General features: G+C 49.0%; 57 protein-coding genes, 2 pseudogenes and 1 riboswitch (2 of these 60 only partly in view). Of the genes and pseudogenes, 34 read left to right on the plus strand and 25 right to left on the minus strand.

Features of this window, described 5'->3' with window-relative positions; translation table 11 throughout:
- The 4 genes from cypC to AC3WTF_RS07095 all read right to left on the minus strand — a co-directional run.
- Positions 1-396, minus strand: the beginning of a protein-coding gene (gene cypC / locus AC3WTF_RS07080; RefSeq protein ID WP_023842861.1) for a CYP152 family fatty-acid peroxygenase CypC. The gene continues 855 nt to the left of window position 1, outside the view; the window shows 396 of its 1,251 coding nt (coding positions 1-396); its start codon is at positions 394-396; the stop codon falls past the left edge of the window.
- 131 nt (positions 397-527) lie between these two features.
- Complete coding sequence (locus tag AC3WTF_RS07085; protein WP_007409147.1) at positions 528-2,177, minus strand: methyl-accepting chemotaxis protein; 1,650 nt, start codon at positions 2,175-2,177, stop codon at positions 528-530.
- Entirely contained in the window at positions 2,174-3,151 is a 978-nt protein-coding gene (locus AC3WTF_RS07090) for a BMP family lipoprotein (protein ID WP_007409148.1), read from the minus strand. The genes AC3WTF_RS07085 and AC3WTF_RS07090 overlap by 4 nt, the downstream gene beginning before the upstream one ends.
- A 170-nt stretch (positions 3,152-3,321) precedes the next feature.
- Positions 3,322-4,218 (minus strand): CvfB family protein, encoded by an 897-nt coding sequence (locus tag AC3WTF_RS07095; protein ID WP_170936341.1) that lies wholly within the window; start codon positions 4,216-4,218, stop codon positions 3,322-3,324.
- 99 nt (positions 4,219-4,317) lie between these two features.
- Between AC3WTF_RS07095 and AC3WTF_RS07100 the strand changes: the two genes are divergently transcribed.
- The 4 genes from AC3WTF_RS07100 to AC3WTF_RS07115 all read left to right on the plus strand — a co-directional run bounded on the left by AC3WTF_RS07100 (position 4,318) and on the right by AC3WTF_RS07115 (position 8,307).
- Entirely contained in the window at positions 4,318-4,809 is a 492-nt protein-coding gene (locus AC3WTF_RS07100; protein WP_012117263.1) for a YajQ family cyclic di-GMP-binding protein, read from the plus strand.
- A gap of 100 nt (positions 4,810-4,909) precedes the next feature.
- Positions 4,910-5,031: riboswitch (SAM riboswitch) on the plus strand.
- An 89-nt stretch (positions 5,032-5,120) separates the two neighbouring features.
- On the plus strand, positions 5,121-6,962 hold the full coding sequence (locus tag AC3WTF_RS07105) for a bifunctional homocysteine S-methyltransferase/methylenetetrahydrofolate reductase (protein ID WP_007409150.1): 1,842 nt from the start codon (positions 5,121-5,123) through the stop codon (positions 6,960-6,962).
- An 82-nt stretch (positions 6,963-7,044) separates the two neighbouring features.
- Positions 7,045-7,485 carry a GNAT family N-acetyltransferase gene (locus AC3WTF_RS07110; RefSeq protein ID WP_007409151.1) on the plus strand — a complete coding sequence of 147 codons (441 nt, stop codon included), beginning with the start codon at positions 7,045-7,047 and terminating at the stop codon, positions 7,483-7,485.
- A 195-nt stretch (positions 7,486-7,680) separates the two neighbouring features.
- Positions 7,681-8,307: a pentapeptide repeat-containing protein gene (locus AC3WTF_RS07115; protein ID WP_047935574.1), complete on the plus strand. Its 627-nt coding sequence runs from the start codon at positions 7,681-7,683 to the stop codon at positions 8,305-8,307.
- 7 nt (positions 8,308-8,314) lie between these two features.
- Here AC3WTF_RS07115 and pdxR read toward each other — a convergent pair whose 3' ends face one another.
- Positions 8,315-9,757 carry a MocR-like pyridoxine biosynthesis transcription factor PdxR gene (gene pdxR, locus AC3WTF_RS07120; RefSeq protein ID WP_032871156.1) on the minus strand — a complete coding sequence of 481 codons (1,443 nt, stop codon included), beginning with the start codon at positions 9,755-9,757 and terminating at the stop codon, positions 8,315-8,317.
- A 125-nt stretch (positions 9,758-9,882) separates the two neighbouring features.
- Between pdxR and AC3WTF_RS07125 the strand changes: the two genes are divergently transcribed.
- Both AC3WTF_RS07125 and AC3WTF_RS07130 read left to right on the plus strand, forming a co-directional pair.
- Positions 9,883-10,491: a LysE/ArgO family amino acid transporter gene (locus tag AC3WTF_RS07125; protein WP_020955613.1), complete on the plus strand. Its 609-nt coding sequence runs from the start codon at positions 9,883-9,885 to the stop codon at positions 10,489-10,491.
- Positions 10,492-10,544: 53 nt separating this feature from the next.
- Positions 10,545-11,039: a DinB family protein gene (locus AC3WTF_RS07130; RefSeq protein WP_007409154.1), complete on the plus strand. Its 495-nt coding sequence runs from the start codon at positions 10,545-10,547 to the stop codon at positions 11,037-11,039.
- A gap of 143 nt (positions 11,040-11,182) precedes the next feature.
- On the opposite strand, the gene AC3WTF_RS07135 is transcribed toward AC3WTF_RS07130, so the two are convergent.
- Entirely contained in the window at positions 11,183-12,046 is an 864-nt protein-coding gene (locus AC3WTF_RS07135; RefSeq protein ID WP_007409155.1) for an AraC family transcriptional regulator, read from the minus strand.
- 122 nt (positions 12,047-12,168) lie between these two features.
- Between AC3WTF_RS07135 and AC3WTF_RS07140 the strand changes: the two genes are divergently transcribed.
- Positions 12,169-13,536 carry an MATE family efflux transporter gene (locus AC3WTF_RS07140; protein WP_003155121.1) on the plus strand — a complete coding sequence of 456 codons (1,368 nt, stop codon included), beginning with the start codon at positions 12,169-12,171 and terminating at the stop codon, positions 13,534-13,536.
- A 35-nt stretch (positions 13,537-13,571) separates the two neighbouring features.
- Here the strand turns inward: AC3WTF_RS07140 and AC3WTF_RS07145 are convergent, their stop codons facing one another.
- Entirely contained in the window at positions 13,572-14,312 is a 741-nt protein-coding gene (locus AC3WTF_RS07145) for a squalene/phytoene synthase family protein (protein ID WP_136803434.1), read from the minus strand.
- An 85-nt stretch (positions 14,313-14,397) separates the two neighbouring features.
- Positions 14,398-16,239, minus strand: a complete 1,842-nt coding sequence (asnB, locus tag AC3WTF_RS07150) for an asparagine synthase (glutamine-hydrolyzing) (RefSeq protein WP_492314220.1) — start codon at positions 16,237-16,239, stop codon at positions 14,398-14,400.
- A gap of 175 nt (positions 16,240-16,414) precedes the next feature.
- Here asnB and AC3WTF_RS07155 point away from each other — a divergent pair, with 175 nt between their 5' ends.
- Entirely contained in the window at positions 16,415-16,957 is a 543-nt protein-coding gene (locus tag AC3WTF_RS07155) for a DUF2777 family protein (protein WP_014417377.1), read from the plus strand.
- 264 nt (positions 16,958-17,221) lie between these two features.
- Here the strand turns inward: AC3WTF_RS07155 and AC3WTF_RS07160 are convergent, their stop codons facing one another.
- Together AC3WTF_RS07160 and AC3WTF_RS07165 are read right to left on the minus strand one after the other, a co-directional pair.
- The gene (locus AC3WTF_RS07160) at positions 17,222-17,578 is read right to left on the minus strand and encodes a YisL family protein (RefSeq protein WP_007409161.1); all 357 of its coding nucleotides are present in this window, start codon (positions 17,576-17,578) and stop codon (positions 17,222-17,224) included.
- A 93-nt stretch (positions 17,579-17,671) separates the two neighbouring features.
- Positions 17,672-18,577: pseudogene (locus AC3WTF_RS07165) on the minus strand (fumarylacetoacetate hydrolase family protein).
- Between the two features lie 217 nt (positions 18,578-18,794).
- On the opposite strand from AC3WTF_RS07165, the gene AC3WTF_RS07170 reads away from it, so the two are divergent.
- From AC3WTF_RS07170 to AC3WTF_RS07200, 7 genes are all read left to right on the plus strand, one after another.
- The gene (locus AC3WTF_RS07170; protein ID WP_007409163.1) at positions 18,795-19,010 is read left to right on the plus strand and encodes an aspartyl-phosphate phosphatase Spo0E family protein; all 216 of its coding nucleotides are present in this window, start codon (positions 18,795-18,797) and stop codon (positions 19,008-19,010) included.
- Positions 19,011-19,199: 189 nt separating this feature from the next.
- On the plus strand, positions 19,200-19,421 hold the full coding sequence (locus AC3WTF_RS07175; RefSeq protein ID WP_003155135.1) for a spore germination protein: 222 nt from the start codon (positions 19,200-19,202) through the stop codon (positions 19,419-19,421).
- A 12-nt stretch (positions 19,422-19,433) separates the two neighbouring features.
- Positions 19,434-19,670 carry a spore germination protein GerPB gene (locus AC3WTF_RS07180; RefSeq protein WP_007409164.1) on the plus strand — a complete coding sequence of 79 codons (237 nt, stop codon included), beginning with the start codon at positions 19,434-19,436 and terminating at the stop codon, positions 19,668-19,670.
- Positions 19,671-19,705: 35 nt separating this feature from the next.
- On the plus strand, positions 19,706-20,323 hold the full coding sequence (locus tag AC3WTF_RS07185; RefSeq protein WP_003155139.1) for a spore germination protein GerPC: 618 nt from the start codon (positions 19,706-19,708) through the stop codon (positions 20,321-20,323).
- A complete protein-coding gene (locus tag AC3WTF_RS07190) occupies positions 20,320-20,496 on the plus strand; it encodes a spore germination protein GerPD (RefSeq protein WP_003155141.1) in 177 nt (58 codons plus the stop codon). The genes AC3WTF_RS07185 and AC3WTF_RS07190 overlap by 4 nt, the downstream gene beginning before the upstream one ends.
- The gene (locus AC3WTF_RS07195; RefSeq protein ID WP_007409166.1) at positions 20,496-20,891 is read left to right on the plus strand and encodes a spore germination protein GerPE; all 396 of its coding nucleotides are present in this window, start codon (positions 20,496-20,498) and stop codon (positions 20,889-20,891) included. The genes AC3WTF_RS07190 and AC3WTF_RS07195 overlap by 1 nt, the downstream gene beginning before the upstream one ends.
- Before the next feature lie 39 nt (positions 20,892-20,930).
- Positions 20,931-21,149, plus strand: a complete 219-nt coding sequence (locus AC3WTF_RS07200) for a spore germination protein (protein ID WP_003155143.1) — start codon at positions 20,931-20,933, stop codon at positions 21,147-21,149.
- Between the two features lie 43 nt (positions 21,150-21,192).
- Here AC3WTF_RS07200 and hlpB read toward each other — a convergent pair whose 3' ends face one another.
- The 5 genes from hlpB to addB all read right to left on the minus strand — a co-directional run bounded on the left by hlpB (position 21,193) and on the right by addB (position 33,319).
- Positions 21,193-21,486 (minus strand): HNH nuclease-like protein HlpB, encoded by a 294-nt coding sequence (gene hlpB, locus AC3WTF_RS07205; RefSeq protein WP_032871148.1) that lies wholly within the window; start codon positions 21,484-21,486, stop codon positions 21,193-21,195.
- A 15-nt stretch (positions 21,487-21,501) separates the two neighbouring features.
- Positions 21,502-24,894 carry an exonuclease subunit SbcC gene (gene sbcC / locus AC3WTF_RS07210; protein ID WP_492314221.1) on the minus strand — a complete coding sequence of 1,131 codons (3,393 nt, stop codon included), beginning with the start codon at positions 24,892-24,894 and terminating at the stop codon, positions 21,502-21,504.
- Positions 24,891-26,063, minus strand: coding sequence for an exonuclease subunit SbcD (gene sbcD / locus AC3WTF_RS07215; RefSeq protein WP_167860036.1), 1,173 nt, complete (start codon positions 26,061-26,063; stop codon positions 24,891-24,893). Before sbcD ends, sbcC begins: the two co-directional genes overlap by 4 nt.
- Positions 26,064-26,127: 64 nt before the next feature.
- The gene (gene addA / locus AC3WTF_RS07220; RefSeq protein WP_106080424.1) at positions 26,128-29,832 is read right to left on the minus strand and encodes a helicase-exonuclease AddAB subunit AddA; all 3,705 of its coding nucleotides are present in this window, start codon (positions 29,830-29,832) and stop codon (positions 26,128-26,130) included.
- Complete coding sequence (gene addB / locus AC3WTF_RS07225) at positions 29,819-33,319, minus strand: helicase-exonuclease AddAB subunit AddB (protein ID WP_047935570.1); 3,501 nt, start codon at positions 33,317-33,319, stop codon at positions 29,819-29,821. Before addB ends, addA begins: the two co-directional genes overlap by 14 nt.
- Positions 33,320-33,459: 140 nt before the next feature.
- Here addB and AC3WTF_RS07230 point away from each other — a divergent pair, with 140 nt between their 5' ends.
- From AC3WTF_RS07230 to AC3WTF_RS07250, 5 genes are all read left to right on the plus strand, one after another.
- A complete protein-coding gene (locus AC3WTF_RS07230; protein WP_020955605.1) occupies positions 33,460-34,173 on the plus strand; it encodes a DUF421 domain-containing protein in 714 nt (237 codons plus the stop codon).
- Between the two features lie 68 nt (positions 34,174-34,241).
- The gene (locus AC3WTF_RS07235; RefSeq protein ID WP_025284528.1) at positions 34,242-34,751 is read left to right on the plus strand and encodes a ferritin-like domain-containing protein; all 510 of its coding nucleotides are present in this window, start codon (positions 34,242-34,244) and stop codon (positions 34,749-34,751) included.
- A 250-nt stretch (positions 34,752-35,001) separates the two neighbouring features.
- Complete coding sequence (locus AC3WTF_RS07240) at positions 35,002-35,622, plus strand: TetR/AcrR family transcriptional regulator (protein WP_007409174.1); 621 nt, start codon at positions 35,002-35,004, stop codon at positions 35,620-35,622.
- A 15-nt stretch (positions 35,623-35,637) separates the two neighbouring features.
- Positions 35,638-36,834 (plus strand): MFS transporter, encoded by a 1,197-nt coding sequence (locus AC3WTF_RS07245; protein WP_007409175.1) that lies wholly within the window; start codon positions 35,638-35,640, stop codon positions 36,832-36,834.
- 167 nt (positions 36,835-37,001) lie between these two features.
- A complete protein-coding gene (locus tag AC3WTF_RS07250; RefSeq protein ID WP_047935568.1) occupies positions 37,002-38,159 on the plus strand; it encodes an AbrB family transcriptional regulator in 1,158 nt (385 codons plus the stop codon).
- A gap of 36 nt (positions 38,160-38,195) precedes the next feature.
- On the opposite strand, the gene AC3WTF_RS07255 is transcribed toward AC3WTF_RS07250, so the two are convergent.
- From AC3WTF_RS07255 to AC3WTF_RS07270, 4 genes are all read right to left on the minus strand, one after another.
- On the minus strand, positions 38,196-38,717 hold the full coding sequence (locus AC3WTF_RS07255; RefSeq protein WP_007409177.1) for a MarR family transcriptional regulator: 522 nt from the start codon (positions 38,715-38,717) through the stop codon (positions 38,196-38,198).
- A gap of 88 nt (positions 38,718-38,805) precedes the next feature.
- Positions 38,806-40,284: a monooxygenase gene (locus AC3WTF_RS07260; protein ID WP_047935565.1), complete on the minus strand. Its 1,479-nt coding sequence runs from the start codon at positions 40,282-40,284 to the stop codon at positions 38,806-38,808.
- Positions 40,285-40,431: 147 nt separating this feature from the next.
- Complete coding sequence (lepB, locus tag AC3WTF_RS07265; protein ID WP_003155158.1) at positions 40,432-40,947, minus strand: signal peptidase I; 516 nt, start codon at positions 40,945-40,947, stop codon at positions 40,432-40,434.
- Complete coding sequence (locus AC3WTF_RS07270; RefSeq protein WP_007409179.1) at positions 40,944-41,570, minus strand: TVP38/TMEM64 family protein; 627 nt, start codon at positions 41,568-41,570, stop codon at positions 40,944-40,946. Before AC3WTF_RS07270 ends, lepB begins: the two co-directional genes overlap by 4 nt.
- 152 nt (positions 41,571-41,722) lie before the next feature.
- Between AC3WTF_RS07270 and AC3WTF_RS07275 the strand changes: the two genes are divergently transcribed.
- The 4 genes from AC3WTF_RS07275 to AC3WTF_RS07290 all read left to right on the plus strand — a co-directional run bounded on the left by AC3WTF_RS07275 (position 41,723) and on the right by AC3WTF_RS07290 (position 44,228).
- Positions 41,723-42,082 carry a YhjD family protein gene (locus AC3WTF_RS07275; RefSeq protein ID WP_007409180.1) on the plus strand — a complete coding sequence of 120 codons (360 nt, stop codon included), beginning with the start codon at positions 41,723-41,725 and terminating at the stop codon, positions 42,080-42,082.
- A gap of 120 nt (positions 42,083-42,202) precedes the next feature.
- Entirely contained in the window at positions 42,203-42,403 is a 201-nt protein-coding gene (locus tag AC3WTF_RS07280) for a DUF3311 domain-containing protein (RefSeq protein WP_007409181.1), read from the plus strand.
- Entirely contained in the window at positions 42,400-43,869 is a 1,470-nt protein-coding gene (locus AC3WTF_RS07285; RefSeq protein ID WP_015239531.1) for a sodium:solute symporter family protein, read from the plus strand. The genes AC3WTF_RS07280 and AC3WTF_RS07285 overlap by 4 nt, the downstream gene beginning before the upstream one ends.
- A 41-nt stretch (positions 43,870-43,910) precedes the next feature.
- On the plus strand, positions 43,911-44,228 hold the full coding sequence (locus AC3WTF_RS07290) for a YbjQ family protein (RefSeq protein WP_003155166.1): 318 nt from the start codon (positions 43,911-43,913) through the stop codon (positions 44,226-44,228).
- Between the two features lie 32 nt (positions 44,229-44,260).
- Here AC3WTF_RS07290 and AC3WTF_RS07295 read toward each other — a convergent pair whose 3' ends face one another.
- Positions 44,261-44,530: an excalibur calcium-binding domain-containing protein gene (locus tag AC3WTF_RS07295; protein ID WP_003155168.1), complete on the minus strand. Its 270-nt coding sequence runs from the start codon at positions 44,528-44,530 to the stop codon at positions 44,261-44,263.
- A 195-nt stretch (positions 44,531-44,725) separates the two neighbouring features.
- Between AC3WTF_RS07295 and AC3WTF_RS07300 the strand changes: the two genes are divergently transcribed.
- Both AC3WTF_RS07300 and AC3WTF_RS07305 read left to right on the plus strand, forming a co-directional pair.
- Entirely contained in the window at positions 44,726-45,436 is a 711-nt protein-coding gene (locus AC3WTF_RS07300) for a YrpD family protein (RefSeq protein WP_047935561.1), read from the plus strand.
- A 156-nt stretch (positions 45,437-45,592) separates the two neighbouring features.
- Complete coding sequence (locus AC3WTF_RS07305) at positions 45,593-46,804, plus strand: GNAT family N-acetyltransferase (protein ID WP_047935559.1); 1,212 nt, start codon at positions 45,593-45,595, stop codon at positions 46,802-46,804.
- A gap of 46 nt (positions 46,805-46,850) precedes the next feature.
- Here the strand turns inward: AC3WTF_RS07305 and AC3WTF_RS07310 are convergent, their stop codons facing one another.
- The 3 genes from AC3WTF_RS07310 to comK form a co-directional block, all read right to left on the minus strand.
- The gene (locus AC3WTF_RS07310; RefSeq protein WP_042635035.1) at positions 46,851-47,222 is read right to left on the minus strand and encodes an iron chaperone; all 372 of its coding nucleotides are present in this window, start codon (positions 47,220-47,222) and stop codon (positions 46,851-46,853) included.
- 26 nt (positions 47,223-47,248) lie between these two features.
- The gene (locus tag AC3WTF_RS07315) at positions 47,249-47,617 is read right to left on the minus strand and encodes an iron chaperone (protein ID WP_032871130.1); all 369 of its coding nucleotides are present in this window, start codon (positions 47,615-47,617) and stop codon (positions 47,249-47,251) included.
- 145 nt (positions 47,618-47,762) lie between these two features.
- On the minus strand, positions 47,763-48,341 hold the full coding sequence (comK, locus tag AC3WTF_RS07320) for a competence transcription factor ComK (RefSeq protein WP_003155179.1): 579 nt from the start codon (positions 48,339-48,341) through the stop codon (positions 47,763-47,765).
- Positions 48,342-48,656: 315 nt separating this feature from the next.
- On the opposite strand from comK, the gene AC3WTF_RS07325 reads away from it, so the two are divergent.
- A complete protein-coding gene (locus AC3WTF_RS07325; RefSeq protein WP_007409189.1) occupies positions 48,657-48,890 on the plus strand; it encodes an IDEAL domain-containing protein in 234 nt (77 codons plus the stop codon).
- A gap of 29 nt (positions 48,891-48,919) precedes the next feature.
- Here the strand turns inward: AC3WTF_RS07325 and AC3WTF_RS07330 are convergent, their stop codons facing one another.
- Complete coding sequence (locus AC3WTF_RS07330) at positions 48,920-49,777, minus strand: SDR family oxidoreductase (RefSeq protein WP_007610477.1); 858 nt, start codon at positions 49,775-49,777, stop codon at positions 48,920-48,922.
- Between the two features lie 124 nt (positions 49,778-49,901).
- Here AC3WTF_RS07330 and AC3WTF_RS07335 point away from each other — a divergent pair, with 124 nt between their 5' ends.
- From AC3WTF_RS07335 to AC3WTF_RS07365, 7 genes and pseudogenes are all read left to right on the plus strand, one after another.
- A complete protein-coding gene (locus AC3WTF_RS07335) occupies positions 49,902-51,425 on the plus strand; it encodes an FAD-dependent oxidoreductase (RefSeq protein ID WP_047935555.1) in 1,524 nt (507 codons plus the stop codon).
- Positions 51,426-51,657: 232 nt separating this feature from the next.
- Positions 51,658-52,032, plus strand: a pseudogene (locus AC3WTF_RS07340) (protoglobin domain-containing protein); the annotation flags it as partial.
- 9 nt (positions 52,033-52,041) lie between these two features.
- Positions 52,042-52,839, plus strand: a complete 798-nt coding sequence (locus tag AC3WTF_RS07345) for a methyl-accepting chemotaxis protein (protein ID WP_371265894.1) — start codon at positions 52,042-52,044, stop codon at positions 52,837-52,839.
- Between the two features lie 130 nt (positions 52,840-52,969).
- A complete protein-coding gene (locus tag AC3WTF_RS07350; protein ID WP_003155185.1) occupies positions 52,970-53,527 on the plus strand; it encodes a biotin transporter BioY in 558 nt (185 codons plus the stop codon).
- A gap of 11 nt (positions 53,528-53,538) precedes the next feature.
- Entirely contained in the window at positions 53,539-54,975 is a 1,437-nt protein-coding gene (locus tag AC3WTF_RS07355; RefSeq protein ID WP_129003969.1) for an acyl-CoA synthetase, read from the plus strand.
- Positions 54,963-56,054: an acetyl-CoA C-acyltransferase gene (locus tag AC3WTF_RS07360; protein ID WP_032866169.1), complete on the plus strand. Its 1,092-nt coding sequence runs from the start codon at positions 54,963-54,965 to the stop codon at positions 56,052-56,054. Before AC3WTF_RS07355 ends, AC3WTF_RS07360 begins: the two co-directional genes overlap by 13 nt.
- Positions 56,055-56,104: 50 nt before the next feature.
- Positions 56,105-56,680, plus strand: a complete 576-nt coding sequence (locus tag AC3WTF_RS07365) for a histidine phosphatase family protein (RefSeq protein ID WP_020955595.1) — start codon at positions 56,105-56,107, stop codon at positions 56,678-56,680.
- A gap of 15 nt (positions 56,681-56,695) precedes the next feature.
- On the opposite strand, the gene AC3WTF_RS07370 is transcribed toward AC3WTF_RS07365, so the two are convergent.
- Positions 56,696-56,938 carry the end of an ABC transporter substrate-binding protein gene (locus tag AC3WTF_RS07370; protein ID WP_106080408.1) on the minus strand. Its footprint extends 636 nt past the window's final position, so 243 of the gene's 879 nt are visible here — the last part of the coding sequence; its start codon lies beyond the right edge, outside the window; its stop codon occupies positions 56,696-56,698.

Here is a 56,938-nt window from a genome sequence, read left to right on the forward strand (position 1 = left end):
AATTCGGTTTGAACCCTCCCACTTTTCCGCAGATGCTTTCCACTGTTTTGCCACCGCTTCCGCAAGCCGTTTTTGCCGGGGCGGCGTCATCAGCGACATAAATAGAAGCTTCCTGTGCTTATGCCGTTCACCGTCCATTGACTGGATTGCCCCTGTTCCGAATAACGTTTTCTGCACCCGTTTGGGGAGGGCATGCTCCCGCTGAAATCGTTCTGTGTCATAAAAAAGCTTTGCGGCTTCCGCTCCGCTCATACAAATGAATGTCTTCCCTAATAAACGGGCGCGAAACACATCCGAGCGATAATTCTCCGCTCTGTTTTTCACAAATACATATCCATCGCGTAATAAAGCCAGACTATTATCAAGACCCTTATCATGCGGAATTTGTTCATTCATCCCGATTCCTCCCATCTTTTTTCACCTTTCACGAAAAAGAATAAATATAAACACAAGTATATTCAGTATTTGTGTTTCATTCAGAAGTTACTCATGTCAGGCTGCAAAAATCAGGGGCGGGCATAAGCCCGTTACAAAGTAAACCGGCGGACCTGATCGTTTAACCGCTCTGTCAGGCTCACCAGATTATCGACGCTTTCCGCCATTTTATGAAAAGAAGACAGCTGCTCAAGCGCGGAGGCAGAAATCTCTTCGCTTCCCGCAGCCGTTTCCTGAATAACGGCGCTGATGCTTTCGGCATGATGCAGCACTTGCTCACCAAGCTGTTTCGATTCGATGATCCGTCCGTCCAATTGAGTAAGCTCCGCTTTAATATGGGCGGCTTTTTGTTCAATATGGACGAATGATTCTGACGTTTTCTCCATCAGCTCCTGCTGTCTGTCCGCTAAAGCGACGCCGGTCGTGACAGCTCCGGTAATAGACGTGATGCCGTCTTCAATTTGCTTTACCATATCGAAAATCTGCGCGGTCGCTTTGGCTGATCCGTCTGCGAGCTTCCGTATCTCCTCGGCAACGACGGCAAATCCTTTTCCGGCCTCGCCTGCTCTGGCCGCCTCGATTGCGGCGTTTAATGACAGCAGATTGGTCTGGCCCGCAATGTCAGAAACGGTCTGCGCCATCATACTGATGCCTGCCGCATGCTCTATGAAGAGATCGGCGGCTTCGGAAATCTCTTTTGATGTCTCATTGCTTTTATCAATGGCTTGCTTGGTCTCGGCTAAAGCACCGCGCCCCGCAGCCACCGCCGCAATCGTCTCTTCGCTGCTTCTCGTCGTTTGTTTTGAACGTTCGGCGTTCGCCTTTGAATGTTCATCCATTTGTTCAATGAATTGCACCGCATGCTGCAGATCTTCTGAAATGGTTTGGGAGCCTTGCGCCATTTCTTCCGTCGACACGGATACCTGCTCGGTCATGTCCTTCAGCGTCTGGTTTTCCTTCGTCAAACCTTCCGCGAAAGTCTCGACTTCACGGCCGACCTCTCCGATCGCCTGAATTAAGGTGCGGAGCTGTTCAGCCATCATTCCGAATGAGTCATTCAGCTCTTTCAGTTCGTCCTTCCCTTTATAATCAAGCATTTCAACAGCAAGGTCCCCTCCTGCAATACGACGGGCATTTTCAGCCATGCGGCGGATCGGCCCTGCAATTCTCTTCGTCAGCCTGATGGAAGATATGACGGTGACGGCAAGTATCACGATGGTCAGCACGGCTGCGCTGTAAACGATAAACTGAATCTGGTCAGCCGTCTGCTTCTGCATGTCTTCATAGTGATCCCGGCTTTTCAGATTCAGCATATAAATATCATTCAGAAGACCGTTGATGCGGGCCGCCGTCCTTGTCGCTTCAGCCGGGCTTTTCGAATCAAGAGCAGCGTCCGCCTCCGCCTGCCATGATTCGTATTTTTTGGCGAGTTTGTCATAAGCGGCTTTGTCTGCACCGTCCGTCATCGTTTTTTTGAGCGCCGCCAGTTTGTCTGAGCTGCTTTTCATATAGCTTCGCACATCTTCTTTCTGGGCGTCTGCGAGCGTATAGGAATAGCCGGTGATGCTTTCTTTTAACGTATTAAGGTCAGCTTTTGCTTCCTGAACGTTTAACAGCGCGTCCACTTCATCTTCATTTGAAGCCTGAATCTTCATCATGTTTACGATGGTAAAGCCGATGACGGCGGCGAAGCAAATCATCGTAACGGCTGCGTTAACGAGCAGCCTTGTCCGTAATGTCACTTCAGATCGCCTCCTTTTTCAATCAGACTGTTTTTCATATCCGTGATCTTTTTCGTCAGCCCGCCTGCGTTTTTGACAACTCTGATCTTAGCTAAGTCCATGCCGTTTTCCTTCAGTCCGTAAACGATCTCTCCGCTTTTGATCTCCTTGTTGTCTTTTAAATCTTTCGCCAATTCATAGATGACATGGTCGACGTTTTTCACTAAAGAAGAGATAACGGCGTGCTCGGCGGTGTAATATTGATCGCTGTCAACACCGATGGCGTATACTTTTTGCGCCTCCGCTTCTTTCAGTGCGCCGACACCCGTGAAGCCGGCCGCCGTAAACAGGACATCGGCTTTTTTTCGGATCATGTTTTGGGCGATGCCCTTCCCGAGCTTATCATCATCAAACGTACCGCTGATGTCCGACAGCACGCGGATTCTCGGTTTGACTGATTCCGCGCCTTTCAGATAGCCTTTTTTAAACCGTTTAATGACGTCGGCATCTGAACCGCCGATAAATCCGATTGTGCCGGTTTTGCTCGTCATGGCCGCCAGCGCTCCGGCTAAGAAGCTTCCTTCATCCTCTTTAAACGTGACGGAGGTGACATTATCCAGGTCTGATACGGAATCAATCAGCACAAACCGCTGCTTTGGATATTTTTTAGCGACCTTTTCTAAATCCGCCTGCATGCTGTAACCGAGCCCCACAACAAGGTCATTGCCTTCCCGGACAAGCTGGGTCAGTCCTTTTTCGTATGTACCGGTGTCTTTTATTTCCCTATAGTCAAATGTGATGCCGAGCTCGTCTCTCGCTTTCATCAAACCTTGAAAGCCTGAATCATTAAATGATTGGTCGCCGAGGCCGTTGTCTGTCAGCATGATGCCGATTGTTTTCGTTTTTTCGGCCGCTGTTTCCTCAGATTTGCCGGCACATCCCGCCGTGCTGAGCGCAAGCAGCAGTACAGCCGCAAATATCGCCATTTTTCTCATTAAAACTCTCCTTTTGTTTTTTTCTACAGTTATATATCGGTTCGGATGTCAGAATATTTTATTTCAATAAAATATGTATGTTCGGCAGGATGTTAAACAAATGAGGGTATAGGAGCTTTTGAGAAAATAAAAAACATCGGTTTTGGTTCACCGATGTTTTTGCAGAAAATTTATTGTTTTTCGTATGTCCAGCCGTCTTCCTGATAGACCTTGCCGTTTTTCATCAGATGCCCGAGCGCCCGCTTAAAGGCGGCTTTGCTTAAATGAAACCGTTCGCGGATATCGTCAGGATGGCTTTTGTCTCCGTAAGGCATCGCGCCGTTTCTTGATCTCAGATAGGTCAGAATCTCTTCCGCGTCAACCGAAAGCGCATCCTGCTTTCTCGGCAGCAGTGACATGTTGACGGAGCCGTCTTCCTTCACCTCGATGACACGCCCTGTCACGCGGCTGCCGAGTCTCGGCTCTTCTTTTCTTTCTGAAGGGTGAATAAACGCGCGGATACCTTCATCGGTAATCAGAAAAGAGCCTGATGCAATCAGTCTGTACACCGTGCCCGTCAGGTCTTTATTCATGACGTCTTCCTCTGCATCCGTAAATAATTCACTGATGATATCTTCAGGCGCCGGCTTGGCAAACATGCGCCCGCGGCTTGTCACCTTCAGCATGCAATACAGTCTGTCTCCTTTTTGCGGCCAGACGGATTTGTACGGAGGCAGGTGCTCCGTTGCGACGAGCGCGTCTTTTGACAGACCGACGTCGACGAATACGCCCATATCTTCCACAGCGTCCGTCACTTCCACCCATCCGTAGTCATAAAAGCTGATGAGCGGCTTTTTCATCGTCGCCGCGAGTCTTTCCTGATGATCGACGTAAATAAATACGTCCACTTCATCTCTGTCTTCGATATCCTCTGTGATTTCACTGTTATGTAAAAGAACCGTATCCTCGCCGTCGGTTAAAAAATAACCGAAATCGGTTTGGTGATCTATACTAAGCGTGAGCTGCTGCCCTGGTCTCATGTTATCGTCCTTCCTGATTCGCCCGTATGAGGCTGATGTTTTTCTCATTTTTTCCAATATGCATAAATTCATGCTTTATGCTGTTGGACATTTCTCTTTATTCTACTATAATCAACTCATAAGTGAAATGTTATAGGAGGTTTTCTCATGGCAAAAGAAAGTTCTTTTGATATTGTATCCAAAGTTGAATTTCCCGAAGTGCAGAATGCGATTCAGATGACGCTGAAAGAAATCGGCACGCGCTATGACTTTAAAGGATCGAAAAGCGATGTAACTTTAGAAAAGGAAGAACTTGTCCTGATTTCTGATGACGAGTTTAAACTGAATCAGCTCAAAGATGTGCTGAGCGGCAAGCTGATCAAACGGGACGTGCCGACGAAAAACATTGAATACGGCAAAATCGAAAATGCATCGGGAGGCACGGTGCGCCAGCGTGCGAAGCTTGTACAGGGCATTGATAAAGACAACGCCAAAAAAATCAACGCGGTGATTAAAAACTCCGGCTTGAAGGTCAAGTCGCAGATTCAGGACGACCAAGTGCGCGTCACCGGAAAAAATAAAGATGATCTGCAGCAGATTATTGCAGCCGTCCGCGGAGCAGACCTGCCGATTGACGTTCAATTTATTAATTTTAGATAAATTATGTGATTCCTATTGATTATTGTCTCTATTTTCGGTAAATTTGGAGAAAGGGATTTTCACAGTTAAGTTTTGGAAACCCATGACAATTACATGAACGTTCTTATCAAGAGAAGCCGAGGGACTGGCCCGACGACGCTTCAGCAACCGGTGTAGTGGTTTACCCAAACCATGACCAAGGTGCTAAATCCAGCAAGCTAAAAACAGCTTGGAAGATAAGAAGAGAGACAAATGATTACAAAGTCTTCTTCTTAAGAAGACTTTTTTTATTTCTCTTTTTTCCTTGCTGAATGTGACGAAGGAGGCAAACAATGGGACTATTACAAGACTTAAAAGAACGGATTTTAATCGGAGACGGCGCGATGGGCACTCTCCTCTATTCCTACGGCATTGACAGATGTTTTGAGGAACTGAACGTATCAAAGCCCGAAGAGATCAAGCGGATACATAAGGCTTACGTGGAAGCCGGGGCAGACATCATCCAGACAAATACGTACGGCGCGAATTTTATTAAGCTCTCAAGATACGGACTTGAGGACGAAACGAAAAAAATCAATCAGGAGGCGGTCAGAATCGCGCGCGCTTCCTCAGACGGCGCTTATGTATTGGGAACGATGGGCGGCATCCGCACCTTTAACAAAAACGCCTACAGCCTGGAGGAGATTAAACGCAGCTTTCGGGAGCAGCTTTATTTATTGCTGCACGAAGAGCCGGACGGTCTGCTTCTGGAAACATACTATGATTTAGAAGAGGCGCGTGAAGTGCTGAAGATCGCGAGAAAAGAAACGGAACTTCCGATTATGCTGAACGTATCCATGCACGAACAGGGCGTGCTGCAGGACGGAACGCCGCTTCGGGAAGCCCTCAGGTCCATTGCCGATCTCGGCGCTGACATAACGGGAATCAATTGCCGGCTCGGCCCGTACCACATGATTGAAGCGCTCACCGAAGTGCCGATTTTCCGTGACGCTTATTTATCGGTCTATCCGAACAGCAGCCTTCCGTCTTTAGAAGAAGGCCGGCTTGTTTATGATACGGACGATGCCTATTTCCGGGAGAGCGCCGTACAGTTCCGCACTCAGGGCGCGCGCATTATCGGCGGCTGCTGCGGTACGACGCCAAACCATATCAGAGCCATGGCTGAAGCGGTCCAAGGACTTTCTCCCGTCACTGATAAAGAAGTGAAAATCAGACGGGAAGAAGAAGTCATCTCAGTCCGCAACGAACGGACCGAGCCGGGTTTAAACGAAATCGCCGCTCAAAAACGGTCAATTATCGTAGAGCTTGATCCGCCGAAAAAATTGAATTTTGACAAATTTCTGCAAGCGGCGGCTGAATTAAAAGAAACCGGCATAGAAGCGCTGACGCTCGCCGACAATTCATTGGCGACACCGCGGATCAGCAATGCCGCCTGCGGTTCATTGCTGAAAGAGCGCCTTGATATCCGTTCTCTCGTTCACATTACATGCAGAGACCGCAACATCATCGGCCTTCAGTCACATTTAATGGGGCTGGATACGCTCGGGCTCACCGACATTTTAGCCATCACGGGTGATCCTTCAAAAATCGGCGACTTTCCGGGGGCTACCTCCGTCTATGATTTAACGTCCTTTGACTTGATCAGGCTGATTAAACAATTCAACGAGGGCATTTCTTTATCAGGGAAACCGCTCGGCAAGAAAACGAACTTTTCCGTAGCCGGAGCATTTAATCCGAATGTCCGCCATCTCGATAAAGCAGTAAAACGGCTGGAGAAAAAAATCGAGTGCGGAGCTGACTACTTCGTGTCCCAGCCTGTCTACTCGGAGCAGCAGCTCATTGACATTCATCATGAAACGAAGCATCTCAAAACACCGGTGTATATCGGAATCATGCCGTTAACGAGCAGCCGCAACGCAGAGTTCATCCATCATGAAATCCCGGGCATTAAGCTGTCAGACAGCATCCGCGAAAAAATGGCGCTCGCCGGCGAAGACAAGCGGAAGCAGAAAGCCGAAGGCCTCGCCATCGCCAAGTCGCTTCTCGACACGGCGTGCGAACTGTTTAACGGAATTTATTTAATCACCCCGTTTCTCCGTTCTGATTTGACGTCAGAGCTTGCAGCTTATATTAAGCAAAAGGATGAAAAGCGGGCTGATGTATATTTGCATTGACGCGGAAGAGGCCGCCTGATATGACAGGCGGCTTTTTCATGGTACGATACAGAAAAAGAATCAAGCAAAGGAGGATTTTTTCATGGTTGAAGTAAAACCCATCACCGCAGAAGACACATACGCGATCAGACACAGCGTGCTGCGCCCCCATCAGACGATTGAGGATTGTAAATATGATCAGGACAGCGTCAAAGGAGCCTTTCATCTCGGAGGTTTTTACGACGGGACATTGATCAGCATCGCTTCTTTCTACCCGCAGAACCAGCAGGCTTTACAGGCAGCGCCCGCCTATCAGCTGCGCGGCATGGCGACGCTTGAGGAATACCGGACGCAAAAAGCGGGAAGCACGTTAATCGCCTATGCAGAACGAAAACTGGCAGATATGGGGGCGGCGCTTGTCTGGTGCAACGCCAGATGTCACGTAAAGGGATATTACGAAAAGCTCGGCTGGAAAAGCACGGGCAGCCCCTTTGACATACCCGGCATCGGCCCGCATGTGATCATGTATAAAGAACTCGCCTGAAACAGACAAATGCCCTTGGGGACATGTCTCTAAGGGCATTACCTTGAATGTCACGCCTGCTTTTATATACGGTACTATTGACGCCCTCCCGCTTTTTTAATACCCTTTGTACATTACACAACAGCAAGGATGGCAGGCAGAACGATATCTGTCAATTGCCGTTTTCAGCTATTAATTCAGAAAAGGAAGTATGAGATGAATACGATCCAAAAACCGAAAATCCCGAAAGAATTGCCGGTGCTTTCTTTCACAGAAGCGCTTCAGGACGACCTCATAAAAGAAGTCGTCATAGAAAACGCCGTCGTAAACAGCAAACTGGACGGCCTGCGCGCCGAAAAAGTCATTTTCAGAAACACCGTTTTTACGGATGTCTCTTTCAGACATATGGAATGTACGGATGTCCTGTTTGACAAATGTGATGTCTCAAACGCTGATTTCAGCGGAAGCATCATCCATAGAACGGCGTTTCAGCATTCAAAAATTCTCGGCTTGAATCTGGCGGATTCCGCCATGCGTCATGTACGGTTTGAAGACTGCCTCGCAAATTACAGCTCCTTCAGCTATTCCAATATGAAGCATGTCCGGTTTGACACGTGCGCTCTTACAGAAAGCGAGTGGAATGATGCCGTTCTTGAATACACAGATCTTGACGCCTGTGATTTGAACGGTGCAAACTTCATCGGCACGTCTCTTTTTAATATGGATATCAGCACGTGCACATTTGATCATCTGCACGTCTCACTTGAGAAGCTGAAAGGATGCCGCATCTCTCCGGCGCATGCCGTTACATTCGCAGAAGCGCTCGGAGCCATTGTGACGTGAGCTTTTATTAAACGAAACGGCGGGCGATGTCCGCTATCGTTTGAATGCCTTTTTCCAAGTCCGGTAAGGATGCGTATGAATAGGAAAGACGCAGGCTTTGCCGGTCTTCGGGAAGATAGAGAGCTCCCGGATTGATCAGCACGCCGGCCTCCAAGGCACGGGTGAAAAGCGTCTGAACGGCGATTGCTTGATGAAAAGTGACCCAAATATAAAAGCCCCCCTCCGGCACACGCCACTCCGCAATATCTCCCGCGTATCTTTCAAGAGAACGCAATGCCGCATCTCTTCTGATTTTGAGTTCCTTTCTGAGACGCAAAAGGCGCGCTTCATAGCGGCCGCTTGACAGCCATTGACATGCCGCCCATTGAGATAAAGCACTGGAGCCGTAATCCGTCTGCATTTTAATATCGGCGAGCCTGTCTGCAACCGGCTCAGGGGCGACGACCCATCCGATGCGCAGACCCGGGCTTACGGTTTTTGACAGCGTGCCGATATACAGCACATTCCCCTCACCGTCCATGGATTTTAACGGAGGCGGCGGTTCTTTATCGATCCATAAATCACCGTATGCGTCATCTTCAATGACAGGCAGGCGGTGATTTCTTGCGAGGACGATGAGTTCCTTCCTCCGCTTGAGTGACATCACCGTTCCTGTCGGATTATGGAATGACGGAATGGTGTACAGCAGCCCTGCTTCGTATTGCCGCCGGTAAGCAGGAAGATGATCCGTTTTGATTCCGCTCCCATCCATCGGCACTCCCTTAAGCCTGACGCCCGCTGATTGAAACACACGCAGGGAATGGAGATACGACGGGTTTTCAGTCAGCATGACAGAGTTTGGTTTTAGCAGCCCGATTGAAATGAGCTGAAGCGCCTGCAGCGCGCCTGAGACGATTACGATGGATGCCGGGGACGCGTGAATTCCCTTTGTTTTCAAATGTTCCGCGACGCTTTGCCGAAGCTGAAGGCTGCCCTTCGGTTCTTCATAGCCGAGCGCAAAAATGTTAGTTCCCGCTTCACGGAACAGTTCGGCCATCTCCTGCTCAGGCAGCAGCTCTTGACTCAGTTCACCCGTCCCCAGCCTGATCAGATCCGGACGCGGCTCGTTTTGATTAATGGCCTGAACCAAGGCTGAATTCGGCTGATGACTTCCCGATGTAACGTATGTGCTCCAATCAAGGGGCTTAGCCGCTGCCATGATGCTCCACGTATTGTTGACGACCTTTGTGCCTCCCCCTCTTTTTCCTTCCAGAAGACCTTGGGCGATTAACTCATCAACTGCTGCCGTCACTGTGCTTCGGTTGACCTGAAGCTCCTCGGCGAGCTTTCTTTGTGAGGGAATTTTCGTGCCGATGGTCCATTCGCCATGAAGTATTTTTTCTTTTATATGCTGTTCGATCTGGAGATAAAGCGGTATGTGCGACTCCCGATCCGGACGCCAGCTGTTCATACGTCATCCCTCCTTCTTTATTTATTATACATTTGGCTGGTTCAAGTACCAGCCAAATGGCCGGAGACATCAGCACACAGTGCGGCTACAATGAGATTTAGTTGACGATTGGAGGGTTTTACGAAATGAATGCCATTCTTCACGGAGTGATGCTCGCTTTCGGCCTTATTTTGCCATTGGGCGCGCAAAACGTGTTTATTTTTCAGCAGGGAGCCTGGCAAAAACATGTGTGGCAGGCATTTCCCGCAGTGATTGCCGCCGCGGTATGCGATACGATTCTCATCAGCGCGGCCGTCGCAGGCGTGTCAATGATTATTGCAGAGATTCCCGTTTTTCAGACCGTCATGCTTATAGGCGGCTTTTTGTTTCTCAGTTTTTTAGGCTGGCAGACTTGGAGAAGCAAACCGCAGGCCGAACAGGCGAAAAAAACGGTTTTCTCGGCAAAAAAACAGGCGGTCACGGCCGCCATGGTATCCCTTTTGAACCCGCATGCGATTTTGGATACCGTCAGTGTCATCGGCACAAGCTCCGCCGCCTATCCGGGAATTGATAAATGGCTGTTTGCCGGTGCTTGTATCGCGGTTTCCTGGGTATGGTTCGCCGGACTGGCGTTCGCGGGACGGCTCGTTCAAACGGCGGATACAGGAGGCCGGCTCCTCGGCATCCTGAATAAATGCTCGGCATTGGTGATGTGGGGTGCTGCTTTTTATTTTGCGGCGCTTTTGTTTCGATAAAAGGAATTCGGCCAGGCCATGTTGAATGTACCGGAAGAAGAGGGGGAATTGGAATGTCAGACATTTTAAAGCTGTATCACTACCACAGATGGGCAAATGAGCAAGTTATTCAGCATCTGAAGACGCTGCCCGCGGTCAGCTTACAGCAGAAACTGAAAAGTGTTTTTCCGACTGTGAACGCCGTGCTTGTGCATATATACCGGGCTGATTACATTTGGCTTCACGTGCTTTACGGAGAAACTTTCGAACAAATCGTCTCGCAGTTTGATCAATTTGAAAAGCTTGACGGAGATTTTGAGGCGGTTGAACATAGAATGACTGAACTGGACAAAGAATTCAGCGAATTTTTAAAAGAAATGGAGAACCCGGAAGGCCCGATCTCTATTTCTCATCCGCGCCTGGGGACGCTTCAGACGACATATGCCGATGTGATCCGGCATGTTGTGAATCACGGCACATACCATCGCGGCAATATCACCGCGATGCTTCACCAAATGGGCTATAAAGGCGTGCCGACTGACTACATTTTTTTCTCATACGAATCATAAAAAAGCAAAGGCCTCCCGGGCCTTTGCTTTTTCACTTCGAATCTATCATAATCCGGCATAGCCGGAGACGCCCGCTTTTTCGGCCACATCGTAAATTGTCATTTTCATGCTTACTGATCCCTCTTTTGTTCTCTGGTATTAGGTCAGTCCGTTTTCCGGCTTACGAATTTGCGGTATTCAAGCGGCGAAATGCCTTCAATCTGTTTAAACAGTTTGGAAAAATAGGTCGGGTCCTCCATACCGATGGCGTCCGCGATTGCCCCCATTTTGTCATTGGTTGCGGACAAAAGACGTTTCGCCTCCGTCATTCTGACTTTGTTCGTATACTGGCCGGGCGTGACGCCGAGCACCTGCTGCATACAGCGGGTCACGTAGTCTTGGTTGTAATGAAGAGCCGAAGAGAGCGCTTTGATGGTTGTTTTCTCCTGATAGTGCTCCTGCAGGTACCGGGCGGCCTCCCATGCGACTCTTTCCTTTGCGGACGGGATTTGGAACGCTTCTTTCTGAAGATGGAGCAGCAGCTCTTCAAACAGAATCTGCTTTCTGAGCGGCAGATCGGAGTTCTCGGCGCTGTCATCGGTCAGCACACTGAATTGCCCGGCCATAAACTGCGGGCGTCTCACCTTCCCTTTTTGCGGCAGGGACAGGCGGTAGCGGGACGGTTCTTCAAAGCTCCCTTTTTTTCGCCTCAGCTCCGACCAATTGTTCCCGGTTGTTTCCGTCACCTCATAAGCCGCTCCCTCAAAATGAAGCCACGAATAGGATGTCGTTTCTTCACTGCCTTTTGTCCCGTAATGTTCAAGGCCGGGAGAAAGCAGAATATATTCTCCCGCTTCAACGGAAAAGGCGTTTTCGTCTTCTGTAATGTAGAGGACGCCTTCTTTCACATACAGCAGATCAAACACCGGGAAGACCCGTCTCACATGGGTTTCGCCTTTTTTGAATACTCCTTCTCCCGCAGCGATAAAGACCGGGAACGGAGGAACTGTGAACTCGAGAAAGGACATATTTTCGGCCCTCCTTTTTAAGTCGGATTTTTGCAAGAAGTTTCGTTTCTCTCCCTTTTTATTATAAGAAAATGGAGGTACACTTTTAAACGTTGATTTTTTCAGGAAAGGGGTTAAAAGAAATGAAACAAGCGATTTTAAAACGGGCTGCGTTCAAACAATCCTCTGATCACAAACTCTCATTATACGCGCTGACTTGGCCGATATTTATTGAGGTTTCATTATATATGTTTATGGGAAACGCCGACACTCTTATGCTTAGCCAATACTCTGACAACAGTGTGGCAGCCGTGGGTGTCAGCAATCAGATTTTAAATTTAATTATCGTGATGTTCAGCTTTATCGCAACGGGTACGACAATTGTGATTTCACAGTTTTTAGGATCTAAACAGAAAAAAGAGGCGCAGGAAGTGGCTTATGTATCAATAGGAGCGAACTTTGTCATCAGTCTCGCCATCAGCGCCGCCATATTTTTTGCGGCCGTTCCGCTGCTTCATGTGATGGGTCTTTCCAATGAATTGATGCCGGATGCCAAAGTCTTTTTGCAGGTGGTCGGCGGGCTGTCCTTCATTCAGGCTTTGATTATGACGTTCAGCGCCATTTTAAAAAGCTACGGTCATACGAAGGATACGATGTTCGTTACGATCGGGATGAATATTTTAAATATTGCCGGAAACTTTCTTGTCATTTTCGGGCCGCTCGGCCTTCCGGTGTTAGGCGTCGCCGGTGTTGCGATGTCAACGTCCTTCGCGCGGATCATCGGGCTGATTGCGATGATTGTGATCGTCAAAAAACGCATCGGACTCGGTCTGACATGGCAAAAGATTTTTCACGTCCATAAAGAGCACTTGCGAAAACTCCTGAAAATCGGGATTCCGTCTGCCGGCGAACAGCTGTCTTACAACATTTCGCAAATGGTTGTCACTTATTTTATCGCCATTATGGGCGCTCAGGCACTTACAACAAAGGTTTATACACAAAACATCACCATGTTTATCCTGCTGTTCGGAACGGCGATCAGCCAGGGCACACAGATTTTGATCGGCAGATATATCGGCGCCAAACGGTTTGACGACGCTTATGACCGCTGCATGAAAAGTCTGTACTGGGCGCTTGGCATTGCCGCTTTGACATCCGTGATCATGACCTTGTTTTCAAAGCAGCTGATCGGAATTTTCACAAGCAGCCCTGACATAATTGCGACGGCGAGCATGCTGATCGCCATGACGATCATTCTTGAGCCCGGCCGTTCATTTAATGTCATTATCATCAACTCGCTGCGGGCTGCCGGAGATGCAAAATTTCCCGTCTACATGGCGATGATTTCCATGTGGGGTATCGGTCTGCCGCTCGCTTATCTGTTCGGCATCCATTTCGGATTAGGGCTTATGGGCATCTGGATTTCATTTATCGCGGATGAATGGGTCAGAGGCATTCTTATGTACAGAAGATGGCGGTCGCGGATTTGGATTCAAAAAGGGATTGCATAAACGCCCGAAGCTTCGTTATGAAGCTGGGCGTTTATTTATGCTTGTGAAAGCCGTTGTCTCATGTCACCGAGCTCTGATCGGTAATGTGCCAGCAAACCGGTAACGGCGGGCCTTGAGTATAACGGAAACAGCTCCAGCTCTTCAGACGCCTCCTCGAAATACGCCTCGGCCTCGAATGCGATGTACTCCCATACATTCATAAAAGCTTTGTTGACGGTATGGCTCTCCAGCTCTTCTTCCGTATAGCCGAATTGCTTCATCACCTGGCGCGGGAGACGCTTTTTCGCCCGCTCGTCCGTATGGACCTCCAGAAGCACCCGGGTCAGCTGAATGGCTGCTCCTAATGAAACGGCTGCATGGCGGAGTTTCTCTTGGTTCCGGCGCGCACAAACCGGCAGCAGCAGCAGGCCGAGGGCTCCGCCTGTTTGGCCCGCATACATCAGCAGGTCATCAAACTCTTGATAAGTTACTTTTTCTCTGTCAGAGATTTGGCCGGCGATAAACTCACGTAACGGCTCTTCTTCAAGCGCAAATTGCTGCCGCACATCGGTGAGCGCCTCCCACAAAAAGCCGTCGGCGCGTGACCCGTTCAGAAAGTCTTGTGCCGCCTGTTCAAATCCTCCAAGTTCCTGCACATCAAGCCGGTCAGCTTCGTGAAACAAAGCAAGCACCGCCCATGCGGCCCGCCTGTTTTTTGGCGGCAGGGATGAGAAAGTCCGTTTATATAAAGGAAAGTGCGCCTCGGCAAGCTGGGCGCATGTTTCGTATTCGGTCATGGTATCACTCCTCTGTTTTTTAGTGTACCATATGTTTCACAATAAAAAGACCGATATCCTTCAGCGGAAACCGGTCGCGGCACTGTTATTCTTCTATATCGATACGGTACGCCTCAAACCATGTATGGATCTGGGCAAGATGGGCGATCAGCTGCGGGCCTTTCATCAGCTGGCCGAACCACGGAACCTGAAAAGATGAACCTTCTGTCTCCAGCAGCATTTCCAGCTTCTTTCTGTCAAGCAGGGTGTGAAGCACGGAATCTTTCTGTTGTAAAATCGTTTTCAGCCATTCTGTGACCCCCTGCGTGTATTTCGGGTGATGCGTTTTCGGATAAGGACTTTTTTTGCGGTACAAAATATCTTCAGGAAGCAGTCCTTCAAGCGCTTTCCGCAAGATACCTTTTTCCCGGTTGCCATGCATTTTCATTTCCCAAGGAATATTCCAAACGTATTCCACAAGTCTGTGGTCGGCGAACGGCACCCGTACTTCAAGACTTGCGCCCATGCTCATGCGATCTTTGCGGTCGAGCAGATTTGTCATAAACCAAAGCATATTTAAGTAGAACAGCTGCCGTCTCGCTTTATCTGTTCCCGTCTCACCGTCTAACAGCGGCGTTTCCGCAATGGTTTCTTCATATCTCGCATTCACGTATTCTCTAAGATTCAGCCGTTTTTGCCACTTTTCATCCAAGAGCGTGACCCTCTCCTCAGTCGACCTCATCCAAGGAAATCCCTCTTCTTCTGCCGCTGTGTGAAACCACGGATATCCGCCGAAAATTTCGTCCGCACATTCTCCGGAAAGGCTCACGACAAAATCTTTTTTAATTTCCCGGCAGAACCATAATAGCGATGAATCAACATCAGCCATGCCCGGCAGGTCTCTGACGAGAACGGATTCCTCCAGATGTTCAATCAGCTGATCCTGCGTAATCACGCACTTATGATGCTGTGTGCCGAATGCATTTGTCATTTTATCGATCCACGGGCCGTCATCATTCGGCTGAAAGGCGCTCGCTTTAAAAAATTTGTTGTTCTCCTCATAATCAATTGAATAAGTATGAAGGGGATCTCTGCCTTGTTTCTCAAAATGAGCGGCGGCTATCGCGGTTATCGCGCTCGAATCAAGCCCCCCTGATAAAAACGTGCAAACCGGCACGTCAGATACGAGCTGGCGTGTCACTGCATCTTGAAATAAGTACCGAATGTGAGCCGCGGTTTCATCGAAGCTGTCTGTATGCTTTTTGCTCTTTACATTCCAATAACGCCATATGGACAAACCGTCCTTTGAGAAAGTGAACGCATGGGCGGGACGCACCTCGTGAATTCCTTTAAACACTCCGCAGCCCGGAGTTCTGGACGGCCCGAGTCCGAATACTTCCGCAAGTCCGCCGCTGTCTGTGCGGGCTTTCACATCAGGATGAGCAAGAATGGCTTTCAATTCCGACCCAAACAGAAAGGAAGAGCCGTGTTCTTTATAAAAAAACGGTTTGACGCCGAGCCGGTCTCTTGCCCCGAACAGCCGCTTGCGCTTTTCATCCCAGATAGCAAAAGCGAAAATACCGTTCAAGCGGTCCACGCACTCCTCCCGCCACTCAATATAGCTGTGCAGCAGCACTTCTGTATCAGAGGTCCTCTCAAAACGGTGGCCCCTCGCCTGAAGCTCCTTCCGCAATTCCTCCGTGTTATACAGCTCGCCATTATAAATGATGGTGTACGTTTCCTCTTGATGCGTGCAGGCCATCGGCTGGCGGCCGCCTTCAATGTCAACGACCGAAAGTCTTTTATGTCCGAATAAAACATGGGGCTCTCCCCAGACGTTTGAATCATCAGGCCCTCGTTTTGAAAGAGTGTCTATCATATTGTTCATAATATGTTTCTCTTGGACGAGCTGCTTTTGAAAATCGACCCAACCCGCAATTCCACACATGTGATATCAGCTCCAATCCCGTTTCTGTCAGTATCAAATTCGTTTCTATCAGCACTTTACCCAGTTTATGCAAAGAAACGCAGATAGTTGATTTGTCCCACTAAGAGTTGTATGAGACAAGCCCGATTTGGAAAGAACGGAAGAGAAGAAACAAACAAAGGAGACCGGCACGGTTATGAAACGAAAACAGCTTTTCTCAGAAAAAAACAAATGGGGTCGCGGCACCCTGATGATAGAGGACGGCATCTGCCTCGTCGAAAACGATGAAGGCGATATCCTGCTGGCAGACAGTCTAGGAAACGCAGACGTATTGATGAAACGCGGCGGCAGATGGCAGCCGGCACGGATTTGCGGCGGTGCGGCCGAAATCGGCGCAGACACCATCCCCCTGCTCGGCGGGGAAGAAATCCGTTATGAAAAGGCGGTCAAACGGCCGCTGTTAACCTTGCTCGATTCGCTGGACGATGAAACGTTTCTGCTGTTTCTCAGCCATCTGCACGGGTTCGGCCTGTCTGTATATGATTGCGTATTTTCCTACAATCAGGCGCTGTTTTCCGGTGAAGGCGTTTCGTTTTATCACTTCTCGGCGGATGACGCACAATGCGCCCTGCAGCATCACCGCGGCAGCTCGGGTAAACACGACAGATTTGAATGGACGGCATCTGACGGGCGGCGCTCCATTATGTATTCTGCGGCAAAACAAGACGGCACCGCGTAACAAACAGGCGGCACCTTTTAAATAGGTGCCGCCTGATGTATTCAGCTTTGTTTTTCACGCTGATTGATGCCCGGCGTTTGCTTTTACCCTTCACAGCCGTAGCTTTTGCGGAAACAAGAGTGATTGACGCTTTTGGCATCCTGCACATCTCCTTCGCCTCATCAACATCCCCTGTCACGGCATTTCTCATTCAGCGGCACAGTTGCGCAGAATGTATGCGCAACTAAAAAAACCCGGATGCATCCGGGTTTTTCAAGCGATTGATTAAAATACGTGAAAGCCGATCGGCAAGTGAAGGCCGAGCAGCACCGTCAGGACGAGCACGATAATAAAACCGATCCACAGTCCGCCGGTTGATTTGCCTTTTTTCTTGCGGATGACGAGCATTTCCATCAGTCCGATGGTAATGATGCCGAGCAGCATTTTTCCGGCGTACTCTCCGTTCCAATTCGCAAAACGGACAAAAAGCTCAGCTCCGGTCAGAATAATAATAATGTAGAATAAGCGCAGAATCATATGCGTAATTTTTGCGCCCTTCGCTTTTCCGGAACCGTACAGCCCGTAGCTGACAAATACCAGGATAAGCGCAACGACCCATGAAGTAATATGCCAATGTGTCATTATGTTCAATTCCCCCTATCAGATCAATCTGCCTCACTTATGGTACCACAACAAGCCGATCGGAGCATTATCAATCGTGCGAAAGACACACAATTATCCGATTTGGTTCGACAGCGTGCCGATCGGTTCAATTGTAATGTCAATGCGGTCCCCCGGCTTTAAAAATTTCGGCGGCTTAAACCCTTTTCCGACACCGGACGGCGTCCCCGTCGCTATAATGTCACCGGCTTCAAGCGTCATCCCTTTTGACAGCGTTTCGATTAATTCAGCTATCGGAAAAATCATGTCACCCGTTGATCCTGATTGGCGCAGTTCTCCGTTCACCCGCGTTTCAACTTTCAGGCTTTGCGGATCACTGACGGCCGACTTATGTACAATGACCGGGCCCATCGGGCATGTCGTATCGAGGCTTTTGCCGATAAAAAACTGTTTATGTTTCTTCTGCAAATCGCGCGCTGTTATATCGTTTACAATTGTATAGCCGAATATATGATCAAGCGCATGTTCTTTCGAGATGTGCGATCCGCTTTTAGATATGATTACCGCAAGCTCCCCTTCATAATCAAGCTGCTCCGTTACGTCCAAGTGGCTGTCCACTGTTTCTCCGTGTCCTGTAACGGCAGCCGGGGCTTTCGTAAAAACCATGGGATGCTCCGGTATATCCGCCTAACTCCCCATTTCAACGGCATGATCACGATAATTTTTCCCGATGCAGATCACGTTCTTTGAAGGTCTCGGAATAGGCGCGCAAAGCTTTACGTCAGACAGCGCATACATAAATGAACCCGACTCGTCATTCGGTTTTTTCGCCCATTCCGCAAGCTGTCCGGCATGCGCGACAAACTTATCTCCTTTTTGAATGCACTCGATCAGCGAACCCGGAATCGTCTCAAGTTCAAACAATTTTTTTTCAGCCTTTTGCAGATCTAAGATTTTGTCATCATCAATGATCAGACCGACAAATGTTCGGCTGTTCAGTTCCCCTGTCGCAAATTTCATGTTAATCCCCCATCATTTTTAAATCTGGCATTCCTTTATGTATTCTTCCTCCGGGCGGGAAATTCCTCTTTTAAACAGGCTGAAAATAAGTGTAAAAGAGTATCAAAAATTGTCACTTTTTTAGTCATATTGACGAAATAAAACCTTCTTGGCCAAAATGGGTTATACTATTATCATCCTATGTTTTCCAAAATAATCGAGAATTGGAGATCACACGATGAACAAAATTGAAGAAAAAAGATTAACTTTATTCGAGACAGCGCAAAAATTCGGAATCAATGCAACGGAGACCATCAGGTGCAGCCAGGAGCTGGACAGCCTTTTAAACGGGTGCCGGGGCGGGCTCATCCAACAAACGAAAGACAGCGGGCTGAACCCGGCCGCACAGATTGAGCACGGCCGCACCGCAGGAAAAAAAGAGGCTTTCTCATAAACGTGATATGTATATAAATCTGTATCATTTATGTATAAGACCCGGCATGCGTAAAGCGCCGGTGTTTTTACGTCTAAAGTTTTTTCCGCTCACAAAAATGTGCATTTGTCATAAGCTATTTTAGGCAGGCAGCCCAGATAAGCTCCTGGAGTGCAGTCATGAAAATCTTCACGAAAAGGATGTGCTCGTATGCCCGCAATTGTCGGAGCGTTTAAAATTAATGCCGTCGGTACGAGCGGAGTCGTTCATATAGGCGACTGCATCACCATTTCTCCAAAAGCAGAGGTTAAGACATTTGCCGGAGCGGGCAGCTTCAATACCGGAGACAATCTCACACTGACGAATTACAGGAATTCAACGAATGTGTACGATAATGATGTAATCGATCAGCCGATGGCAGGAAACGCATAAAGGAGGCGCCGTATGAATTTTTACGTCAATCAGTCGATCCATATCAATTACATGCGTGTAGAATCTGTCAGCAATTCCTCCATACTGCAAATCGGAAGCGCCGGTTCAATTAAATCTCTTTCCAATCTGTACAACACAGGGAGTTATGTTGAGCCGGCGCCGCCTGTCACCGCGGGGCAGCAGACTGTAACAACAGGGGGAGGTCCCGGCACCTCATCATTTGTACCGCTCCAGCCGCCAAGCCGGTAGTTTTAATGAAGGAAACGAGACGCGAGGTGAATGTCATGTATGATCAATCCGTTTCATCCTACCTGCAGAATTTAAATTCTTTCGTCCAGCAGCAGGCGCAGCAGATTCAGGAGCTCGAACGGCAGCTGAAAGAATTCCAAAATGAAATTTCAACGCTGAAGCAGCAGCCTTCTACAAGAATCGATCGGCTCGAGTATAAATTTGATCAGCTGAAAATTGAACGGCTGGAAGGAACGCTGAATATCGGATTGAATCCGACTGATCCGAATGCCGTGCAAAACTTCGAAGTCGGCCAGACATCTCCGCAGGTCGGAATGATGCAGCAGGAACAGGCGGGCCAGCAAATGCAGCAAATCCGCCAAAACGTCGATATGTACCTGAATGAAGAAATCCCCGCGCTTTTAGAACAGCTCGAAACTCAGTATGAGAGCAGGCTGGACGAAACGAACAAATATCATATTATTGAAGATATCAGAAAGCAGATGGACAGCCGGATTCAGTATTATCTGTCCCATGTCCCGAAAGAAGAAAATACGGCGCCCGCGCAATATGCCGAGCAGATTGCCGAACATGTGAAGCGTGATATTGTCAGGGCCGTCGAGCACTTTATTAAGCACATACCTGGTGAAATGAAAGGTGATGATCCGTCATGATTTTTACAGTGATTAACCGGAATATTGAAGTCGGCGACATCCGGTCTACCGGTGTGTCCAGTTCTTCCTTATTATTAATCGGCGACACCGATTCCGTCTATCTGTCTTCCATCTTTGACACGCCTCCGGAATCTCTTATTATCGGGCCTTATGTGCCGCTGGCGCCGGAATAATGTTAAAGCGCATTTCACGCCTCCGGAACGCCAAAATCAATTCAGTCGGGATTGCGAGTGTTTTTCAAGCAGGCGATACGAATGAAATCAATATGCGGATCAAAGTATTGGCCGATCAGCGTAGTCTTGCTGTATACAGAGATGATGAAGGCTCATTTAACAAAAAAGAATACCAGATTTTTCGGCAGCCGGCCGTCATGCCGTTACCGGAAACGGGAGTCCAAAGCGCATTCTGCCATGAAAACCCTTCAATTCGGGTAAGGAATGTGAAAGTTCAAGGGGTATCGTCAGCGTCCGTGGTTCAAATCGGATCGACGTCGATCGTTCTGGGAGATTCGCGGCTGAAACATATTAGGCAGATCTTCACGCCAAGCTCACAATCACAGCAGCCCTGACATATAATGACGGTGAGACTTCTATAAAGGGTGTCGTTTATGCCAGCAATTACCGGACCTATAGCTATCAATTCCATATCGGGCGGAGTCGTAAACTTTGGTGATTCCTTTTACCTTTCTCCAAAAAGCTCTTCTAAATCTGCGCTCGGTTCGGGAGCAGGCAATACCGGAGATTTCCTGTTATTAAACAACGTTGTCAATGCGACAAACTATATAGACCCCGATGTCAGCGATCAAAATGTGGTCGGAAACGCCTAAAAAGCAGCCGCTCTTTCAGAAGAGGGCTGCTTTTGGTTCAGCGTTATTTTCGTTCATTTGCTTTTTTTGTTTTTACAATCTTTTCCGGCGGCTGTTTTCTGATCCATTTCACAAACCGCGCGAGTTTCGGGTCACGCCGCAGCTCTTCTATTCCCGTGAGCCTTGCCGCAAGCTCCTGATTCGTATAGAGCGCGTGAACCTGTTTATGACAAGGGATGCAGAGCATTGCGGTCGGAAGGAATGTCCCGCCTTCTTCCTTAGGCGTTAAGTGGTGCTCCGTCAGCCGCACATGATGGCGGCCGCATAATTCACATGTGCCCTCGGCAGAATCGGCCATAATTCCTTCTCCTTTCTACATGATCTCCAATGTGACCCGGGTGCCTTTCCCGCCCGGCTCGGACGGATGAACGATTAATTTTTTCGGCAGACGCGCTCTCAGCTCCTGCACATGGCTGATCACTCCGACGGATAAGTTGTCCGATTGCAGCTTTTCGAGCGCTGTGACAACGGTGTCTAAGAGCCCTTGGTCAAGAGTCCCGAATCCTTCATCTAAGAAAAAGAATTGCAGCGGGTATTGCCCCCGCAGCTGAATCTGGGCGGACAAGGCAAGCGCAAGCGACAGCGATGTCAGAAACGTCTCCCCGCCGGAAAGGCTTGATACGGGCCGTTTGACGCCTCCGTTCGCGTCATCACGCATGACGAAACCGCCTTCTGAATCGACTAATATGGCATACCGCTGCCTTGTCAAAGCTCCGAGACGGGCAGAGGCGTCTCGAGCCACGCTTTCCAGCTGTTCTTCCGCTAAAAATTCGACGAATGTATTGCCTTTACATACAGACTGGAGCTTATCAAGCCTGTCAATCTGTGTCTGCCAGCTTTTCAGTTCGGCTTCAATCTCTTTAAAGCGCTTATGCTGTTTTTGCATAACCGCGAAGGCTTTTGCCTGTGCTCCTTTTTCCTCCATGGCGGCGCCTGACTCAGCCTCTGCCTGCTTCAGCAGAGAAACGGATGCTGTCCATTCTTCCTCCGATATCCGGCGCTCGGCTAATTTATCAGTAACACGGCTGATATTTGCCGATAGCTGTTTTGAGGTGTCCAAGAACTCATCTATTTCTTTTTTCATTTCCTCAGCACGCCCTTGCGGAAGCAGACTTTTTTTGACTTGGTCCGGGTCGGCAAACCCGGTGTCTTTTGACCTCACGCGCCAGTCGTTTTGCGCTTTCTCAAGGGAGGTCTCAGCATCCCTGAGTGACATGAGACTCCCGGATTCCCGGCCTTTTGCGTCATTCAGTGATTGCTGCGCCTGCTTCAGCGCGTCGAATAGGGACTGTTCTTTGGATTTTAACAGCTGTAATTCCTGCCGCACCGCTTCAAGCTTTGCGGAAATTGATGTTTCTTCGGCTGCTGTTCCGAGCTCTTGTTCATATCCGTCAATCACCTGCTGCAGGCGCTCAGACGCATAGTGAAGCTCGAGCCGTTCCCGTTCAAGCCGATGCTTCATCTCCTGCAGGCGTTCTTTCTCCTCTTCATGTTCCTTGAGGAATGCGATGCTTGTTTCAATGCGCTTCTCACATTCTTCTGCCTGCCTGTCCTTCTCATCTATCGAAGCCTGCCAGGCGTCAATCCGGTTTGGCGGAATATCACCGCAGACTTCATTGTACTGATTCAATCGGCTTTCTGACAGCGATTCAAGCTCTTCTAATGAATGTCTGAGACGGTCGGCTTCTTTTTCCTCGTAGCGGATTCGTTCGGCAAGCTGCTCAGCTTGTTTCACCGTCTGCTGATGCGCGCTGATCAGTCTTGTGACCTTCTCTTTTACCGACAGCATATCCTGTTTCATTTGTTTCCATTCCAAGCGGACGGCGCTGAACGCTTCATCAAGCGGGCGTCCGCTGATGGAGGAAGCGGCTTCCAGCTCCGGAACCCGGACGCTTTGCAGAAACGGACATTCTTCGGTAAAACGCCCCGACTGTTCTTCTAATGCAACCTTGGCTGTCAGCACTTCCTGAGAAAGAGCCGCCGCCTCAGAAAGCAGCGCTTCAACCTGCTGCAGCTGTTCCTGTACAGCCGTATCAGGCGAGAATGTTTCATGAGCGGAACGCGGGCGGTCATGCTGCGTCGAGCCGCATACAGGACAAGGCTTTCCTTCGATTAGTTTTTCCGATAATTCTTTTGTTAATGCAGCCGTTCTCGCTTCCTCTGAGCGCCTGCGGAGATCGGCTTGCGTTTTGTCAGCCCGTTCGGCTGCGGCTTTCAGTGAACGTTCCGTTTCACAGACCATATGGTAAACGGTTTGAAGCGTTTGATAAGCGTGCGTAATATCTTCCTCTTCCGTTTTCGCTTTCGCTGTGAGCGACTCGCTTTCTCCGTTCAGCTTCTCCACGTTTTTCAGCTGCGTTGTCAGATTGGCCCGTTCTTTCGTGATTTGTTCCTGTATCTGCTGAAAGCCTGCCGCCAGCTGTGCGGCGGTCTGGCATTTTTTCCGTTCATCGGCGGTCACTTGAACTGCTTTCAGCTCTGCTTTCAGCTCATTCTGCCTGTTTTGGCCGCGGGTCAGGCGGTCTTTCACTCCGGCCAGCTGTTTCGAGGCGGCTTCGTATTCTTCCTCTTTTTTGCTGTGTTCCGCATTTGTTTTTTCCGCTTCTTTTTTCGCTTCAAACAGTTTTTGTTCAATGGCTGAAAGTCTTTGATACAGCTCTTCTTCCTTGACAAGCTTCGGCTCCTGTTCGGCCTTATGGGCCCGCCATGCTTCATAGGCTTCATTTTGCCGGGTAAATGAAACGGTTTCCGCCTCTGATTTCCGTTTGGCCAGTTCGTGTTCCCGTTCGGCGCGCTGCTTCCGGCGGACGGCTTCTGTGTAACGGTCTGCGTACGGCTCAAGGGCGAGAGCTGTTTCCGCCTCTTTAAGACGCTCAGTCAAATCCGTGATGTACGGGCGTCTTTCCTCAAGCTTTTTCTCCCGGCGCTCATATTCATCTCTTTCTGTCTGCAGGTTCCAAATTTCCTGGTGATTCTCAAAGCGCTCTTTTGCCCGGACCCGTTTCTTCTCAGCTTCTTCAAGCCGTTCGTTCGCTTCGTGAAACTGCTGTTCAGCCTGCTTCAGCGCATCTTCTCCTGCGTCTCCGAGGCCGGATTGTTCGGCCAGCATTTCATTTTTTTTCGCTGCCGCTTCCTGCGCCCGCCGCCGCAATTTTTTGACAAGCCTGTCCCCGTACTGTTCCAGATTAAACAGGCGCTGGAGCATATGTCTTCTTTCCGCGCCTTTAAGCGACAGAAACTCGGCAAACTTTCCTTGCGGCAGCACGACGGCTCTTGTAAAGTCGTCAATGGTCAGGCCAAGAAGCTCCTCTACCTTTTTGTTCACTTCATTCGCTTTATCGGCCAGCACCGTTTGTTCGTCTTTGATTTCAATCAGGCGGCAGAGGGCGGTTTTTACTTTCGTTTCATCCGTTCTCTTAAAAACGCGCTCGACCTTGTAGGAAACCCGGTGGCCGGATTGAAGCGCGAATGTAAATGAGACGGCGAGCTGCTCTTCGGCATGATTCAGGATGCCGTGCGTATTATTTGCGGCGCGCTCCACTTTTCCGTATAAAGCGAGTGTCATGGCATCAAGGATCGACGATTTTCCGCTTCCGGTCGGCCCGAAAATCCCGAACACCCCGGCTCCTGACAGTCCGGCAAAATCAATGGTCTGTTCCTCCCTGAAGCTGTGGAGCCCTTTTATCGTTAACAGAATCGGCTTCATGTCGCATCCTCCTCATCATCTGCTGACGCAAGCTCTAAAAACAGCTTGACCATCTCCTCATCCGGCACGCCGCCGCCCGTTTGTTTTTCATAAAACTTCTTAAATCGATCCTCAATTGATGTGTGTTTCACTTCAATCCGGTCATTTTCGGTCTCTTTTTCTTCAAAAACCGGCCTGATATGGATAAAGCCGGGATGCGCCTTTCTCAGCCGATGAATTTCCTCGAGAGAAAGCTGATCCGTCAAATGGATATCAAGATCGATCCAGGCATTCCGGTCACGCCCTTCATCAAGCCAGCCGTGAACCTCGCTCAGCCCCTGCGCTTTCCATTTGACGAGCGGTTTACCGGAAGACAGGAAAATCTCTTCCCACTTCGCTTCTCCGCCGGGCTTCGCTTCTACCACCGTCACCGATTTGGCATAACCGGCTTCTGAAAAGCTGTATGCCAGCGGAGAGCCTGAATAACGGGCAGCCGTCTTGGCGCGCTTGATCGTTTGCGGACGGTGGAGATGGCCGAGAGCCACGTAAGCCGCATCAGCCGGCAGGCTGTCAGCGGCAACTGTGTAAGCGCCCCCGACTTCAATCGGACGCTCTGAATCAGTCTGATTTCCCCCCGCGACATAAATGTGGCTCGCCGCGATTTTCACGGCATCGTTCCGGCACAGTCCGCACATGTGAGCAAACGCCTCTCTGATTTTCACATCGTAATGATCGCGAAGAAGCTTTTCCTCAAACGTATCAGAAAGCACTTCGTTTAATCTCGCCTCTGACGGATATGCCAGCGCGGCTACGGCTAACAGCTCGTCCGTCGACGGCACCTCAATATGCACGGGTTCTGTCCGCGGATAGCCGATTAAATGAATGCCGCGCTCATTTGTTAACGGAGAAGCCGCCGCCAGCCTGTCGGGATTGTCATGGTTTCCGGCAATGACGACAACCGGGCGCTTTCCGCCGTCAGAAAGCGCGGAAAGACTTTCGTAATACAATTGTTCAGCGAGCGCAGGCGGGTTGACCGTATCAAATACATCCCCCGCCATAATGACCGCATCAATATTTTCTTCCTTGACAATGGTATTCAGCTCTTCCAATACCTCGGCCTGCTCGCTCAGCCGGCTTCTGCCTTCCAGCGTTTTGCCGAGGTGCCAGTCAGCTGTATGTAAAATGCGCATACCGCATTCACCTCACTTTTTGATAGAAAAAAAGATCCGCTCCAAAAAGGAGCTTCGGATCTTGTTACAGTGTAAGAACGTGACCTCCATCGAAAAAATAGAGCGCACGCCCTTTCACTTTCGTTTTTGTAATTTGTTCAACCGCTTTTGTATACAATTCGATTTGTGTTTCATACCTTTTTTGCAGAATCGGAGCCGCGCCTTCAAATCCGTTCCGGAATTTCCCCTCTATCCGATCAGTTTTATAGTCCAGCAAATAGAGACCGTCCGCAGTTTCATAGAGGCAGTCAATAATCCCCTGCACGAGCAGCGGTTCACCGGCCGTTTCGGCATCCTTGTACACCTCGCCGGCCGGAAGCGCCATACTGAACGGCACTTCCCGGTCAATCCGCAGCGCCCCGAGAAGGTCTTTCCCGATTTCAGTTCCGAAAAACTGGACAATTTCTTCTATATCAATAGCTTCCTGCTGTTCTTCTGTCAGCAGCTCTTTTTCGTAAAGCATCCGGACCGTCCGCTCCGCTTCTTCGGCAGTCGGAACGTGCGTCAGCGGTATGTGCTGCATCACCGTATGCATCGCCGTCCCTTTTTCGGCGGCTGTCAGCCCTTTTTTCATCATAAAACCGGGACGCCTGTATAAAAGCGTGTCTCCTGACGGTTTGATGAGAGAGCGGCCGCTGTATTCATCCTCGTATTCTTGCTTTCTCTTCAGCTCAGAAACTGACTGCTTCGTTCTGATAGCCGTCAGCTCTCGGTACGGATATTCCCATTCAAGCAGACGGCGCGCCTGATCATCAAATGAAAACGAATCAGGAATCGGCTCGCCCTGCTGAATCGCTTTGAGACGTTTGCTCTTTTCTTCAGCACGTTCTTTTGGATTCTCTTCCAGCAATTCACTTTGCTGCAGCATCCGGATGTGAAAACGCGACGGGTCGCGCGCGATATCCTCAGATGAGGAAAGTCCCGGCGTCCTGTGCGCCTCCATGTCACGGTGGCGGATGAGCGCCGGCCCGATAAAGTCCAAATAAGATGACGCCTGATAGCGGTCGAATTCAGAAAGAAGCCAATCGGCCCGGTCTGCTTGCGCCTGCCATTTGGCCAGCTGTTTTTCCCGGTTTTTGCAGGAACCGACGAGAAACAGCTTTTCCTTCGCTCTGGTCAGCGCCACATACAATACGCGCAATTCTTCGGATAAGAGCTCTCTGCGCATCTTTTTCTTCATCGCCACAAGCGGAAGAGTCGGATAGCTGATTCTGAGTTCCGGATGGATATACTTCGTGCCGAAACCGAGCTCTTTATCAAGCAGGTATGATTTGTTGAGATCCATCATATTAAAACTTCTGCCGAGTCCGGCGGTGAAAACGACGGGAAATTCAAGTCCTTTGCTGCTGTGGATCGTCATCAGCCGAACGACATCCTCCTGCTCGCTGAGCGCCCGGGCCGTCCCCAGATCATCGCCGCGCTCCTGCATCCGTTCAATGAACCGCAAAAAGCGGAATAACCCGCGGAACGCCGTCGCTTCGTACGAGCGCGCCCGGTCATACAAGACGCGCAGATTGGCCTGGCGCTGCTTTCCGCCGGGCATGCCGCCTGCATAGTCAAAATATCCGGTATCGCGGTATACTTCCCAAATCAGCTCAGACACCGAATGATTCGTCGAAAATGACCGCCACTTTTGCAGACTGTCATAAAAAGTTCTCAGTTTTTGATACAGTTCATCATGTCTGTCAGCGTTCGCTATATATGCTTTCAGCGCTTCATAAAACGGCGCTTTTTTCTTTTCAAGGCGTATCAGCGCAAGTTCATTTTCGTCACAGCCGACGATGGGCGAGCGCAGCACGGAAGCAAGCGGAATATCCTGATACGGATTATCAATCACCTTCAAGACTGAAAGCGCCGCAGCCACCTCCACGGCTTCAAAGTAACCCGACGTCAAATTGGCGTACACCGGAATGCCCTGGTTTTTCAGCTCTTCCATTAATTGCGGCGCCCACGGCATGGAACGCAGCAAAATCACGATATCCCGGTACTGGATATTCCGGTGTGTTTTTGTTTTGCCGTCATATACCTTAAACGGAGATGAGACAAGCTTTCGGATCTCCCCGGCTATCGCTTTCGCTTCCCAGTGCACGGTTTCAAAGTCTTCGGCATCCTCGGAGCTGTCTGCGTCATCAGCGCTGTCAATCAGCAGCAGTTCCGTTTTTGCCGCGTCATTCGGCGGATACGATGCGCCGAGCTTCAATGCCGCCTGTTCATCGTAGTCCACTTCGCCGATTTTTCCGCCCATCAGCTGCTTAAACAAGAAATTCGTACTGTCCAAAATATCGGAGCGGCTGCGGAAATTTTGGTTCAGGTCAATTTTCTGACCCGCGCCTTCCCCGCTTTCTGTAAACCTTTTATATTTCCCGAGAAACAGCAGCGGCTCAGCAAGTCTGAAACGGTAGATCGATTGTTTGACGTCGCCTACCATAAACAGATTTCCCGCCTCTTCATTCCCGCTTTTAACAAGCTGCAGGATAGATTCCTGCACAAGATTGGTATCTTGATATTCATCAACCAGAACTTCATGAAACTGGTCTTGATAATAAACGGCCGCTTCGCTCGGCACCCGCCGGCCTTCTTCATCAACCGCAGTTAAAATCGCCAGGCAGTAATGTTCCAAATCTGAGAAATCAATAATTGATTTTTCTTGTTTCGCCGCTTCAAATCGTTTTCCGTACGATATCACGAGCTGAACGAGCGTTTCGATGACAGGCTTCATATCTGCTAAACTCTTTAAGTGATCTTGCGGACTTCTTGTAAAATAATCGGTCTTTACCTTTTCGATCAGTTTCTTCGCGCCGTTTCGCAAATCGGTCGCTTCGTCCAAAAGCGCTTTGTCAAATTCATCACCCTTTACCGCCTTCGCCCGCTTAAATGAGACTGCGGGAACCCGTTCATACAGCGCATCGAAGTCATGCCGGCAGCTGATCAGCTCTTCTATCTGCTGAAGGTCATCCAGAAAATTATCAGCGCGCGGGGCCGGCCCGCCGGGCGCTTTTGTCAGTTCAAGCGCCTTCTCAAGCTTTTGTTTTGCCCCGAAGAGCGCCATTTCAGCATCTTCTTTCACATACTGGTAAAACGGAAGCTCTTCCATTTTGCTTTCTTCCGTCACGTCATACAGGCGGACAAAGCTTTGCAGCCATACTTCCGGGTCAGGATGCGACCGGGAATACTCGTACACCCGTTTGACAAGGTCTTGAAGATCCAGATCATGCCTGTCTGTCGTATATCTGTCCGCAAGCTCAAAAAACGCCTGATTCCCTTTTGCGTATTCATCTTCAAACAGCTCATCAAGCACTTCGTCTCCGAGCAATTCGCCTTCCGTCTGGTCAGCCATCCGAAAACCGGGGTCAAGATCAATCATATAATAATATTTTTTAAGCACTTGCAGACAGAAAGAGTGAAGCGTCGAAATGCTCGCCCGATTTAAGAGAGAGAGCTGCCGTCTGATATGCAGAGATCCCGGATTTTTGGCGAGCTCTTTTTCTAATGCTTCCGCGATCCGATGCTTCATCTCCGCTGCTGAGGCGTTTGTAAAGGTCACCACAAGGAGCCTGTCAACATCAATCGGATCTTCTTCCGCGGTTATCTTTCTGATCATCCGTTCCACGAGCACGGCCGTTTTACCTGATCCGGCTGCGGCAGCGACCAGAATATCGCGGCCGGAAGAAACGATGGCGCTCCATTGGTCATCCGTCCATATGCTGTCTTTCGGTTTAGGAATTTGCATCATCATCCGCCTCCTTCTTCAGCCAATCCAGTATGGTGCCGTCTTTTTCCGCTTTCAGGCTGCGGTATTCATTTTCCTTAAGCGACTCATCAAACTGGCACACCGATTGAAACGCACAGTACGTACAAGGCGTCTTATCTTTCAGCTTATACGGGGTAATGGACACAAGCCCGTCCGTTATCGCTTCGCCCGCCTGTTCAAATGTCCGCCGCACATGGTCTGTCAGCAGATGAAAATCCCGTTCGCTGACCGCGGCTGAGTCGGATCTTAAAGAACCGTCCTTTTTCAAACCGGCATTGACGATATTTGAACGCCCTTCCTCCAAAGTCGTGTCCATCAGGCTGATCGCCTCCCGGTCACCGAGGAGAAGGCCTTTCATTTTAAATTTCTTAAAAATTTCCTGCTCGATTTCATCAAGCCCCATCGGCAGACTGGCCTGAATCATCGGATCATGAATATGGAAATACAAAACGCCTGCCGGGGTCGCTTTCATACCGAGCCAATCTTCGGAATGTGTAATCGATAAGTCAAGATATGTGAGCATTTGCAGAGCGAGCCCGTAATACACCTCAGCCAGATCAAGCCCCCTGTCGCTTGATTTATAATCAACGATTCTCAGCAGCAGGCCTTTTGAACTTTCCGCTTTATCCACGCGGTCGATCCGTCCGACGAGTTCCATCGTACAGCCGTTTTTCAGCGTGAAAGTGAGCGGAGGCAGCGGCCCGCTTCCGCCGAAACCGAGTTCAAGACCGACCGGGACGAAACCGCTCGCCCTCGCATGCTCGCTTAATATGCCTGAAACACGCGTGACGATCTTCTGCAGTTTTTCCTTCACATAAAAGTGTCTGTTTGAGCTGAGCAGAATCTCTTTTTGCAGCTTTGGCGCAAGCCGTTCCACCGCTTCATAGGAGAAATTCTGGCACTGATCTTTCGTCAGATCGCGCCATTCCAGCTTCTGCTCACGAAGCCGGTCTGAAATCAGCTTCAGGCTGGAGTGAAACAGCTGGCCGATATCAGGCGCGTCCAGCTTGAAAAACTGCCGCTCTTTTAATTGAAGCCCGTGAGATGCAAAATGAGAAAACTGGCAGGCATTAAACGCCTCCATCCGGGAGACGCTTCCTTTAATATGCTCGCCGTAAAGCTGGCGCGAAACAGACCGTTCAAGACGCTTCGCCTCATTGCGGAAAAACAGGCTTGAAAACAGCTTTTTCGCACGCTGGTGATCAGGCTCTTTCATCAGCACATTGTATGCGCTCCACCATACGTCACTGATCTCGTACTCTCTTGTCCACAGCCTGAGCTGGCTTGCCGTATATGTCTGAGCCACCTGTTTATTGACGAGATACTGAAGCTGCTCTGCTTCGCTTACCTGCTCGGGATCAGCCGCTGACAGCTTTTCCTGATGATCGGGAAACAGCTCGCCAAGCCTGTTTACAACGATTGACGGCAGGAGCGTTTTTCCTTCCGCATCGGCAATCGGGTATGATACATAAAGACGGTCAGACGGACTCGACAGCGCCATATAGATGAGAAAATGCTCATCAAGCAGCCGCTCACGCCCCGCGGAAGACAGCTCCACTCCGACCGCTTTCAGCCACTCCCGGTCATCATCAGACAGCACGCCGTTTTCATCCGGGCGCGCCGGAAGAACGCCGTCATTGGCCCCGATGACGAATGTGCAGGACGTGCCGTACATTCTTGAGAGATCCATATTCCCTACAAATACTTGGTCAAGCGCAGGCGGAATTAAAGAAAAATGAAGCGATTCCGTTCCCGTTTCAAGCATTTGCTGGAACAGCGCCAAAGATATTTCATCTTCACCCATCATGCCGGCAAACTCCTCGAGAAGCTGGATAACGGCATCCCACGCCTGGCCGTGCTGCTGCGCTTCGATCATGTTTCCGGCCTCTTCGGCCCGCTGCCTTTTCCGGTCCAGCTTCAGGGGAACATCGGTATCTTCCAAAAAGAGATAAAGAGCCTCCGCCATGCTTTGAACCGTTTTCGCCTTTTTCATCCGGTTTTGAAGCCGGACAAGGGGCGCGGCCATCCACTCTTTCGTCTCATTCAGCATGTGCTCCATCTCTATTTCCTGATCCGTCTGCGCGAAATCCTCATCGAGCGATACGAAGCGCCTGTATACAAACCGCTCGCCGTTCGTCCAGCGCTCCCCTTTAACGCCATAGGCGATACAGTAATTTTCAAGCTGATCGACCTGCTCCCTTATTTTCTGCTCCGGCTGATCAAGCGGGAATAACAGTTCGGTTTTCGCACAGCGGAACACTGCATCATATCTCCAGTTCCCCTTCACGACATCCAGGCTTGAACGGATGAATTCAATAAGCGGGTGATGCTGCATAGAAGCCTTTCCGTCAATAAAATAAGGAAGCCCGTAATCGGCAAACACTTCCTTCAGCAAATCTTTATAATCTTCCGGCTGACGGATGAGAATCGCCATATCTTTGTACCGGTATCCTCCATCCCGGACAAGTGATTGAATTTCCCGGGCAATACCTTCAAGCTCAGCTCTTCTGTTTTGCGCCTGCATGACGGTAAAAGCTTCCTGTCCGCCGGTATACGCCGCGGCGGGACGCACATCGTACTGAGACTCTATACAGGCAAGCTCCGGCGCATACTGATGCCGCTTCGTGCCATGCAGTTCCTTGCAGGAAATATCGGCATTCAATTCCTTTGCCGTCTGATAAAGCTTATAGTATGTGCTTCCCGTCATTCTGAACAGATCGAGCTCATCCGGTGCCTGTTCCGCCGAAGGGCTGTCCGCCGTCAGCGAGAATGTGACATGTTCAGCATGCATGATCAGCTGCTCCAGCACCCTTAATTCCTGCGGCGTAAATTGATAGAATCCGTCGACGTAAACACGGGCGCCTTTTACAACGTCCGCCAAAGGAATCTGCTGAGCGAGCAGCGTCAAATAATCCTCTGAATGCAAATAGTGTCCGGCGAGGCTTCTTTCCATCTGCTGATATAAAATGCCTAAATCATGAAGTTTTTCAGACAGCATCCGCTCTCCGCGATATTCTGACGCCGTTCCGCTTTCCGCCATGCGGCGGACGTCTTCAGGCTCAATACAGTACCGCTTAAACTCTGTCAGCATCCGTTCCACCTGCTCAGTGAACCCGGTTTTGTCACTCGCTTTTTGATACACTTTAAACTCGTGCTTATGTTCTTCAATCAATTTCCTTAAAAGCATCTGCACACCCGTCGTCGTCACAAACGGGCGGTTCATGCCCCCGGTATGCTGAAGCACGCGCCACGCCAAACGCGAAAAACTGAACACTTGAGCGCGTATCATGCCGCCGATATCCGGCGTTTTAGCAAGCTCATATTCCATTAAAAACGTCATTTGATCCGGGACTAGAAAAATGATCGGTTTCCCGAACGGCTCCCGGCGCAGTTCATCTTGAATGCTGTCGATAATCAGCCTCGTTTTCCCACTCCCCGATCTGCCTACTAAAAACTCAACACCCAAATTAGAAGACCCCTCTCTTTTTATCTTTCTACATTTTATCGAAAGTTGACGAAAATGACCAATCTCATCTGCTGGTAAAAACGGGATGACTGTTTTAAAAAGTATCGCTTTTGACCAAAATAAAGAAAAAAGGAATAATGATGATGTCAGAATATCCCGAAGTAATTGTACGGACGGCTCTGTCGTTCAGCATTCTGTTTATCGGCGCCCGGATACTCGGTAAACAAACCATTTCACAGATGACGCTTTTTGATTTCATTGCGGCCATCTCGCTCGGCGCCATCACGGCAAATCTGTCGTTTAATACAAAGCTGCCGATTCATTATAATGTCATTGCCTACATTATTTTCGTGGCAATCATTTACCTTGTCGCATATCTTTCTATGAAAAACAGGGCCCTTAGGGGTTTCTTTGCAGGCAAACCGACCATTATCATTCAAAACGGTAAAATACTTGAGCATAATATGAAAACAATGCGTTATACCATTGACTACTTGAACCAGCAGCTGCGTGTAAATGACGTATTTGACATTTCTCAGGTTCAGACTGCCATCATTGAAACAAACGGCAGCATGTCAGTGGAGGTCAAACCGGAATTTGCGCCCGTTACAAGAAAGGATCTCGGCATCTTTGCCGGACATGAAAAGAACTTTGCCGTTGAGCTGATTATGGACGGCCGGCTGGTGATGAAGAATCTGGAAGAAAACCACGTATCGGAAAAATGGCTGAGAGAAGAATTGGACAAGAGAAACCTCAAACCGGAAGACGTCGTATACGCTGTGCGCGGAAGCAACGGCCGGCTTTTTGTCGACACATACGACGACCATATTACATCGCCGCTAGATCAAGAATAAAAATGACATCCGCACATGTCACGGGCTGCCGCCGTATAATACCCTATAAACATCCGGGGGTGAGTCCAATGCACGAGAATTTTTTTCATTATACAGCCATCTGCAGTGACGATTCTGTGCTTATCAAGGATCTGGTAAAATCCATAAACGGTGAATACAGCGCTGTGATTTGCTACTCAATATTAGCCGAAAAAGCGCCGACCGCAGAAATCAGAAGACGAATCGAACATATCAGAGAGGAAGAAGTGCGCCACCTGCACGCTTTCTCTTCACTGTATACGTCAATTACCGGAAAACAGTTGATGCCGAAACAGACGGAGCATTGTCCGCACACATACAGAGAAGGACTGAGGGCGGCGTTTTATGATGAGCAGAAAACGAATGATTTTTATTTGCAGGCATCCGATAGAGCGGTGCATCCGGAAGCGAAGCGGTTATTTGCCCGCACGGCATTTGATGAACAGCGTCATGCCGTCTGGTTTTTATACGATATGGCCCACTCTCCTTCCCACCATACAGGGGGAACGGTATCAAACGCGCCGAACACAAGCTACACCGAGGTGAATACCGGCAAATAACGGTTCAGGCAGATCACGCTCCCCCGCCGGGAGTCTTCAGACCGCTGACAAACCCCGTTCTTTCAACATGAGAGAATGGGGTTTACTTTTCGAGCCGTTTTATACTCCCTCTAAACAATGGATACCTTCTTCATTGTATAATCAGCAAAAACCCTTTATAATAAAATAAACCAACTGGTCGGTTTTAAACGAACCGAGCCCCGCTTTGCCGGGACAACGATATGAATGAGGCGGAAAGGATCTGTGTGAAGTGACAAATACAAAAGGCGGTGCCGGAAAGAGCGAAAAGACGAAGAACAGGCTCGTATCCGCTTCGCGTGACTTATTTGCAAAAAAAGGATATTCAGAAACATCGATTCGGGAGATTTTAGAGGCGGCCGAAATCAGTAAAGGCAATCTATATCACCATTTTAAAGGAAAAGAGTTTCTGTTTCTTCATATCATGGAAGAGGATCACCGCGTGATGATCGAGACGTGGAGGGAAATGGAAGCTGATCTGAAAGATGCTGCCGAAAAATTGACGGGCTTTGCGGAGCTGCTCAGCCGGATGAGCATCAATTACCCGCTTATGAGAGCAAGTGAAGAGTTTTATGCGAGTGCGTTTACGTCAGAGGAGGTCGTAAAGCGGCTCAACAAAATTGATATTGAATATGACGATGTGATGAGAGAGATCTTAGAAGAGGGAAATCAAGACGGCAGCTGGTCCATTCATCATGTCGAATCAAAAGTAAAAATCCTGCTATCCGTCTTCTACGGTTTAGATGTGTTATATAAAAACGATACCATTCAGCAAAGAATCGAATTGCAAAAAGAAGCCATCTCCGTGTTTATTCACGGGTCGATCAGCGCTGATAAACAGAATGACAGCTGACAAAGGAGAAACAACATGCAAAAACCGATCAGAGAACAAAAGGCTGTACTCATCATCTTATTAAGCAACATATTTATTGCGTTTTTAGGCATCGGATTGATCATTCCCGTTATGCCGCTGTTTATGAATGTGATGCACTTGACGGGCAGCACAATGGGATACCTTGTCGCTGCCTTCGCCGTTGCGCAATTAATTGCATCCCCCATTGCGGGGAGATGGGTTGACCGCTTCGGCAGAAAAATCATGATTCTCGCCGGACTGTTTTTGTTCGCATTATCCGAACTGACCTTCGGATTGGGCACACATGTCTCCATTTTATATTTCGCAAGGGTGCTGGGGGGCATCAGTGCCGCTTTTATCATGCCCGCTGTTACAGCGTATGTCGCAGATATTACGACGGTGCAGGAAAGATCGAAGGCGATGGGCTATGTATCTGCCGCCATCAGCACAGGGTTTATCATCGGGCCCGGCATAGGAGGATTTATTGCCGATCACGGCGTTCGTATGCCGTTTTTCTTTGCGGCGGGAATTGCATTTATCGCAGTGATTTCCTCTGTCTTTATGCTGAAAGAGCCGTTAACTAAAGAAGAACGCGCAAAGCAGCTGGAAAGCGTCAAAGAATCAACCTTCTTAAAAGATTTGAAAAAGTCGATTCATCCAAACTACTTGATCGCCTTTATCATCGTTTTTGTTTTGGCATTCGGACTGTCGGCGTACGAAACGGTATTCAGCTTATTTACAAACCATAAATTCGGCTTCACGCCAAAGGATATCGCCATTATTATTACGTTCAGCTCCATTGTGGCGGTCCTCATTCAAGTACTCGCGTTCGGAAGACTTGTCAACTTCCTCGGGGAGAAAAAAGTCATTCAGCTTTGTCTGATCATCGGCGCTGTGCTGGCTTTCGTTTCTACGGTGATGTCAGGATTTTTGCCCGTGCTCGCTGTCACCTGCATCATTTTCCTTGCGTTTGATTTACTGCGCCCGGCACTGACTACTTATTTATCGAAAATCGCAGGAAATCAGCAGGGGTTTGTTGCCGGTATGAACTCAACATACACGAGTTTGGGCACCATTTTCGGCCCGGCTCTGGGCGGTATTTTATTTGATATGAATATTCACTTCCCGTTTCTGTTCGCAGGTGTGGTTTTATTTCTCGGTCTGGGATTGACCTTTGTGTGGAAAGGAAAAGCGGGCGAGGTTTCGGAGTAGGGTGCACTCACCCATCTCCGGAGCTTTTTTTGCGTTTGCGATAAGAAAAATGAATGGATTATGAGAAATAATTCATTATTTATTTATCTCAAAATCTATACTATAGTAATAGTAAGGTTAACGAGCTTAACAATTTAATATGAATGTTTCAGGAAGAAGGGTTTTCATTGAAGAAAGACAAACATCTCCTTACGGATATCTGGTTTATTCTCATCAGTGCGGCAGGGGGGTTTCTTCTTTCGCTTACAGGGATGTCGATCGCCTGGATGCTCGGAACGCTGGCCGCCGGCTGCATCCTCTCCATGACGAGGCCCCGCTGGCTGTTCATGGCGCCTGACAGAAGAGGGATTCACCGCAGATGGCTTGCAGCGGGTCAAATGATCCTCGGCATCGAACTCGGCCAGAAACTGAACCTGTCCGTTCTGTCGGTTTTACGGGAGCATTGGCTTCCGGTAGGCTTCATGCTGATTTTCTCTATCGTGATGGCGCTTGTTTCCGGATATGTGCTCTTTCGGTTCAGCCGGACGGACATGATGACAAGCTTTGTAGGCACGGCGCCGGGCGGTTTATCCGCCATGCCCGGTATCGCCCAGGAAGTCGGCGCAAACACCGCGATTGTAAGCCTTATTCAGCTGACGCGCGTCCTTTTGGTCGTCATGACAATACCGTTTCTCGTCATTTTCTTATTTACCAAACAAAACGGTGCGGCTCAGTCATCAGCCGGAGCCGTTTCGGCAGGCGCTTCACATCCGGGCCTTATTCCCGTCTTGTTAACGGCCGGATTTATTTTGGCTGCCTGGCTTGCAAGCAAAGGCGCAAAACGGCTGAAATTTCCCGCCCCTTGGCTGCTCGGCAGCATGATCGGCGTTGCTGCTGCGGAAATCGGCGTGTCCGCCTTGGCGGGCAAAGACATGCTGGCCTGGTGGCCGCCGGAAGCGAACCAGCTGTCACAAATTTTTCTCGGCGCCACAATCGGATCAAAAATGTACAAAAGCATGTTCACCGGCGTGACGAGAGTGCTGACCGTCGGATTTATTTCTTCCGTCGGATTAATTGCCGCCATGATTCTGAGCGCGATTGCGGTTTCTAAATTAACGGGCATCTCCATGATTACATCTGTTCTCGCCTTTTCTCCCGGCGGGATCGCCGAGATGGCGGCGACTTCGATCACCCTGCACGAAGACTCGACTTTCGTCGTCGCGGTTCAGGTCATCCGGATCGTTCTCGTCATCGCCATGCTTCCGCCCTTCTATCGGCTGCTGCACCACCTTTCTCAGCTGAAACGGGCACACGGCGAGAGAGACCGGGCAGAAAGAGGAACATGATCCGAATAAAAAAACACGCATCCATATGCGTGTTTTTTATTTGAACAGCTCTCCGCCGCCATTTACAGACCGCCAGTTTGCTGAAAGATCACGGAACAGCCGTTCAGCAAATAACAGTTCTTCATCTGTATAGCGGTCTAAAAACGCCAAGAGCCGCTTTTTTATCAATTCATGATATTCATGATGAAGGGAATGCAACTCTTTCCCGGCAGGAGTCAGCCGGAAATAGACTTCTTTTTTATTGTCGCTCAGCCGGGTCCTGCGCAGAAAGCCGGCTTCCAAAAACTTCGCGCAGCTTCTCGACACGGTCGGCTTTGTCGTCTTCATTTTTTCCGCTATTGACGTGACATTGATCGGTTCATGATCTCCGATACACGACAAAATGTGAATTTCCGTCAAGGTCAGATGTAATTTTTTTCCGTTTTCTTCACGGAGTTCGTCCATCCGTCCGGCCAACGACGCCCTTATGTCCTCCTGACACCTCTCCTGCTCGTGAAAAATATCTGTCAGCCCTTCAAGAATCATGTGTTTTGCATGGTCTGGCTGTCTTCTGTCCAACTGCTGAATCACCCTTCCGTATTGATTGTTTCTTTTACTATAACGTTTTGTTACACAAGAAACAATCACACAGGCGCATAAAAGGGTATCAGATGAATCCCCATCTCTCCAAACCGGCCAGAACAGCTTCTTCCGCTTCACGTCCCGAGCCGCCGGCTGCCCATGCCGCGTGGCCGTCCGGCCGGATTAAAACGGTGTGGACGTCATCCCAATCGGCACGTGTTTCAGCAAGCTCCGCCCTGACAGCTGCCACGCTGTCCGTATCAATACCGGCGGGAATGCTCCCTCTTAATGATAAAAGCACAAAGGCGCCCTTATGAAGAAAATCATACAGCCGGGTCAGCCGCCCGTCATGAAGGATCAATTCGATATCCGGCAGGCGTTTTCCGTTCAGGATATGCGGCGGCAGCTCCGCATCCGGTTCATAATGCAGATCAAGCGCGGATACTTTTCCCGCCAATAAACGGTTGGACTCCTGAAAATCCAGCAAAGCGGTCATCGTTTCTCTTAATGCCATCCCCGACTCGGTAAAATCCATGAGCTTTATCTGGGTTTTTATATTGTGCAATACTTCTTTTCCTGTGCTGTGCCTTTCCTGATGATAGCTGTCCAGAAGATGAGGCGCCGCTTTCCCCTTCATTTGCGCCACCAGCTTCCAGCCGAGGTTGAAGGCATCCTGAAGCCCCGTGTTCAGCCCTTGGCCGCCTGCGGGAAAATGAATGTGCGCCGCATCACCGGCCACAAAAACCCGGCCGGAGCGGTACTGCTCAGCCTGACGCTCGGCATTGCCGAACCGCGACATCCATACCGGATCACTCAATCCGAAATCAGTGCCGCATATCCGCCGCAGGTCTTCTTTCAGCTCATTTTCGGTGACCGGCTCTTCCTTCCGCTTTTGCGGAGCGTGCGGAGAAACGATGAGGACGCGGAAAAGTCCGTCCGTAAGAGGGACAATCACAACCGATCCCTCCAGGCGGCACGTTGAAAAAAAGGAAGATTCGGGCGGATGTGTCAAAGCGGCATCACAGAGCGTTCCTGTTAAGTCGGCATCAGTGCCCGAAAAAGCGATGCCCGCCTGTTTCCTGACAATGCTCCCCGCTCCGTCTGTACCCGCGGCATATAAGCTGTGAAGAGTGCGGATACCGCTTTCGTCCCGGAACACCGTCTCCACTCCGTCATCCGTCTGGGTGACAGCCATCGCTTCCGCCCCGCGGATGATGTCTGCGCCGAGACTTGATGCATACTCCTCCAAAATCCGCTCCGTTTCTGCCTGAGGCAGCATTAACGAATAATTCTGCTTCGTATCCAGCCGAGAAAAATCCAGCCGTGTATCCAGCATGGAAAAATGGCCGGAAGACACCTTCGTCCCTTTTTCCAAAAAGCGTTCCAATATGCCTCTCATGGCAAAAAGCTCAAGTGTTCGCGGATGCATAATAAGCGCTTTGGAATATGGCACCGTCTTCTTCAATCGTTCAATAACAGTCGTTTTCACTCCGGCCAGCGCCAGTTCTGATGCAAGCATAAGCCCGACCGGACCTCCCCCGATAATGGCAGCCTGTGTTTTCATCTCATCAGCCCTCTTTCATATTTTTTGTTACACGAGTAACAAAATCACCAAAAAATAAAACGCCTCCTTTTTGTTTCGCGCGTAACAATTTTCATTATAGTCTTCCCTCTGCTTTTTTACAATCATTTCCGAAAAAAAAGACGCCGTTTACTTGGCGTCTGATTCACTGATGACTCCGACAATGTCTTTATCCTTAATCGGACCGAAATGACGGCTGTCGAGGCTGTATATGCGGTTGTCGCCAATAACAAAGTATTGTCCCTTCGGTATGCTTTTGCGCCCGGTCGTTTCCTTCAGCGTATAATCACCGGTCACATGGCTCCCGGCGGACAATGATGACTTTAACGGTTTTAAAAACGGTTCCGCCACCCGTTTTCCATTCACATACAGCTGATCCTCCCTGTATGCGATTGACTCGCCGGGGAGCCCGATGACACGTTTGATCAGCACTTTGCGGTGCGGGCCTTTAAACAGGACAATATCGAAACGGCGGATCGTTTTGTAACGATGGGAAAACTTGTTGACCATCAGCTCATTTCCTTGTTTAAAGGTCGGATTCATGCTGATTCCTTCGACTTTATAATCAATAAAAATGGCATTCTTTAATTGTATGGCCAAAACAACGATAAGCACGCCGGCTATAAACCAAAATCGTTTTTTCAAGATTCCTGTCTCCCTCCGTCTTTCTCATGCTGACTGATTCTCATCTGTAAACGCCGTTCGATATGCTTTCCGACATACCACAGCACCGCGATCACCATTATGGCGCCCGCCATCCTGAAAGGCTGTGTCATGAGTGCGTGAAGATCATACCCGATAAAGCTGATCATAAAGATCATGACCATTTTCCCCATAGCGGCTGCTGATATAAACTGCAGCGCCCCCACCCGTGACAGGCCGGCAACGATATGAACCGCAGCGGACGGCGTAAAGGGGAAGCAAAGTAAAATAAACAGCGGACCGAAACCGTGCCGCTCAACCCAGAGCATCATCCGCCTTATGGTCTGATGCCTGCGGATGAAACCGAAAGCTCTTTTCTGTCCGAAACGGCGGACGGCATAAAACATCAGCATCGATCCTGCCGCAGACCCGAGCCATGACAGAAAAAAACCTTCCCACAAACCAAATGCATTCGTATTCGCCACCACAAATACAACGAGCGGCAAAAACGGAAGAAACGCTTCAATAAAAGGCAGTGCAGCCGCAGCCGCCGGGCCGAAAGCTCTATAGCTTTGGAACCATTCCGTCAGCTGTTCCTCAGTCAAATATGATAAAAATTGCTCCAACGTTTATACTCCTTAACGAGTTTGTCTATCCTTATTCTACACATTATCTCCAAAAAACGAAAATGTTTACGAGATTTTCCGACTTGAAATATCGTGTAAGCGAGTATAAAATAAGAACAAACGTTCTCTTTTTTAAGAAAGAAGGAGTATTTATGCCTGACATCCGGAGCAGCACCCGCGATCTCATCGAAAAAGGGCTGTTTCTGCCCATGGCGGCTGCCATCCTGAACCGGGACCTCGAAGCGCTTGATTCGTGCCCGTTCAAATTAAAACAACCCTATAAACAGCTTATCAGCTGCTCTTTAAAATTAGCACAAAAGGATTTGAGTGATGTTCGAAAAGAGTTAAGAAAGCGTAAAATTAAAATATACGAAGCGGAAAGAGACGAAGCATTTACGCTTTATATATGCACCATTAACGGCTATGAAGAAAAACACCGTTATTTCAACCCGAGAATACGGGAACAGGTAACCGCCTTATTAGAATATTACCTGTCTCTTGCGACCATTTAAAAAGCAGCCGGGACTGCTTTTCCTTTTCAACTGATAAATTTCAGACTATTCACACTATACATTCGACATGATTTTCTTTATAATCGGGACACGCTGTTTTCAATGAAAAGGAGGAATGTTATGAAACTGATTCATGTTCTCGCCGCCCTGCCCTTTTTCGGAATTCTCGCCGGCATTCCATTTGCCAACCGGGTGACGCCTTATGTTTTCGGAATGCCTTTCATTCTCGCGTATGTCGTCATCTGGGCGGTGCTGACTTCCGTTCTGATGGCCGCCGTTTACAAATTGGACAAAGAAAACAAGGCGGGTGAGGCGGAATGAACGCAGCATTTCCCGTAATGGCCGCCGTGCTCCTGTTTTGTGTATATCTCGGAATCCGGGCCCGAAAAGGAAAACATATGGACCTTGAACAATGGACGGTGGGCGGACGCGGCTTCGGCACGATGTTTGTCTTTTTATTAATGGCGGGAGAAATATACACGACCTTTACATTCCTCGGCGGAAGCGGATGGGCTTACGGAAAAGGAGGCCCCGCCTTTTATATTATCGCGTACGGCTGCCTTGCCTACATTTTGTCATATTGGCTTCTGCCAGCCGTGTGGACTTACGCCAAACAACACAAACTGATGTCGCAATCAGATTTTTTTATTTCAAAATACAACAGCCCGCTCCTCGGCATTCTCGTATCGCTCGTCGGCATCGCATCCCTCATCCCCTATCTCGTCCTGCAGCTGAAAGGGCTCGGATTAATTGTTTCAGCAACGTCATACGGACAGATTCCGCCCTCAGCCGCTGTCTGGATCGGCGCTGTCTCCATCACGATTTATGTGATGATATCAGGAATCCACGGTTCAGCGTGGATATCAGTCGTTAAAGATATCATGATTTTAGGCATCGTCCTGTATTTAGGCATTTATCTGCCCATTCATTACTATGGCGGATTTACGGAGATGTTCAAACAAATTGACGCCGCAAAACCCGGTTTTCTCACGCTGCCGGAAACCGGACAGAGCGTTTCCTGGTTCAGCTCAACGGTTTTGCTGACCGCCCTCGGCTTTTATATGTGGCCCCATACATTTGCCGCTTCCTATTCGGCGGAGCATCCTCGGGTGTTTCGGAAAAACGCAATCATCATGCCTCTTTATCAGCTCGTCCTGCTGTTTGTCATCTTTACCGGATTTGCGGCGATTCTGCAGGTGCCCGGTTTAAAAGGGACGGACACGGATCTCGCGTTATTAAAGCTGTCTGTGAAAACCTTTGATCCCTGGTTTGTCGGACTGATCGGATCGGCGGGCATTCTGACGGCGCTTGTACCCGGTTCAATGATATTAATGGCCTCAAGCACGCTGTTCGCCAAAAATGTGTACAAAGCCATTCTGCCCGGCACGACTGACGAAAAAGTCTCACGGCTCGCAAAATACGCCGTACCCGTCATCGCGCTGATATCCGTATATTTTACGCTGAAAGGCGGAAATACCATCGTCACCTTGCTTTTAATGGGCTACAGCCTTGTCACCCAGCTTTTCCCCGCCCTCTTATTCAGCCTGCCGAAGCGGCGTTTCATCACAAGCCACGGCGCTTTTGCCGGCATAACGGCCGGGGTCGGAACGGTGGCCTTCATTACGCTGACCGAATCAACCATCGGAACCCTCTTTCCGTTTCTTCCGCAGATCGTTAAGGATATGAATACAGGCATCATCGCACTGGTTCTGAACATTGCCGTCATGTTTGCAGTCAGCGCCGCAGTCAGAAAAAAACAAATCAGCGCAGCCGAAAAGGCGGCTTAAATGGTAAGATAGCGGTAAGATACACGAAAGGGGAAAAACGCATGATCATGACAACGACCGAAACCGTCGCCGGAAAACAGATTACGGAAGTGAAAGGCTTGGTGACAAGCAGTATCGTCCAGTCCAGACACATCGGCAAAGACTTGCTTGCAGGCTTAAAATCTGTCGTCGGCGGCGAATTGAAAAGCTATACTGAAATGCTGGAAGACTCCAAAAAAGCGGTGAAAGAGCGGCTGATCAGAGAGGCGGAGCAGCTCGGAGCGAACGCCATCGTCGGCCTGCGGTTCGAACTGACCGCAGGACAGAACACATCCGAATTAATCGGATACGGAACCGCCGTCACCGCCGAATCCATTTAAAAAAACAAGCCTCTTTAAAGAGGCTTGTTTTTTTATTTCTCACATGCGATATAGTCTTTATCTCGGTCAAGTCTTTTATTTGCATTGTAAAGCGCTTTTGATACATACGGCTTGTACTTTGTTCTGCCGCCCTTGTTTTTCACTTTCGACGATTTGGCCACGCCGCCCTTATACACCTTATTCAGCGCCTTGCAGTTTTGATACGTTTTCACCTTTGTTTTCGCTTCTGCCGTCTGCCCCGCTCCGTATGAACATCCGAACACAAGACCGAAAGACAAAAGCACAGCTGCCGTCTTTTTCATTTCTATCCTATCCCCTCTCCTAAGTTATGCGGTATTGTTGAACATATCATAGTTCAAATAATATCCATTTACAAGATAAATAGGAAAATAGTTTTAATTTACGTCCGCCCGTATATCTTTTATGGAATTTTTCCCAAAACCTTTTATAATATGAATTGATAGCGCGATCTGACTATGATGATAGGAGGAGAAATGATGATGAAAAAAGGGCTTTTTGCGGGTGTGCTCACTACAGCCGTTCTATTCGGCACATGTACGGCGGAAATTCCGGGGGTGATCAGCCCCAATACGGCGGAAGCGGCGTCCCAGCTCAGCAAAGGAATCGGCGGAAGGGCCTACCTGAACAGCACGGGTTCTGTACTCGTCACGAAAATTCAGCTTCCAAGCTCAATTCAGGTGTCAAATGGGACAGCCTATATTTACTCAGGATTTACCGGAGGCACAGAGGCTGATATCGGACTTCAGTACAGTGACACCTATCATGTATGGAAACCGATCATGAAAGTCGGTTCAAAGGGACAAGGCCAGGTCAAGTATCTGGAAGGAGAAAGCCAATTCACCTATACGAAAGGCTTCCGGCCCGGCAGCACCGTACAGCTGACCATCTACAAAAATCTGAACGGCAATACCCGCGCCACGTACTGGGGCACAAATAATGACGGATACACCGGCCGCATCATCTCAGAACTCTCCCAAACAAATGTAGGCTCTGTCTCAAAATGGAAAGCGCTCGCCACCGTCGCGGTCACATCAGAGGATCAGCGCCCTTACATCAAATCAAACTTCTCAACAGCCTTTACGAACATCACGATTGACAATAAAGCAGTCACACCTGTGATTGATACACAGGATTTTGCCAAATTGACAGTGTCAGGCAGCAGCGTCAGCATGTCTGTCGTCAAATAAAGAATTTTGAACGCACGATTTCTGTCATCGTGCGTTTCGTTATGTCAATACTGCCGCCGGGTGAAAAATTGGAAACGAGGCGGATTTTCATGTACACTTTATGTAAACCACAAAAATGATTGACGTTCAGTCATTATTCATACAGGAGCGAAATTTATGAACAGAGAAAAAAGGCTTGAATTAAAGAAAGTCAAACCGAAACATTTGCAGCAATTTAATCAGCTGCTCCGATATGTTTTCCAAGTCACGAACAGTAATCTGCATGAAGTGGGATGGAAGGAACCCGAAATCGCCTCCGCAAAACTCCCCGTTTTGGAACAAGCGCATGTATTGGGCTGGTTTGACAAAGACAAACTCGTTTCACAGGCGGCCGTTTATCCATTTCAAGTCCGGATTTTTAATAAAACGTTCGAAATGGGCGGTGTGACGGGGGTCGGAACATATCCCGAGTACGCCAATATGGGATTAATGGCGAAACTGTTATACAAAGCATTAGTTGACATGCGTGAGCGCGGTCAGTCCGTATCCTATTTGTTCCCCTACTCCATCCCTTACTACAGAAGAAAAGGCTGGGAAATTATCAGCGATAAAATGACGTTTGAGGTGAAAGACTTTCAGCTCCCGAAAATGAGCACCGTTTCCGGTGAAGTGGAACGCGTCGAGCCGGAACATGAGGTCATTAAAGAAGTATACAGCCGATTCGCGCATAAAAGCCATGCGGCCATGATCAGAAATGAACTGGCATGGGATGAATATTGGCGCTGGGATTTAGAAGAGCTTACGGCTGCCGTGTATTATGACCAATCCAGACAGGCGAACGGTTATGTTCTTTACTGGATTGCAGATGAAGTTTTTCATATTAAAGAAATGGTATATGTAAATGAAGAAGCGCGAAGAGGCCTGTGGAACTTTATTTCGGCTCATTTCTCCATGGTGACAAAAGTCGTCGGCTACAATTATTCTAATGAACCGATCGCCTTTCTGTTAGAAGATGCTGAAATTGAGGAAACGATTTCTCCTTACTTTATGGCCCGGATTGTCGATATTGAGCAATTTATCAATCAGTATCCCTTTAAACCGCAAAAAGAGAAGCGGACATGGTCTTTTACACTGGAAGATCCGCTGCTTGAATGGAATCAGGGCGTCTTTACAGCGGAGATTTCGCCTGAAGGAAAAGCCGTTTTAAGCCCGGGCGGCGATGCTGATGCGGCGAAACTGGATATTCAGACGATGACGGCATTATTATTTGCATACCGGAAACCAGAATACCTTCACCGCACGGGCCGGCTCGAATGCAGCCCGGACACATTGGAATTCATTGAGGATTTGCTGGAAACGCAAACCCCTTATTTCTCGGATTACTTTTAATAAAAAAACAGCCCTCCTCAGGGTTGTTTTTTTAACATTCCTTTCATTATTTCCGCCAAAATGCTGAGCAGTCCGCCTTATCCTGAATATTAAATTGAATCATGCGTTCAAGCAGCTCATAATGCACCGGTTCAGTCCATTGAATTCTGAATAAGCGGGAAGTAGCGCTGTAGCCGGCGCGGGCAATGTCGCCGGCAAAATGCGTAATACCCGCTTCTTCGGGGGAAACACTTACATGATGCTTCGCTGCCGCAAAGCCGATAACAAAGGTGCCATGATCGGTAAACATCGGCGTGTTCCACTTGATTTGCGCTTCTAAGTTCGGAAATTGGTCAGCCGTCCACGACAGGATTTCCTCCATTCGCAGACGATGATCCGGGCTGTCGATACTTGATAAATAGTCTTTGAAAACGTCCATGTCTTCCTCCTTCAACATCACGTCCGCTAGCGCCAAAACCCCGGATTTTCAGCTTTTTCCTTGATGTTAAATTCGATGATTTTCTTAAGCAGATCATAGTGCACCGGTTCAGTCCATTGAATTCTGAACAGGCGCGAAGAAGCGCTGTAGCCGGCTTGGGCGATGTCATCGGCAAAATGCTCCATCGTCTCTTTTTCAGGTAAAATGCTCAAATGATTCTTTGCCGCGGCAAACATAATGATATAGGTGCCGTGATCGGTAAATGTCGGTTTGTTCCACTTGATCTGCGCTTCTAAGTTCGGAAATTGGTCAGCCGTCCACGACAAAATTTCCTCTGCTTTGAGACGGTGATCCGGGTTATCGATTCCTGATATATATTTTGCAAATACATCCATGCCCATCTCTCCTAAAATGAAATATCATTACTCTTTACATCATCATAGCCAACAGACGGACACGATACAACTCTATCCGGGCATGTAAATCGAAAAAAGCCCTCCCCAAAAGGAGAGGGCCCGTCCCTTCACATCACAGCTTTCTCTAATATCTCTCCCCCAGCTCCCGCAAAATAAAGTCGTAGATCATTCTTGTCCGCTCTTCTTTCGGATACAGCATGAATTCCTGCCGCTTCGGGATATGACTGCCCATCCTGTCCTGAAAAGTGGTTCTGAGATAGGCGGTTCTGTAAACCTGATTTTCAAAAGAATGATAGGATACTTCCAGTTCCATCGTTTTGCCGTTTGAGAACGTGACAGCTGTGTCATCAAATGCCGTCGGTTGAAAATCTTTAACGTGCACATGAGATATCCAGCCGCATTGAGGCCTTGCAGAAGAAAGTGTAGGGAATAAAAAGATGTGATTTGAAGGGTCCACCATAATCGGCGGCTTGTGAGAAATTTTAATCGCTTCATATGTTCCCGCTTTTCTCCCGGCATAGCTGGAGCCAAAGTAGCGGCAGCTTCTGTCGATGATGTGAATCGGCTTCATGCTGACATACAGAATGCAGTCTTTTTCAATGACCTTCGACCCCATTTTACCGTCTATTTCCTCAGGCAAAACAGCGATGGTTGAACGATTTACTTCGTAGCTTTCTAAGGGTGCGTGTGTTTTCTGGCACATAATGTGCAGCCTCCAATCCTTTTCTTGAAAATTTATACTAATAATCTATCATCTGTCATTGGAAAACGACAGGTTTTTTTTGAATATAGCTAAAAATCACCTTTTAAAGATGTAATTTAGTCTTAAATTACTATTTAAATATTGTTTTTCTTTTTCGTTTCACCTCATTTATACGATGATCATTTTCGTTTTTTCGTCAATTTGCAGGATATGTCGATATATTTCCAAGTATTAGTTGTCTAAAGATTATAAAAATTAATTGATTTTTCCGGCCGTTATCCATATACTATAAAAAAGGCATTGGGGGGATTCTTTATGAAAGAGAAAAAGTCGTACACTGAGCTCATGAAGTCCCGCAACACGCAAAAAGCAAACGAATTCGATGTGACAATGGCCGATATTTACATTCAAATGGTGCTTGATGAATCCTTGTATAAACGCCGGCTCGCCATGCTGACCATGCAGATTAATAAGGCGCTTGATGATAAAAATAAAGAAGCGTTCCTCACGCTTTCAAAAGAATATGCCGCACTCAAACAGAGTGAATAAGCCAATCCAGATGGATTGGCTTTTTTAGATTATCCGTTTACGATGGTGCCGCCGTTCACATGAATCGTCTGGCCCGTGACATATGAGGAATCATCGCTTGCTAAGTACAAATAGCTTGGCGCCACTTCAACAGGCTCGCCGGGGCGCTGCATCGGCACGTCTGAGCCGAAGACTTCCACTTCCTTCGCCGAGAAGCTCGCCGGGATCAGCGGCGTCCAGATCGGCCCCGGCGCCACTGCGTTTACCCTGATGCCCTGAGTGACAAGAGATTGGGAAAGAGATCTTGTAAACGTGACGATCGCCCCTTTTGTCGCTGAATAGTCAATCAATGTTTTGTGGCCTTTATAGGCGGTAATGGAGGCCGTATTAATGATTGAACTTCCTTTTTTCAGGTGAGGGAGCGCGGCTTTCGTTAAGTAAAACATTGAAAAAATATTCGTCTGAAACGTTCTGATGAGCTGGTGGCTCGTGATTTTCTCAATCCCCGGCTGCACGTGCTGCTCACCCGCGTTGTTGACCAGGATGTCAATGGAAGGAAAGGCTTGGCCCGCCTGGCGGATGACATCGTTGCAAAAGGCTTCGTCGCCGACATCCCCTGCGATCAGCAGACACTTCGCCCCCTCTTTTTCTACATATTGCTTCGTCTCTTCGGCATCCTGATGCTCATCAAAGTAAACGATGACCACATTAGCGCCTTCCTTCGCGAATAAAACGGATACGGCGCGGCCGATCCCGCTGTCTCCGCCCGTGATGATCGCCGTTTTCCCTTCAAGTTTTTTCGCCGCTTTCGGTTTGTCAAAAACGGGGCGCGGGTCCATTACATATTCAAAGCCCGGCTGCCGGTTTTGATGCTGCGGCGGCAAGGTTTTCTTCTTCTGGTTAGCCATTTTGATCACTCCTTTACATTAATTACTATATTATGAGTAATTTGAGCATCTTATACGAATTTCATGTATGAACAGAGTCTTATTGGAAAAATTAAGAATATACAACAGAGGAGGTAAATCTGAATTGACTACTTTTTCAAACGACGAACCGGCTTCCTATTGGAAAGCAACAGCTGACATTCCTTCCTTTCCCGCCCTCACTGAAGATACGGAATGCGATATTGCGGTTATCGGCGGAGGAATTACGGGTCTGACAACGGCATACGAACTGACGAAAAGAGGTTTCCGTGTCGCTGTCATTGAAGCAGACCGGATTTTAAATGGGACGACCGCGGGAACGACCGCAAAAATCACCGCCCAGCATGATTTCATCTATGCCGATCTTATTCAGCAGATCGGCCTGACCAGCGCAAGGCTGTATTTCGAAGCCCATCTCCGCGCCATGGAAGACATGAAGCAGATCATCAGAGACCTTTCGATTGACTGCAGACTGATTGAACAAGACGCATATCTTTACACGAATACAGAATCAGGCGTCAAAAAAATGCGCAGTGAGCAGGAAGCTTATACCAAGCTCGGTATTGAACACGAGCTTGTGAAAGAACTTCCCGTCCCCGTTGATTGCATGCTCGGCCTCGCTATGAAGAACCAGGCGCAATTCCATCCGCTTTTATATGGCGCGGCGCTCGTCAAAGAGATCGTTAAAAACGGGGCGCGGATTTTTGAACAGACGGCTGCGATCGACATAAAAAAAGAACCGCAGCCGGAAGTGGTCACGAAAAACAGACACGGCATCAAGTGCCGCTACATTGTCTGCTCTTCCCACTTTCCTTTTTATGACGGAGGCGGGCTTTATGCCGCCAGAATGTATGCCAGCAGATCCTACGTACTCGCGGTAAAACCGAAACAAGCGTATCCGGACGGGATGTATCTCAGCATAGACAAGCCGTCCAGATCACTGCGATACACCGATCTGAACGGTGAAAAACTGGTTCTTGTCGGCGGCGAAAGCCACAAAACAGGCCAGGGAAAAGAAATGTCCGAGCATTACGAAGCGCTGAAACAATTTGCGGAAGACACAATCGGAGTTGAAAGCATCCCATATCATTGGTCTGCACAAGACCTTGTCACCATTGACAAAATTCCGTTCATCGGTCCCATCTCAGGAGATGAAGAACATATTTTGGCGGCGACCGGTTTTAAAAAATGGGGCATGACAAGCTCAGCGCTCGCCGCGAAGCTTTTGGCTGATCATATTCAAAACAAAAAGAACCCGTTTTCCGGCCTGTTTATTCCGTCACGCTTCCACGCAGATCCGGGACTGAAAAAACTGATTTCCTATAATGCCGACGTGGCCAAACACCTTATCTCGGGCAAACTTGAGAGGCCGGACGCTTCACCTGAGACTCTTCGGCCCGGAGAGGGAAAAATCGTAACGGTAAACGGCAAACGGGCCGGCGCCTATAAAGATGAAAAAGGCTGTCTGCATCTTGTCGATACGACATGCACCCATTTGGGCTGTGAGGTCGAATGGAATGACGGCGAACGGACGTGGGACTGTCCTTGTCACGGGTCCCGGTTCACACCCGACGGCGCGGTTGCCGAAGGTCCCGCCATCAAGCCGCTGAAGCGCCTCAGCCAAGATTAACTAAACCATTCTGTACGAATGGTTTTATTTTTTCCGCATTAAAATATTTTCACCAGATTCCTTCATTCAAGTTCCTTCCAAACCGATAAAAAGAAAAAGAGAATATCTGGGGGAACTAATATTGTTATTTAAAAAAGACCGCAAAAAAGAAACAGCTTATTTTTCAGAAGCCGATGGAAAAAAACGCATCGCGCTTTCAAATCAATATGCAGATGTCCAAAAACAGCTGAAAATGGTCAGGCTGGGAAACGAAGAACTTCATGTGCTTGAAGAGCTGCAGCCGTTAATAAAAGAACATATCTCAACAATCGTCGATTCCTTTTACCGAAACCTGGACCACGAAAAATCATTAATGACGATCATTAACGACCACAGCACGGTCGAGCGCCTGAAAAAAACATTACGGCGTCATATCCATGAGATGTTCGCCGGCACGATTGATGATGAATTCATTGAAAAAAGACAGCGCATCGCTTCCATCCACTTGCGGATCGGCCTTGAACCGAAATGGTATATGGGAGCGTTTCAGGATCTGCTTCTGTCGATGATGAACATATATGAAGCAACCATTCCGGATTTGCATGAGCTTTTAAAAGCGATCAAAGCGACGACGAAAATATTGAATCTTGAACAGCAGCTCGTCCTTGAAGCATTCCAGAGCGAATATAACTGCCAGCGTGACGAACAAGAGGAAAAGAAAGCCCGTCTTCATCAAAAAATCCAGGAAACATCCGGATCACTCGCTGATTTGTTTTCAGAAACGAGCAGAGCCGTGCAGGAGCTGGTCGATAAATCCGAGGGCATTTCCGAGGCGTCAAAAGCCGGCACCGTCACTTCCGTACATGTCGAAGAAAAATCAATCGGCGGGAAAAAAGAGCTTGAAAGCCAGCAGCAGCAGATGAATAAAATCGACGCCAGCCTTCTGCAGATTGAAGAAGAAATGGACAAGCTGAATGACATCGCCCAGCAGATCGAAAAAATCTTCGGCATCGTGACGGGGATCGCCGAGCAAACGAATCTCCTGTCACTCAACGCTTCAATAGAATCCGCGAGAGCCGGGGAGCACGGCAAAGGGTTCGCCGTTGTGGCGACGGAGGTAAGAAAGCTTTCAGAGGATACGAAAAAAACCGTTTCCACCGTATCAGAGCTCGTGAACAATACCAATACACAAATCAACATCGTGTCCAAACATATTAAAGATGTAAACGGACTTGTAAGTGAAACGAAAGAAAAAATGGCGCAGATCAACCGTCTGTTTGATGACATCGTCCAAAGCATGAAAACGAGCAAAGACCAGACAGGCAAAATCGACGTTGATTTGCAGGCCTTTCTCGGCGGCCTTCAAGAAGTCAGCCGCGCCGTTTCCCACGTTGCATCATCCGTTGATTCACTTGTTATCCTTACAGAAGAATAAAGATAAACCGACCGGCCTTTTTCATAAAGGGCCGGTCTTTTTAATGTTAACTTAAAATATAATAGAGTTGACATATATAAAGACTCGCTTTATTGTATAAACATATTTTGATAAGCTGGAGGAATACATAATGAAATTGACAGAAATGATGCATATTGCCGTGTTTACCGCCATTATGGGACTTTTGGGGCTGCTCCCGCCGCTTTTCTTATCCTTTACGCCGGTTCCGATTACGCTCCAGACGATCGGAGTGCTCTTATCGGGAAGCATCCTAAAACCGAAAGCGGCGTTTTTAAGCCAATTGCTTTTTTTGCTGATTGTGGCATGCGGAGCGCCTCTCCTTTCAGGCGGCAGAGGCGGGTTCGGGGTTTTTTTCGGGCCGAGCGCCGGATATCTCATCGCATATCCGCTGGCGGCATTACTGCTGAGCCTCAGCATCCAAGGCCTTCGCTCAGCTGCTGTCCCCCATTTGTTTATCAGACAGTTCTTGTTCGGCGTGCTGTTTTTGTATGTCATCGGCATTCCCGTTCAGGCTTTTATGATGCACATTGATATCTTGACTGCCGTAAAGCTCAGCCTCATCTATGTGCCCGGAGATCTGCTTAAAGCGGCCGCAGCCTCATTCGCAGCCGTAAGAATCAGAAAAACTCTTCAAGCAAGCCGGCTTTTGCCGACGAAAGGAAGCTGATTTTAGTCATCATGATTACATCATCATATTCAGATACAGCCGGACAAGCGCCGGAACAGATCGCAATTCAGACAGAAACAGAACAGATCACCTATCAAACTTGGAACAGGCTAGTTAACCAAACCGCAAACTGGCTTGGCAGCCTTTCAGGTAAGCCGGAAAACATTGCAATATTACTGCCGAACGGCATCCCTTTTTTACAACTTTTCGCAGGGGCGGCGCATGCCGGCTGCACGGCGGTTCCGTTAGATCCCCGCTCGGCAGCGGCGGAACTCGCGGACCAGCTGAACATCAGCAAAACCGGCCTCGTCATCTGTGACCGCCGGCTGAGCGGCAGACTGGACGGCGTCAAAACGCCTGTCATCCTGTGGGATGAATGCAGGCCTTTGATCGAGGCGGAAAAAACGGAAGGCGCTTTTATCAAAAACGCCGGCCTGCCCTTTTATACCGGATTCACCTCGGGATCGACCGGTAAGCCGAAAGCCTTCACCCGCTCTCACCGTTCGTGGCTGGAGAGCTTTTCTTGTACGAAACGTGAATTCGGCATTTCCCCTGATGACAAAGTGCTGGTACCGGGCACGCTTCGCTCGTCACACTTTTTATACGGCGCCGTCAGCACTTTGTTTATCGGCGGAACCGTCATCCTTCAAAGAAAATTCAACCCGGCCGGAATGAAAGACCGGCTCAGACAAGCTGACGTTCTATATACCGTTCCGACAATGACGGACGCCCTGCTCTCACTAGAGTCGTTTCCGGATACACCGCTCAAGGTGATTTCTTCCGGTGCAGACTGGCCCGCTTCGTCTAAACAAGCGCTGTCAGAGCGCTATCCCCATTTGCGGTTGTACGATTTTTACGGAACGTCTGAGCTGAGTTTCGTGGCGTTCTTATCGCCTGAAGACAGCGCCCGAAAGCCTGACGCGGCGGGCCGCCCGTTTGAAAAAGTTACAATCGAAATCCGCCGGCCCGGCGGAGAACGCTGCATGCCGGGCGAAACGGGGAAGATTTTTGTGAACAGCCCGATGAAATTTTCCGGATACATCAACGGCGCAAAACCTGATGATTCCGGCTGGATGACGGTTGATGACATGGGATATATTGATCGTGAAGGCTATCTTTATATCGAAGGACGTGAAAACGGGATGATCGTATCAGGCGGCCTGAATGTATTCCCTGAAGAGATAGAACGTGTGCTCAACCGCTGTCCGGGCGTCAGAAAAGCGGCCGTCATCGGCATTCCTGATGATTATTGGGGCAGCATCGCCGTTGCGGTGATCGACGGAGATGCAAATGTAAAGGAACTGAAGAAACAGTGCCGCGAGCAGCTGGCGGCATATAAAATCCCGAAAAAGTGGCTGTTTTCAGAAATACCGGAAACAGCCGGCGGAAAGATCGCCCGTGCCGCCGTACAAAAGCAGGCAAAGGACATGATAGAATGGAAGCTGTAATTACGGATGCGAAACGGACGATTTTCGCCCGGGAAAACGGCCTGTTAAAAGACTGTCTCCCAGAAGATTTGGCAGCTCCGCTGATCCGCCATTTGAGCCGGAACATGCCCGAAGACATTGATGAAGTCCTGATCGGAAACGCGACGGGCCGCGGCGGGAATCTCGCCCGGCTGTCAGCCTTGGCCGCCGGACTTCCTTTGAGCGTGTCCGGTACGACCATCGACAGGCAGTGCGGCTCCGGACTGGACGCCGTGAGGGTCGCGTGCCACTTTGCTAAAGCCGGTGCGGGGAGCACATACATCGCGGGAGGAGCGGAGAGCAGCAGCCGTTCCCCTTTCTCATCCCGGGCGCGCTTTTCTCCTGAACACATCGGCGATCCTGATATGGGCATAGCAGCAGAGTATACGGCACAGGCTTACGGCGTAACGAGAAAGATGCAGGACGAATATGCCCTTCTCAGCTATGAACGGAGCGTCAAAGCGCACGAAGACGGCTTGTACCGCCCGGAAATTCTTCCCTGTCACGGATTCGCCGCTGACGAAAACATGCTGAAAAAGCGGAACATGGAGCCTCTCATCTCCCGTGCCAAGCCCGTCTTTCAGTCCGGAGGCTCTGTCACCGCCGCCAACAGCTGCGGAATTTCTGACGGGGCGGCGGCAGTTTGTGTGATGGAAGAACAAAAAGCGCGGTCTCTCGGTTTAAAGCCGGGATTGCGTTTTATCGGAAGCGCGGTAAGCGGCGTCCATCCGCATTATCCGTCAGCAGCTCCGGTTTATGCCGTCAAAAAACTTTTGAAGGAACGGGACCTGTCACCGGATGATATTGATATATACGAAATCAACGAGGCGTTTGCCGTCAAAATATGCGTTTTTTCACAGCAGCTTCGAGTGCCGTATTCTAAAATAAATGTCCGGGGCGGCGCTCTGGCCGTCGGGCATCCGTACGGGGCTTCCGGAGCGGCGCTTGTCACCCGGCTTTTTTATGAAGCAAAAAGACGCCCGGATGCCCGCTACGCAGCAGCAGCGATCGGCAGCGGAGGCGGAGTCGGACTGGCGCTTCTCTTTGAAGTGTTAACGTAACGGCAGTATAATAGATGATATCGATAAAAAATGATCGGAGTGGAGACTTTATGACTGCCGTTTGTTTAGTAAGACATGGAGAGACTGATTGGAATGCCCAAAAGAAGCTTCAAGGCAAATCGGATATTCCGTTAAATGCGACGGGAGAGCGTCAGGCGAAAGAAACAGGAGAGTACTTAAAGGGGTCCGAATGGGATGTCATCGTCTCAAGCCCGATGAAACGGGCCAGAAAAACAGCTGACATTATTAACGGATTTTTGAATCTTCCCATTGTCGTCATGGAAGATTTCAGAGAACGGAGCTACGGTGATGCGGAAGGAATGTCTTTACCGGAACGGTCGAAGCGCTACCCGGATAAAAACTACCCGAACATGGAGACAGCAGAAGAGCTGACAGACAGAATGCTTGCCGGTTTAGTGAAAGTTCAGGAGCGGTTTCCTGAGCAAAAAGTTCTGATCGTCGCTCACGGCGCAGCCATTCATGCCCTCTTGTCCGCCATTTCTGACGGTGATACCGGCATCCAAAACGCAAAGCTTGTCAATGCGTGCCTAAGCAATATCGAACGAATTGAAAATAAGTGGCGCATCAAAGATTACAATGTAAGCAGCCACCTATCAGAATCATAACAAAAAGGCCCGAATTCAGTTTTGGGCCTTTTTGGCGAGCATTTTTTTCTGAAGATCATGTAATATGGCGTCCGCCCCGTCAATGCTCCGGCGCTCCGTCCATACCGCCCTGTCCGCGCGGTAAACGTGTCCGTTTTTTACGGCTGTCAGCTGTTTCCAGAGGTGATTTTTTTCGAGTTCTTTCTCACCGTCCAACAGCACGATGTAATCAGGATCGATATGCAAAAGCTGCCCGGGCGCCATCTTGATAGAGTCTGA

Source organism: Bacillus sp. EB106-06-01-XG163 (genome assembly GCF_058791615.1).

Coding starts and splice junctions, on each gene's coding strand:
- AC3WTF_RS07175 (WP_003155135.1), top strand. CDS start 19,200: ATGCCCGCAATTGTCGGAGCGTTTAAAATTAATGCCGTCGGTACGAGC.
- hlpB (WP_032871148.1), bottom strand. CDS start 21,486: ATGGCCGATTCTGCCGAGGGCACATGTGAATTATGCGGCCGCCATCAT.
- AC3WTF_RS07325 (WP_007409189.1), top strand. CDS start 48,657: ATGAAAGAGAAAAAGTCGTACACTGAGCTCATGAAGTCCCGCAACACG.
- AC3WTF_RS07275 (WP_007409180.1), top strand. CDS start 41,723: ATGCCTGACATCCGGAGCAGCACCCGCGATCTCATCGAAAAAGGGCTG.
- pdxR (WP_032871156.1), bottom strand. CDS start 9,757: ATGAACAGCTGGCGTCCGGATCGGGAGTCGCACATACCGCTTTATCTC.
- AC3WTF_RS07200 (WP_003155143.1), top strand. CDS start 20,931: ATGCCAGCAATTACCGGACCTATAGCTATCAATTCCATATCGGGCGGA.
- AC3WTF_RS07090 (WP_007409148.1), bottom strand. CDS start 3,151: ATGAGAAAAATGGCGATATTTGCGGCTGTACTGCTGCTTGCGCTCAGC.
- comK (WP_003155179.1), bottom strand. CDS start 48,341: ATGTGCCAGAAAACACACGCACCCTTAGAAAGCTACGAAGTAAATCGT.
- asnB (WP_492314220.1), bottom strand. CDS start 16,239: ATGTGTGGAATTGCGGGTTGGGTCGATTTTCAAAAGCAGCTCGTCCAA.
- AC3WTF_RS07195 (WP_007409166.1), top strand. CDS start 20,496: ATGTTAAAGCGCATTTCACGCCTCCGGAACGCCAAAATCAATTCAGTC.
- AC3WTF_RS07115 (WP_047935574.1), top strand. CDS start 7,681: ATGAATACGATCCAAAAACCGAAAATCCCGAAAGAATTGCCGGTGCTT.
- AC3WTF_RS07105 (WP_007409150.1), top strand. CDS start 5,121: ATGGGACTATTACAAGACTTAAAAGAACGGATTTTAATCGGAGACGGC.
- AC3WTF_RS07290 (WP_003155166.1), top strand. CDS start 43,911: ATGATCATGACAACGACCGAAACCGTCGCCGGAAAACAGATTACGGAA.
- AC3WTF_RS07145 (WP_136803434.1), bottom strand. CDS start 14,312: ATGACCGAATACGAAACATGCGCCCAGCTTGCCGAGGCGCACTTTCCT.
- AC3WTF_RS07235 (WP_025284528.1), top strand. CDS start 34,242: ATGCACGAGAATTTTTTTCATTATACAGCCATCTGCAGTGACGATTCT.
- AC3WTF_RS07295 (WP_003155168.1), bottom strand. CDS start 44,530: ATGAAAAAGACGGCAGCTGTGCTTTTGTCTTTCGGTCTTGTGTTCGGA.
- AC3WTF_RS07360 (WP_032866169.1), top strand. CDS start 54,963: ATGGAAGCTGTAATTACGGATGCGAAACGGACGATTTTCGCCCGGGAA.
- AC3WTF_RS07300 (WP_047935561.1), top strand. CDS start 44,726: ATGATGAAAAAAGGGCTTTTTGCGGGTGTGCTCACTACAGCCGTTCTA.
- AC3WTF_RS07130 (WP_007409154.1), top strand. CDS start 10,545: ATGTCAGACATTTTAAAGCTGTATCACTACCACAGATGGGCAAATGAG.
- AC3WTF_RS07155 (WP_014417377.1), top strand. CDS start 16,415: ATGAAACGAAAACAGCTTTTCTCAGAAAAAAACAAATGGGGTCGCGGC.
- AC3WTF_RS07285 (WP_015239531.1), top strand. CDS start 42,400: ATGAACGCAGCATTTCCCGTAATGGCCGCCGTGCTCCTGTTTTGTGTA.
- AC3WTF_RS07140 (WP_003155121.1), top strand. CDS start 12,169: ATGAAACAAGCGATTTTAAAACGGGCTGCGTTCAAACAATCCTCTGAT.
- AC3WTF_RS07185 (WP_003155139.1), top strand. CDS start 19,706: ATGTATGATCAATCCGTTTCATCCTACCTGCAGAATTTAAATTCTTTC.
- AC3WTF_RS07260 (WP_047935565.1), bottom strand. CDS start 40,284: ATGAAAACACAGGCTGCCATTATCGGGGGAGGTCCGGTCGGGCTTATG.
- AC3WTF_RS07330 (WP_007610477.1), bottom strand. CDS start 49,777: ATGGCTAACCAGAAGAAGAAAACCTTGCCGCCGCAGCATCAAAACCGG.
- AC3WTF_RS07190 (WP_003155141.1), top strand. CDS start 20,320: ATGATTTTTACAGTGATTAACCGGAATATTGAAGTCGGCGACATCCGG.
- AC3WTF_RS07350 (WP_003155185.1), top strand. CDS start 52,970: ATGAAATTGACAGAAATGATGCATATTGCCGTGTTTACCGCCATTATG.
- sbcD (WP_167860036.1), bottom strand. CDS start 26,063: ATGCGCATTTTACATACAGCTGACTGGCACCTCGGCAAAACGCTGGAA.
- AC3WTF_RS07230 (WP_020955605.1), top strand. CDS start 33,460: ATGATGTCAGAATATCCCGAAGTAATTGTACGGACGGCTCTGTCGTTC.
- AC3WTF_RS07280 (WP_007409181.1), top strand. CDS start 42,203: ATGAAACTGATTCATGTTCTCGCCGCCCTGCCCTTTTTCGGAATTCTC.
- AC3WTF_RS07310 (WP_042635035.1), bottom strand. CDS start 47,222: ATGGACGTTTTCAAAGACTATTTATCAAGTATCGACAGCCCGGATCAT.
- AC3WTF_RS07160 (WP_007409161.1), bottom strand. CDS start 17,578: ATGACACATTGGCATATTACTTCATGGGTCGTTGCGCTTATCCTGGTA.
- AC3WTF_RS07245 (WP_007409175.1), top strand. CDS start 35,638: ATGCAAAAACCGATCAGAGAACAAAAGGCTGTACTCATCATCTTATTA.
- AC3WTF_RS07365 (WP_020955595.1), top strand. CDS start 56,105: ATGACTGCCGTTTGTTTAGTAAGACATGGAGAGACTGATTGGAATGCC.
- AC3WTF_RS07180 (WP_007409164.1), top strand. CDS start 19,434: ATGAATTTTTACGTCAATCAGTCGATCCATATCAATTACATGCGTGTA.
- AC3WTF_RS07355 (WP_129003969.1), top strand. CDS start 53,539: ATGATTACATCATCATATTCAGATACAGCCGGACAAGCGCCGGAACAG.
- AC3WTF_RS07095 (WP_170936341.1), bottom strand. CDS start 4,218: ATGAGAAAAACATCAGCCTCATACGGGCGAATCAGGAAGGACGATAAC.
- AC3WTF_RS07170 (WP_007409163.1), top strand. CDS start 18,795: ATGAACAAAATTGAAGAAAAAAGATTAACTTTATTCGAGACAGCGCAA.
- AC3WTF_RS07125 (WP_020955613.1), top strand. CDS start 9,883: ATGAATGCCATTCTTCACGGAGTGATGCTCGCTTTCGGCCTTATTTTG.
- AC3WTF_RS07135 (WP_007409155.1), bottom strand. CDS start 12,046: ATGTCCTTTCTCGAGTTCACAGTTCCTCCGTTCCCGGTCTTTATCGCT.
- sbcC (WP_492314221.1), bottom strand. CDS start 24,894: ATGAAGCCGATTCTGTTAACGATAAAAGGGCTCCACAGCTTCAGGGAG.
- AC3WTF_RS07305 (WP_047935559.1), top strand. CDS start 45,593: ATGAACAGAGAAAAAAGGCTTGAATTAAAGAAAGTCAAACCGAAACAT.
- AC3WTF_RS07100 (WP_012117263.1), top strand. CDS start 4,318: ATGGCAAAAGAAAGTTCTTTTGATATTGTATCCAAAGTTGAATTTCCC.
- AC3WTF_RS07315 (WP_032871130.1), bottom strand. CDS start 47,617: ATGGATGTATTTGCAAAATATATATCAGGAATCGATAACCCGGATCAC.
- addA (WP_106080424.1), bottom strand. CDS start 29,832: ATGCAAATTCCTAAACCGAAAGACAGCATATGGACGGATGACCAATGG.
- AC3WTF_RS07110 (WP_007409151.1), top strand. CDS start 7,045: ATGGTTGAAGTAAAACCCATCACCGCAGAAGACACATACGCGATCAGA.